Raw genomic sequence first — 40,812 nt, 5'->3', positions numbered from 1 at the left:
AGCCCTGCCGACTACGAATCCGCTCACGCGCCCGATAACATGGCTCAAGCCGCGTAATCACAAACCCCCGTGTCCAGTTTCCGGGGTCAAGGCCCGTGTGCCTTTGTACCTGGAGTGCACCTCAAACCACTGATGTGCTGATCCCATGATGTTTCGCAACCGCCTCAGCCCAGTCGAGGACCTCAACACCGCGCTCCGCACAGTCGCCGAGTTCAACCGCGTCATACTCGCCGCTGACACCAAAGCAGGACTGTTGTTGACCGCCAACGGATTCGCACTGACAGGGCTGGTCACCACCACACGCACATCCATGAGCACCACTCTGGTCGTGTCGGCGATCGGACTCGCAGTGAGCCTGATCGTGTGCATGGGCTACCTGGCCGCGACCCTGCGGCCGCGACTCGGTAGCGCCGGTCCCGGGAACTGGTTCTGCTTTCCGAGCTTCCCCATCGAAGTGAGCGAACGGCCGACAGCTCCGACGCTGGCCGATCAGGCGTGGCAGCAGGCTGGCACGCTCGCCGATATCGCGCAGCACAAGTACCGCCGCTTCGGTGTGGCACTGCGCTGGACGTCGATCAGCCTCGTCGTCTTTCTGGCCTGGTTTACCGCGGCACTGCTCAGCGCACCGGCGTGACCAGCGGTCCTTCGAACTGCGTGGTCCAGTGCTGGACCGGAGACACGCAGGGCAGGGTATCGGCCACGCATGAATTGCTGTTCCACGATAGAACTCCCAGCACGAGCAGCACACCCGCGATCGGTCGGCGATGCTTGCCGACCGATCCGAGTAGTCGCAGGACAGCGGCCAATGCCGCCTGCAACCAATCGACCAGCACGAGCACGCAATCACCGTAGCCATGCACGAAGGCCCCTGGTACGCGCCCAGCCTTCACCAGAGTCTTGGTAACCACCCATTCCGGCGCCAGCAGCGCGGCGGGAACAGGAGCCGTGAGACGTTCTTCATGTCCGGCCAGTTTGCCGCTCACCCACGGCACCAATGTGCCCACGACAAGGGTCAGCACGGCGAACATCACCCCCACGATGATCAAGAATTCGACAGTCTCGGCCCATCGTGCGGTGAATCCCAGGTCGAGCAGAAACTTGTCGAACTGCCTGATCAGTCCGCCGCCGAAAGGAAGCTCGGTCAACGGGTTCACCGTGATGCCGGGGTTAGTCATCGTCGTCGTCATTGTCGTCGGACCGGTCGAGCACCTCGGCATTCTGCACGAGCGCCGCCATCGGCGACACGACCAGCTCGGGCTTCGGTGGTGCCACCGAAGCAGACCCCACCGACGCCGGATTCACCTGGTCGGCGATCGCCGCGGACGCGTACGCCAGGATGTCCTGGACATCACGTTTGTTGACCAGGTTCTGGTTCAGCAGCGCCTTCAACATGGCATGCGCGGAATCGAATTCCACCTGCTTCTGCTGCATCATCAGGCCGATGACCTCGTTGACATCGCTGCGGTTCGATGACAGCCGGTGCGCGATAGGGCTGAGGTCGCCGCGCTGAATCGCCTCGGCGTAGAAGGTCATCCGCTGTTGCTCCAGCTCGAGGCTGCGCTGCTGGGCGAACTTGGTGAGCTCATAGGTCTGGTGGGACGTCTGCAGCTGCAACCCATGCTGGGTTTCGTTCTCACTCGACTGCAAATGCGCAGTGTGCATTCGGGCACCGTGTTCGGCTTCACGACGTTGAGCTTTCCGGTGATCGAATGTGACCTCTTGGAGATACGCGTGCGTACCGGCTTCGGGGGATAGCTTCACCGAGCAGTTCAATAGCGATATGCCGCAATCCAACTCGATCGGTTTGTCGAAGTGGTCGTTGATCTCGCGTTCTGCTATCGCGAAGTGCTCCACCTGGTATTCGCGACTCAGTCGGCGCAGTTGCTGTTCGAGGTAGGGCCGATACACCTGTTCACCGGTGGCCGGCCGGTCTTTGACCGCCTTCTCAGGATCGACTACCCGCCAGGTCACATCGACGTCGGCCGTGAAGGTGAAGACGCCCTCAGCCGTAGGCAAATCGAATCTGCACGAGTTGTGGTGAATGGCGACGTCCACCCAGTACACACCCATCGGCGGCCGGAAGAATATCTCCCCTGCCGATGGTTGGCGCGTCAGTAGCGTCAGTCTTCCTGCCCGGTCTACCGATACGGCCGCATGCCCGTCTGTCGGAGGGCGGAAGGCGCGCCATGCGGACCTCTGCACTTCCGCATATTGGACAAGTTGCCGTGTCCGCTCGATTGTCATGTCAAACCCCCTGTTTCACGTCGAGCATTGTCAGCAGTTCGTCGACGGCTGCCCTCGGACCGCTGTCCTCGTCAGCCCATTCACGGAGGTGATACGGCACCATTCCGTTGTTCTGATCTGCCCTTTCCAGGTCGACGAGCAGTCGTCCCAGCGGCCGGCGGAACTGCGGGTCGCGTTCGGCGACATGAACCCATCGCTTGATTTCGGCGTAGGCGGCGGGCGGGTAGTACGGCGCTTGCATGAGGCGGGCGAAGAGCACGACGATGTGATCCCGGTGCTCGTCGGATTGATCGGCCAGCCAGACCAGCCTCGGCCACGGCAGAACACTGCCGACTGTCTCGACTACCAGATCGAAGCTCAGTTGCAGGATGCACAAGAATCCGGTGTAGCGCACGCCCCGCCGTCGCGACACGGTCCACCTCCGCAGATCACCCAACACACGGACAGCCAGCTCGCGACTGCTGAAGAGCTCGATCATGCTGTAACACACAGCATCTTGTAGATCTGGGTCGGGGCTACGAGCTGAGCGTCGTAACAGCCGGAGGGCACGGTCCGGCATGAGTTGCCCCACGGTGCTGCCCAGAGCAGCCGTCGCCGTGACCCGCCGAGCCATCGGCTGCGTCGGCTGGACCCATGCCTCGAGCATCTCTGCGACCAGCGGCGCGAGCTCGGGCTGCAGACTGGAAAACTGCAGCGCGCCGATCGCGGCGTACTGGTCGTGCCGCTGACCGCTGTCAGCCCATGGTTCGATCACCAACCGTCTGACGTACTCGAACTCGAAGGTGGACAACAACCCGACGGCAACACCCGCACGAGTGCTCACTCTGAGGTCGTCTGCACCGCCGAGTTCGCGTAGCCAGTCACGAACCAACTGGTGCGCGGCCGAATACTCCCGCCATGTGTATTCGAGCAGCCGCTGTGGAAAACGTTCATCCACGAATCTCACTGCGTCTACGGTGATTCGGCCGTACACCGTGTCCTCATAGGACCGATACGACTGCGCCTGAGCTCTACTCAGTAATTCGGTGCTCCGCACGCCGAACACCCTCTGACCTGACCGGGAGTCATCGTCGAGAGCCTCCACGTCGACGATCGACCTCGCCAGTGCTCGACCCGCTTCGGACACGATGTGCAGCGGCATGTTGTTGAACACCGCCAAGGCGATGGCGAATGGTCGAGTATCGGTGTCGAGCTCGTCGAACCACTCCCGGAACCGGTTGTCCTCGGCGGCCGCATACCGACCGACCACCTCGGCGATGTCGATTCGACCTTCGGAAACATCGACCAGTTGCGCAGCCAGGTAGACCAGTTCCTGTGCGGACGGACGGCGCTCTTCCATCATGCTCAGCAGCGTCGTGACCTCGAGGCGCGAGAGCACGCCGAGGTCGTCCTCGGCGAGCTGCTGGAGCAGGTGCTTCCTCAGGAACGCCGGAACGTCGGCCGGCTCACCGACGTCCAGCACGAATGTCCCGGCGTCGGGGCTGAGCTCGGCCTGAGCATCGACAACGACGATCAATCGACTCTCGACCTCGGCCAACTGCCGCCCTAGTTGTTCGAGGTGGAATTCGCTCAGCGCGCGTAGCTGCTGGCTGTGCGGTGTATCGAACAAGTAGCCCGTGCAACGTTCGAACTGGATGTCCAGCGATCTCAACTCCGCATCAGGGCTGAGCTTGTGCACACCTGCCGCGCATTGCCGGCTCAGCGCTCGCAGAGCGGTGGCGGTCCTGCCCCACCCTTTCGGAGCACGCAACAGCAGTACCTGCTGCGACCCCAGCCGATCGCACAGCTGCTCGAACCTCGGCGGCGGTGCGAAAATCTGCTCGAGATCGTGGAGCTTGCGCGGTTCCACTCGACCGCTTCGTTCGAAACCCGCCCCGGACCCGCCCCCGTAATTGTCGCGGCCGGTCAGTGTGCCGACCTGTGCGTCACCGAAGATCACCGTACTTGCGATGACCGAGGGCCGCCCGTCCATCGCACCTAGCGCTTCGAACCTAGCGCTCGCTGCAGCACGCGATTCGCGTCGACGCTCAGAATCAGTGGCTCGTTCGCGGATCTTGTCCGCCTCCGCCTCAGCGTCTTCGAGCGGCTCCGGATCTGGTGCCGACGTCTCACTTGGGACCGACTCCTCCGAATCACTCACACGGCACCCCCTCGGTTGTCGCCGCCGATAATGGTGCGGGCCCGGACATCCCCGATAATCATGTTGTTGGCGTTGATCGACCCGAACTCATCCGGCCGGACGGCTTGCTCGGCCCTCGTCCTCTTCGGTTCGGCAACGTCGACGGGAAGCGGCGGCTCGGGATAGCCCGGCACCCGAAGCCATGCCCTGACCTCGCCTTCGGAGGTCCTGATGTCGGCGGCGCGATACGCAGCAGCAGTCACCGTCGGCCGGTAGTTGTGCCGCACGACCCCCTGATACACGACATCGGAGACGGCGACGACCCCAACGGCCCTGCTCGCATTCTTCAGAGTGCTCTTGACTACAGAGGTTTCGTTGAGCCGGAACGTAGCAGTCAGCGCATCACTCGACCAACCCCGATCATCCCTGTTCACATAGCCCTCGTGCACAGCGATGCGTACTCGGATCCACTCGAGCGGACCGACTGTGTGGTTGTGGGCACGCACCCCCGCGATGACCGACTCGACAACCTTGTCGAGCACCTCCAGTACGGGAAGCTCGAGGACGAGCAGGCAACCGTCGCCCCGATCATCATTGGCGACAACGGATCCGGTGCGATCGGTCACCTCATCGAGGATTCGGTACAGGTTCGAACGCATCGCCGTGATTTCAGGGTTGCTCAGTCGACTCGAATTCTCGACATCGACGACGACAAATGTGCGGTGCACCGGTCCGTTCATGGTCTACCTCCATACGGTGTGGGTCGCCTCATGTCTATCGGGGGTATCCCGCCGCGTCTGCGTCCAAATGCACACTCGGAAGTCCCTCTACGATGTCGGCGAGGAGGTCTGGTCGCAGCAACTCCACTCGCCGTCTCCCGGTCCGCACCGCGCCCAAGCTGCGGAGCTGCTTCAGCGCCTTAGAGACTGCTTCTCTGGATGCTCCCGCAGCATGGGCCAGTTCCTCTTGGGACAACGCCAGAGCGATGATCACTCGGTCATCGCCGCGCTCCCCGTAGCGCCGGGCATAGTCGATGAGCAAACGCGCGATCCGCTCGGTGACGCTGTAGGCACCGAACTCGAGGCGCTGAACATCGGCTTCGCGCAGGCGGTTGACTACCACCTGCAGGAGCGTGAACGCGATCTTGCCGTCGCCGATGAGCAAGTCACGAAAAGCCGAGCCCGACAGCGAGGTCGCAGTGACCGCCGACAAAGCGGTCACCGTCGCCGACCGCGCGCGGCCGTCGATAGCGGAGAACTCGCCGATCAGGTCACCGGGCCCGCGAATCGCCAGCAATGCCTGTTTGCCGCTGGCCGCCGCCGAGGTCACCTTGACCCGGCCGACCTCTATGACCACGACGTGCTCTGACCGTTCGCCTTCGTGCATCAGCACGGTCCCAGCCGGCCATTGGCGTCGTATGCCAACTTCTAGCAGGGCATCTCGGCAGAGTTTCCATACTTCGTCGACGCTCAGATCTCCCCCTATGCGACCGCAAACGCTGCGACGATACTTACCCTCTACTATCGAACTATCAAGCGCAACAACATACTTGACGAGTACAGACTGCCGCGTCAAACGACATCTGCCAGGAACGCATTCCACCGCTTCCAGTCTCTGATCCGGTACATGAAGATCATGTACCGCGTCGGAGGGGCGGGCATCCATAGCGTGTCCGTCTGGGCTGTGACCGGATCTGGACCACTCTCGTGGTCGGTTCCAGGCATGGAGACTCCGAGTGGTCGTCGCATATGGTCGAACAGTGACGCTGGCGAGGACAGGCCAGAAGTGGCCTGAAGATGAGGACCGGCAGCTACTTTGAGCCCTGCGCGCCGACGACCCACTGGCGGCGACCACAGCGGAACACCATCGCAGCGAAGGCGCGATCGTGGCGCGAGCAAAGCATCTGGCTCGGACTGTGCATAGGTTCGGAGACGATGAGAATCCGTTCGACTGGGCACGAGCAGAATTGCGCCGCCACGAGACCTTGCCGGATTGGCCCACCAGGCCTGGTATCGAGGGCACCTGGGTGCAGGTCAGGGTGAAGCACGGACTGCTGCACACTAGTCGTTCGCGCACGTCGGGCGCGTGGGAGCTTGAGGGTAGGAGATCGAGTACGGTGTGGGTAGCAGGTTGGTTTCGAGATGGGAAAATCATTGCCGCACAGTAATATTCGACTACCCGCGTATGATGACCGTCTCGGAGACCGACGTACCCGCCGTTACACGGCGGCCTTCGACTGGGTGATGGAATCGATCGAAACCGGGCACTACCTGGAGGCCGTGGCGATTCTTGATTCATTGCTGAGTGACCGCCTAGCGAGCCGGTACTGGCATATTCGCAAACAGTTACCCACCGCTAAAGACACAACTGGGAATTTATGTGCCAAACTCCTGAAAGGGTACAAACTCGACGATAACCCAGCTGTTGAAAAGGATCCCTCCTTTATCGCCGTCATCGAGGCGATCTGGGAGTGGACTAAGGTCCGCAACGAAGCAGTGCATGCAACTGCCAAGGTCTTCAGCCTTAACGACCCTGATGCGACCTTCGCTGGTGCTGTGGCGAAGCATCGAACCACCGCGTTAGTCGCGGTGAAACTACTGCAAAGGTTCGACGATTTGGACACTGCGGATCGAGACAAAGCGGGTGAAATTTCGGCGACTTACCCAAATGCATTCTTTCCCGGCAGATCTCCTCGGTACTAGTGTCATGTGACACATCCGAATGGCGAGAATCGCACAAAGTTGCAGACGCGTGCTTCGAATACTTCAATGAAAAGCTGGTGCCGAGCGGGCCGCGCGGCAAATCTCGCGGTCAGACTCGTGGCCGATTGATCATTTGCGAACGCTCCGAATTCACAGTCGGCGAGAGACGTTCCTCGTTCTGGTTACCGGTCGAGACCGGATCAGAGCGACCTATCCGCAGGCCGAATTTGTACGCGCAGAATGTCGGCGGGTGCGCGATAGGGGACTCGCATCGACCTTTGGCATCAGAGCTTCGGAAATGTGTGATCGAGAGCGATCGAATACATATCGCGAAGCTGGTGCGCACCAGTCGTATTGACTGGGCCCTGATCGCGGGTCCACCGGCTATGCGAGTTGCTGCGTCGGTTCTGTAGTGTCCTTCCCACAGGCTCTGTGAGCAGGACTCGTGCAGTCTCGACCACGTGGCGTCACGGGCGTCAAGCACCCCGGCGATCTTTCGAAGCATCGCGGCCACGGTTGGGCTGGGCCCACCTTTCTGAGACTGAGCGACGGGTCTGACGGCCACCAGAATCGTGTCGCGGAAGTTGTCGGTCTCGCTCGAGTACCGGCAGAGCGGATACATTGCCGCGATTAGGCCTAGCAGTATCGTTCCCGTGAGTCCGACGGGAACGGATCGCTTGGCCTGGTGCGATGACCGACGAGCTGCGTTGAGGGAGCGACATTTCCGACACGGCGGCCTCGTGCATGTGCTGGCATGGTCGAAGACCCCTGTGTTGCGCGGCCGTGGCGGATGGTGACACGGCGTGGAATCGCGTGGCACCGCATCGACCTAGCCACCTTTCAGTTTGCGGACCTGGGCGCCGGCACAGATGGCGCCGACCAGGCTCGCTGACCGAAATGACCGTGAAGCACACCGCAGCGCACTGAGCGCTGCCAGTGCGTTTCTGAATGTCGACAGGGTCCGTCGCAGGTTCGCGCCCTCGGCAAGACGAAGCTCTTGTTCGTTGTCCCCTGGTGGCGCGACTGCCCATCGCTCACCCGGACCTGAGCCACAAAGCGTCAGCAGAATGTTTGCGCGAACTTCCGGATATGTTCGATCGCCGCGACCGCGCCGCCGTAGCGCTCGGATTGGAGCTTTCCTCTGAATCAGAAGTCCTGGAACAACTTCGGCAGACCACGACGCCGGCCTGCGAGGACTACATTCTGATCTTCACATCCGAAGGAACCCGATACGAACCGTTGTTCGAGCTGTGAGCCGAACGAACTGAGTTCACTCGCGCATACTCATGCGAACACATCCTGTAATGTAGCGGCGCGCTTCCTCTGGCAGCCCGTCCATAGTCATCCGGCCCGTCACTGATCGTTGGTGGATGAAGCGGGGTCCAGCTCCGGTGGGAGCCGCTCGTTATCGGGAGGGTAGATCGGCTCCGGACGATGATCGAAAAGATAGTCGCGGAAGGCGTGCAGGTACTCGTCTAGTTCTTGTTGATCGAAAAATCAAATGTGGGTCGGGTCGGACCACTCTTCCGGTGTTGGGTGTCGTGCGATCACGAAGTCGAGGGCCTCGCGAACCATGTCTCGATACTCCGGATCCGTGGCGAGTGCGGCACGCAGTTCCGGGGCGGATCGCCACATCTCGTCACCGAACTCGATGGTGGGCGGTAGCGTACGGACCGGGGGTATTCGGGTAGTCGGATGAGATGCGAAAACCCGTCCTCGCTCGCCATTTCAACTGTCACATGGGGGTTTTCGAATGTCTCAGATCGATGCGATGCAGGCGGGCGTGCAGTCGCCCTACGCGAACCAGCCCGCCGTTCGGCGATTGACCCGCCTTGCCGGATCCGCCGGAATTGCGCTGGGCGTCGCGCTTGCGGCCTGCTCTGTCGGACTCGTGGTGTCCGGGCTGGTCAATCCTGAGTATCTGATCGTCGTCTGCGTGGTCGCGCTGTTGCCTGGGATTCCCGCTCTCAGCCTGCTCACGGCGTCGCGGCGGATTCTACGTGGCGAGATCAACGGAACGACCAGGGCGACCGCGATGTTGGTCATCACGGGCGGCCTCGTCCTACTGGGAGCGGTGGGCGCCCTCATCGAAGGGCCTTGGCCCGCGAAGATTCTGATGGTCGTCCTCGCAATCGGCACTTTCACAACCGCGACCTTCGTCAACCGTGCCGATCGAGCGTTGAAAGGCCAATAGTGGAGGCTTGGTGGGGGGTAGCCCGCTCGGCCGTGCGGCTGGTCCACACGGCCGAGAATCCACGGGGCCGATCAGGTGGTCGCTACCCTGCACCAGCTTCCGTTGATCGATACCCTGCGTGAGCTGGACCGGCTTTTGTCCCCCGGCGGCCGACTGGTCGTCATCGGGTGCTTCCGCGATGCAGGCCCGATCGACTACGCAACGGGCGCCGTCGCCTCGGTAGCGAATCTGATTGTGGGCAAGATCAAGCACCCTCACCCGAGCGACCAACTCCCGATCAAGATGACCGTGCCGACCGCGACACCATGCGAAACGCTGACCGAGATCCGCTGTGCGGCAGCCGAGTATCTACCTGGAGCGCGCATCCGTCGACGCCTGTTCTGGCGGTATTCGCTGGTCTACAACAAAGCTGCAGTAACCGCCGACCAGCGCGGCACCGGAATGCACTGACATGCCGCTGAACGAGTTGACCGGCCCAGCCGACGGCGCCTGAGATAGGTTACGGGAGTGTGGCCCTTCGTCGACGAACATTCCTTCTGGGTCTGGGCAACTGATCCCGATGCGGTGTTGATCGACCAGGACGAAGACGTGATGCTCCACGACCCGGCAGGGCTGACACTCCTGTTGGGTGCTGCCGAGGATGCCGACTGCCCCAAACAGCGCTACTGTGCCGCAGTCTTGCACGACTACTCCCGCCGGATTGTGGGCTGGCAAATCTCGGACGCTTATTCAGCGTTGCAAGTTGCCGCCGCACGAGCGCCGACGAGCCATGATGCGTGGGTGCGCCGATGGGCGGACTATGTGACCCGGTTGTTCTCGTACCTCAGCGATGCCGGACCAGTGAGCCGTGCCGACGCCGAGCAGATGTCGGCGGATCTGCTGACCGGCCCCGCCGAAAGGCTGACGGTACAGATTGCCGCCAGCAAAAAGCACTGGCAGTGCGCTGAATCCGGGAGCTACCCAACATATCTCTACATCGACCGCAAGTCTGGCGCATTTCGGATGACACGGCCGCGTCCACTGTCCGAACAGGAACTCAGCACGTTGCATCGAGACGATCGCGCGCGAAACCGATTGGTACCGCGGCAATCAGACCGTGCGCGCCGACCTGGTCGTGTCAGGTGAACGCGCCGCTGCCGATTATCGCGTCCTCGATGACCGGTCGTGCGTGGGTACCTGCATTTACCGCCTTTGACTTGGCTCGAGCACGTGGGTAGACGTCTCGAGAAGACTTGCTCGCCTGCGCTTGGTTGTGCTGGTGAATTCTGACGTCGTTTATCGGTGAATTGTCCTTTGTCAGTGAATCTGAGCCACGTGCCGCCCTTGACCTGCGGTAGCCCATTTTGAGTGGCAAGCCTTCGGGCCCGGGTTGCCACTCGAAGTGGGCCGGTTTGCTCCACCGGCAGCAGCGAAGCCGCTGACCAAACGCTCACTGAGCCAGGTTCGGTGGCAGAAATATGCCTGTTCGCCAGTTGCATCGAGCGGCACCCCGACTTCCACGTTGCTACCTTGGTTGCATGGTCAGTGCGTCATCTGCCCGGCGGCGCGAGGAGCTGCGCGATTTCCTGCGGTCGCGGCGGGCGCGGATCGGTCCGGGCGAGGTGGGGCTGCCGGTGGTGGGGCGGCGGCGGACGCCTGGGCTGCGGCGTGAAGAAGTGGCGATGTTGGCCGGGGTTGGGGTGTCTTGGTACACCTGGCTGGAGCAAGGGCGTGACATCACGGTGTCGGGTGAGGTGCTCGATTCGGTGGCGGGGGTGTTGCGGTTGAGTGGGTCGGAGCGGGTGCATTTGTATTTGCTCGCGGGACTCAATCCGCCGCCTGCGGGTGGGTCGGCGACGGAGGTGACCGCGCAGGTGCGGGCGGTGATCGACGGGTGGGAGCGGGGGCCTGCTGTTGTGCGCGATCGGTACTGGAACATCTTGGCGTTCAACGCGCTTGCGGGGCGCGTGTTCGGGTGCGACGACGGCGAGCCGCACAACTGCCTGGTGACGTTCTTCACCAGCCCCCGCTACCGAGAACTGCCTGAGCTGTGGGCCGATGCCGCCCCTGGCGTGGTCGCCGCCTATCGCGCGGACGCGGCCCTCGTGCCGCATGACAGCGAATTTCAGCGTGTAGCAAGCGAACTCGCTGCTTCGGAGCCGGAGTTCGCTGAACTCTGGGAGCGCCACGAAGTCGGTGCGCCGCTCCAAGCCGTGAATGCCCTGCACCATCCCGAGGTCGGCGATCTCTACTTCGATGCCACCACGCTCACCGTCGCCGACCACCCGAATTGGTCACTGGTGCTATACAACCCGCAACTGAACACCGACACCGCCCAACGCCTGGCCGGACTCCCCCGATTGCACCTGACCGAATCGGCGTAGCCACCGACTGCGCGCATAGTCATACACCGTGAGGCGTCGGACGGCTAAGTGGCGCGGCCCGGGTCTACACAATCGAATTGCCGCCGTCTCTGCGACGACGGCCAGCCTGGTGGTGGCACACCCCTGATAAATGCGCACTGCCTACTCGGTCGGCCGCCCGCCACGCTGAATCCATGACGCACAACAGTTCTCGATTCGAAGGCAAGACCGCGCTGATCACCGGCGGCAGTAGCGGGATGGGTTTGGCCACCGCGCGTCGGTTGATCGCGGAGGGGGCTCGGGTGGTGGTCACCGGGCGAGACAAGGAGCGGCTCGATGCGGCCGTTGCCGAGCTCGGTGGGCAGGCGCACGGAATCGCCGGTGACGCTAATGATCTCGGCGATCTGGATATTCTCGCCACGGCGGTTGCCGACCGCTTCGATCACCTTGATCTGGTGTTCGCGAACGCGGGCATCGGTTCGTTTCAGCCGATCGATCAGGTGACCGGGGCACTGTTCGACCAGGTGATCGGCAGCAACCTCAAGGGTGCCTTCTTCACTATTCAGAAGACCCTCCCATTGCTCCCCGACCATGCCTCGATCGTCATCAACGCCTCATTCGGGCTGCACCGCGGCGTCCCCGGCTCCGCCCTGTACTCCGCGAGTAAAGCGGCAGTCCACAACCTGACCCGCACTCTCGCAGCGGAATTGGCGGCCGGCGTATCCGCGTGAACTCGGTCAGCCCCGGCTACATCGATACCCCGGCCTTCCGCGCGGAGCTTTCCGAAGCCGCTCAGCAGGGAGTCGCTGCCCTGTCCCCCGCAGGCCGTGTCGGCACTGCCGAAGACGTCGCCGCCGCCGTCGCCTTCTTGGCTTCGTCCGACGCAACCTTCATCAACGGCCACGACCTCCGCGTCGACGGCGGGCTCACCGCAGTCGACGCATCGGCGCTCTTGTAGCCACCGGGTCGCGCGCAGTGGAACCCGATCGCGGGGAATTGCGCTGAGCGTTCACCACTTCGCGTTTCGGTCGGAAATCGACCGACGAACCGATTGGTGAACGCGCAGCGCAGCCCGCCCGGCACGACCATCTGCCTTCAGCGCAGAGCCGCGCGTCCTCGAATGCGGCCGAGGACGACCAAGACCACCAGCGTGACCACCACGAGGACGGTGGTTCCGGCTGCCGCATCGAACACCTCACCGCGGTCGGTTTGGGCGAAGATGCTGACGGGCAACGTCTTCCAGGTGGCGGGGTAGACCATGATGGTCGCACCGAGTTCGCCCATCGACAGGGCGACCGCCAAGCCCGCGGCGGCACCGAGGGCAGGCAACAGCAGTGGCAGTGTGATGTGGCAGAGGACTCGAACTGGTCCTGCACCAAGGGATTCGGCGGCCTGGCGGTACGCGGGGTCGAGACGGTCGAGGGCGGCGGAGACGGCGCTGAAGGCGTAGGCCAGGACCAGGACCGCGTGGGCGAGGATCACGATCCACTTGGTGCCGCCGAGCAGGAGCGGGCGCTCGTTGAAGGCGATGAGAACGCCGAGGCCGACCGCCACCGAGGGGACCGCGACGGGCAGGTGGAAGACCGCGTCGGTGAGGCGGCGCAACCAGGTGGGGGCTTCTCGGGAGGCCAGGGCCGCCCAGGTGCCGAGGACGAGGGAGATTGCGCCGGCGAGCAGGGCGGTTTGCAGGCTCACCGAGAGGCTGGCCGCCTGCTCGCCGCTGAGCGCGTTGCCGATATTGGTGAAGCCGAGGTCCGAGGGCAGTGGGCCGGTCCAACTGCCCGCCAGTGCGGCGGCGATCACGGTCGCGATCGGGGCGACGAAGACCACCCCGACGACCAGCGCGAAAACACCGAGTACCAGCGCTTTTCCGCGTGGAGTCCAGACGAGCACGATCAGTCCCCCTTCGGGCGGGCGATGAACCGGGCGAACACGAACCGGTAGACGAGATAGAGGCTCAGCGAGAGCAGCACCTGTACCGAGGCCAGCACGGCCGCGCCGGGCAGGTCGAAGGTGACGATGCCGCGGGTGTAGATCAGCGCGGGCAGGGTGATGACACCCTTCGCGCCGGTGAACAACACGATGCCGAACTCGTTGAGCGTGAGCAGCAGCACCAGCGAGCCGCCCGCCGCGAGCGCGGGCCATGCTTCGGGCAGCACCACCTGACGCAGCACCCGCCACGGCGAAGCGCCGAGACTTGCTGCCACATCGAGTTGTTCGCGGGGCAGCTGCGCGAACGCGGCAAGCACCGGGCGCACCACGAACGGGGTGAAGTAGGTGATCTCGGCGAGGATCACGCCGAGCGGAGTCGTCAGAAAGTCGATGACCGGTGTTGTCGCACCGGTCAATTCGGCGATCAGGGCATTCACCGCGCCTGCCGTCCCGTAGAGGAAGGTGAAGGCGAGCGTGATCAGGAAAGACGGCAACGTCAGAATCGTGTCGATGAGCCTGCCGACCAGACCGGATCCGGGGAACGGCACGAAGGCCAGCACGATCGCCAGGAACGTGCCGAGGACCAGGCACCCAGCCGTGGCGCAGACGGCGATGGAAACGGTGCGCCACAACGCTTCCCGGAACGTCTCGGACGCGAGCACCGAGGTCCACACCTCGATGCCGCGACCGGTCGGGGTCTGGGTCGACTCGGTCAGCACCCGCAGAATCGGATAACCGGCGATGCCGAGCACCACGAGCACGGGCGGCAGCGTCCAGAGAATCGGCAACCACGACCGACGCGGTGCGCGATCCTTCGACGGCGGCGACATATCGGGCTGATCGAGAACGACAGCACTCACGACAGCACCTCACACTCGCACAGTCCGATGGTGTGTCGGTCGGCTGTGATGAGCAGATCGTGTGCCGCGTCGGCGGTCGGTCGACCGGCGACGTTACCGAGTGGCTCCGAGGAGACGAGGCTCTCACCGGGCCGTACGCCTCGTGGCAGGATCGACGACGTTGTGTTCATGACGCGTTCTCCGGTGGAATGGAATTGCCTGTCACGGTGGATGCCTCACCGATCACGCGAGGGATGAGCACCCCCGCCGGATCAGGGAGCTGCACTCCGACGACGGCACCGACTTCTTTGGTGAAATGCCCCGACACATCGGCAGCCAGCGCATCGGACAGCCCGTCGACCGCGAGTTCGACCCTGGTCGTGGCGCCCCGCCATACCGCGGTGAGGACGGTGGCGCGCAAGGCATCCCGATCGCTGGGCCTACAGATCGTGATCGTGTGTGGGCGGATGCAGAGTAGGGCATCGTCCCCCGGTGCCCAATCCGCCAGTCCCACACCGGGTTGTGGAGCCTGCGCGCGCAGGGTCTTGGTGCCCGCGGTGACCAGGGCGGCGGTGCCGGTGACGTGGTTGACCGTGCAGGGCACCAGGTTCGCGCCACCGAGGAAACCGGCGGTGAAGTCGGTGGGCGGGCGCTGCCAGAGATTCTCGGCGGTATCGATGTCGACGAGCCGGGAATCGCGCATCACCGCGATCCGGTCCGCCAGCGCCAGCGCCTCTGCCTGATCGTGGGTGACGTAGAGCATCGCGGTGTCGGGCAACGCTTTTCGCAGTGCCTGTAACTCGCCGAGCATCGAATGTCGCAGTTGCGCGTCGAGGGCCGCGAGTGGCTCGTCGAGCAACAACACGCTGGGCTTGATAGCCAACGCGCGAGCGATCGCCACGCGCTGCTGCTGACCGCCGGACAGTTCACGCGGCAGCCGCTCGGCGTAACCACCCATCCCGACCATGTCGAGCGCCTCGGTGACCCGCGCGGCGATCTCCGCCCGCGCCACCCGATGCGATGTCAAGCCGAACGCCACATTGCTGTGCACGGTCATGTGCGGGAACAGCGCGTAGGACTGCACGACAACGCCGATGCCGCGCTTGGCGGGCGAGAGGTCGGTGACGTCGCGGCCCGCGAGGCGGACCGTTCCCGAGGTGGGCCGGACGAAGCCTGCCAGCGCCTTGAGCGCGGTCGACTTGCCCGACCCACTCGGGCCGAGGAGCGCGACGGTCTCGCCGACGGCGACGCGCAGGGTGAAATCGGCCAGCGCGACGGCGGCCTTGCGGCCCCTGCCATAGCTGACCCCGACCCGGTCGAACACGATCGCGGGCTCGTTGGTTGCCGCCACCGAGGTCGCGGATTTCATCTGGAGGTCACCGTCGGACATCATCAACTCCCTTGGATCACAGCCGCATTCAGCTGCCGGTTGCCTTCTGGTACGCCGCGACATCGGCGTCCAGCTCGGTCAGCACCTTGTTCCAGTCGACCGGGACCACCTCGACACCCGTCAGCGCGGCCGCTGGACCACCATCGGCCGGGGCGGGCACATCGGTGCGGGGCGACACGGCGAAGGCCTCGGGGCCCAGCTTCGCCTGCGCGGCCGGGGCCATCAGGAAGCTCATCAGCTTGGTGGCGTCGTCCTTGTGCGGCGCGCCCTTGGCCAGACCCATCATGTACGGGACAGCCACGGTGGAGCGCTTGCCGTCGGCGGCCGGGAAGAAGACGTTGAACTTGGAGCCCTTCTCCTGCACCGTGGTCAGGTTCATCTGCACGTCACCGTTGGCGATGAGCAGCTCGCCTTTGTCGACCTTGGCCTGCAGCTTGCCGGTCGAGGACGACGGGCCCACATTGTTGGCCTGCAGCGCGGCCAGGTAGTCGAGGGCGCCCTGCTTGCCGCGCAACTGCTGCAGCAGCACCAGCACCGCGGTACCGTCACCGGCCTGGCCGGGGGTGGAGTACTGCAGCTTGCCCTTGTACTCCGGCTTCAGCAGGTCCTCCCAGGTGAGTGCCGAGGCGTCGACCGTGGGGTTGGCGATGAAGCACAGGAAGTTGTTGGCCAGGGTCACATAGTTGCCATCGGGATCCTTGGCCGCGGCCGGAACAGCGGCGGTGTCGATGCCGCTGGGCTGCAACAGACCCGACTGCTCGGCCTTCTGGATGAACGGCGGCAAGGTGACCACGATGTCGGCCTGCGGGTTGGACTGCTCCTTGTCGACCCGGTTCACGACCTCGCCGGAACCCGCTTCCACCAGGTTGACCGCGATACCGGTCTCGGCGGTGAAGGCGTCGAACTGGGACTTGTACCAGCCACCGACACCGTCGGCGGAGTACACGGTGACGGTCTTGCCGTCCGCGGATTCGGTACCGGTGCCACCGCAGGCGCCGGTGAACGCGACGGCGGTGACGCCGGCCAGCAGCAGCGCGGCCTTGGACAGCCGACGCGCGGTGAGGGAAGTACGCACGATTACAGCAACTTTCGTTCAGATGTCGGGGGAATCGCAGGGACGGGTGGATCGGAGGGAGACGCCGCGGTGAGTACCGCGACGGCACATTTCAGTGGGCGAAGACCAGCGCCGGGAACTCGGCGACCGACGCCACGACATGGGTGGCACCGGCGGCGCGCAGCTGATCGGCGCTGTGCGCGCCGGTGAGGGTGCCCGCGACGATGCCCGCACCGGCAGCGAGACCGGTGGCGATATCGCTGGTGGTGTCACCGAGTACGGCGATCCGGTCGACGGCGTCGACGCCCAGGCGCAGCGCGGCGGCCAGCACCATGTCGGGGTAGGGGCGGCCGCGACCGGCATCGGACGGCGCGAGGGCGAGGTCGACCAGATCGGCCCACCCCAGCGCGGCGAGGAGCTTGTCCTGGGTACCCCGGCTGAATCCGGTGGTGAGCGCGACCCGGACACCGGCGTCACGCAGCGCGGTGATCGCTTCCACCGCACCAGGGATCGGCGCGATCTCGACCTCGTCGACCAGGGCGTCGTAGGCGGTTTCGAAGGCTCGGTTGGCTTTCTGGGCGGCAGCCTCGTCGCCGTCGAGCAGCGCGCGGAACACCTCGATCTTGGACTGGCCCATGGTGTCGACGACGTAGCGGCGAGCCTGTTCACGGCGCGGGCCCTCGGTCTCGATTCCGGCGGCGGTGGCGGCGCTCTCGAAGGCGCGCAGTACGAGTCCGCCGTCGGCGACGGTGGTTCCTGCCATGTCGAGGGCGGCGAGCTGAATCTTGTTGTCCGACATAGGTGTTCCTCACAGTCCGATCTGGTCGGCGGTTTGTTCGCCGATGGCGGGGCCCAGCGTCATACCGCGACCGCCGGGGCCGGTGACGACCCATACGTTGGTATCGGCCTGCACCCGGGTGACGACCGCGTCGGGGTCGACACTCTGGCTGTAGACACCCGCCCAGCGCCGCACGATCGGCGGCAACTTGCGGCCGAGCAGTTCCTCGGTCACCTCGGTGAGGTGGTCGTAGGGCGCTTCGTCGACGTCGAAGGCGAACGGTTCGACGTATTCGTGGGTGTCACCGATCGTCAGGCCACCGTGCAGGCGCTGCACGCACAGCAGCTGCATCTTGTGCTCGGCGGCGGTGGCGGTCTGAGACTGCTCGGCGACCAGCGAATCCACCTGTGGGCCAGCGAAACCCGGGTAATAGCGGAAGCTGTCACCGTCGGCGATCGCGGTGGTGAGCGGTTCGCCCAGCGGGGCGGTCTGCATCATCTGCAGCCGCACACGACGCACCGGCAGTTCGCCCGCCAGCTCGTGGGTGAGCCCGGAGTGGGCAGCGCCGGGGCAGTGGATCACGAGATCGGCCTCGTGGCGGCGACCGTGATCGTCGACGACGACCGCGCCGGAGCCGGTGTCGAGCACCGAGCGAGCCTCGGTGCCCTCGTGGAAGGTGTAGCGGCCGGTCGCGGCCATGTGGGCGCGCAGCGCGGGCAGCGCCTGGCGTGACTCCACCGCGGCATCGGTCGAACAGTGCAGGCCCGCAAGATATTTACCGCGCACAGCCGGGTTGATCGCGCGCACCCGGTCGGGGTCGAGGAGGGTGAATCCACGGGCATCCGCGGTGGCACCGGCTGCCGCGGCCTCGGCGACAGCGAGTTCGGCGGGAGTGCGCACGAGCGTGATCGAGCCCGCGGGCCGGAAGCCGACGCCGGCGACCCGGCCGCCGATCTCCTCCCACAGCTCGCGCGAACGCAGTGTCAGCTCGAGCTCGTTCGCCGACCGGCCCGATACCCAGACCAAACCGAAGTTGCGGACCGTCGCGCCGCGGGCTTCGCGTTCGCGTTCGAGGTGCACGACCTCGTGTCCACGAGCTATCGCCGCCCAGGCGTGTGCGGTGCCGAGGATCCCTCCACCGATGATGACCAATCGCATGCCACCGATAGTGGCAAATGGTCTAGACCGATAGGTGTGGGCCGCGAGAACGGCAAGTTAATTTTTGGTATAGACCAATCCGGGTAGGCTTGACGGCATGGATTCGCCGCAGCCGACCCGAGTTCCGAAGGTGTTCCTGGTTCGCACCGAGATCGATCTACTCCTGGCCGATCTCACCGAGGGCGACCCCGTGCCCTCCGAACGCGACCTCGCCACCCGCTTCGGCGTCGCCCGCGAAACCGTGCGGCAGGCACTGCGAGAACTGCTGGTGGAGGGCAGGATTCGACGACAGGGCCGCGGAACAGTGATCTCCCGGCCCAAGCTCACGCAGCCGCTGTCGCTGCGCTCCTATACCGAGGGCGCGATCAGCCTCGGCCGCACCCCCGGCCGCATTCTGGTCGCATGGGAAGACGTCGCCGCCGACGCGGCGACGGCCACCGACCTCGAGGTGGAACTGGGCACCGAGGTGATGCACCTGGAGCGGGTACTGCTCGCCGACGGTGAACGCGTCGGATTGGAGAGCACCTACCTACCGCTGCACCGCTTCGCCGCCCTGCGCGGCACCTACGACCCCACCACGTCGCTGTACGCCGCGATCCGCGCCACCGGCGTCGAACTCGCCGGTGCGCGCGAACGCATCGAAACCGTACTCGCCGCCCCGCGAGAGGCGGGTCTACTCGACTGCACCACCGCACTACCGATGTTGCTACTGCACCGGCGCAGTGTCGACGCCGACGGCGCACCCATCGAACGAGTGCGCTCGCTCTACCGTGGTGACCGCATCGCCTTCGAGGCGAGGCTGTCACCGGAGCCGGCGTAACCCCTACTGCTCGGGCAGCCTTCGCCGTCCGCCTGTCACATCGGTGACCAGATCTGTGTAACCATCCACAAGCTCGGCCAGGTGGTACCAGTGCTTGTGCGTGTTGTCGCTTCGCGCGCCGCCGACGTCGATGGCCTGGTTGGCATCCACCCAGCTACGCGCCATCCGGTCGACGACCGCACCGAGACTTTCGGTGTGCAGCGAGGCGCCGTTGCGGTGCAACGGGATCTCCTGGACACACCAGTCGTTGATGTCGTCGACGAGTTCACTTCGACGGCAATCGATCTCGGCGATCAATGCCGTGTCACGCACCTGCCCCCGCCGTTCGTGCAGTTCAGCGAGCGCATGCGCTGAACGCAACAATTCGCGATCTTGAAATCGCCGCCCCTGAAATGCACACAACAATTGTGGAGCGGTCGGCAGTATCCCCATCACCGGCGCGCTCATCGCACGGCCCCGAATTCACCCGACACCCAAGATTTGTCTACCAACATGATTGGCTCTCGATTCGGTTGTCCCGGTCATCTGTTCGGATTGTTCGCAACCAGGCTAACTGGATCATGCTCGCTCAGAAGACGAAACGCAAGATTGCGTTATCACTCCTGCAGTAAAGCCGCCCTGACAGAACCTGTGGTCACATCCGCAGCGCCGCACGGCCTTCCGGCGCGCCTCGCGGACTCGCCGAACACCATGACAACCCCTACGTCGCTGTCTTCGCCGAACGCGTGACATGGCGGCCACACAGCGCAATAATGCGATTCATGGCAGGCAAGCGCACGACCCTGACCGTCCGGCTTCGCTGGCTCGCAGCCATGTTGCGCGAGTTGCGTGAAAGCGCCCAGCTGAGCAAGGAAGACGTCAGCGCGCGAACCGGAATCAACGTCACCACGCTGTACCGGATCGAAATGGCACAGGCGCGTCCACAACGTCGCACTCTCGGCGCCATGCTCGACCTGTATCAGGTCGACGACAAAATGCGCGAAGAGGCACTCAGTCTGCTGACCGACGCGCTGAAACCCGGCATGTCGCGCCCTTACGAAGGCGCGGTGTCGGAGGTGTATGCGAATTACATCAACTTCGAGGCGGAAGCGTTGTCGGCCAGGCAATACCAGACCTCGACGGTGCCCGGCCTGCTGCAGACCTTCGAGTACGCCGCCGCCGTCATCGACACCTCGATGCCACGTCTGGACGCCTCGGTGATGGAGAGCAGGGCGCAGGCGCGCATGGATCGCGCCATCAACCTGACCAAGGACGACCCACTGGAATTGTGGGTGGTGATGGACGAGGCCGCGATCCGCAGGGTGGTCGGCGGGCCCGCGACGATGGCAGGTCAGCTCGACCGGCTGCTGGACGAGACCAAGCGCAAGAACGTGATCCTGCAGGTACTTCCGTTCGACGCGGGCGCGCACCCCGGCATGGCGGGCTCGTTCACGCTGCTCGACTTCAAGAACCCGGTCGACCCGGAACTGGTGTACGTGGAGAGCATGTCGGTGCACGATCTGGTCGAGGGGCACTCCGAGATCCGCCGGTTCGGCGTGATCTTCGATCAGCTGCGAGCGATGGCGTTGAGCCCTCGTGACTCGGCGAAGCTGATCACCGAAGCACGGGCCGCGATCACACAGTCCGCGACCGCTCAGTAGCGGCTGGTTCTCGCCAGGATCTGGGCGATCTCCGGAAGAAGCTCGGGTGCGGCGAGTTCGTCAGGGGTCGCGTCGAGAACGAAGCCGGTGATCGCACCCTCGACGTAGGGGCGCCAATTGCGCACCGTGGCACCAGGATCGAGGCGATCGGTGCCGTCGGGCGCGCGGCCCGCGACGCACACGGTGAGGTCACCGGGGAGCCACGAGGGTCGGTGGCCGGTCACCATGGCCGCGGCCGCGGTGCTCACCTCGGCGATGCGGTCGAGATCGCCGCCGGTGAGGTCGATCGTTCCCGCCAGTGCGGCGTTGATCGCCGCGGCGGTTGCCTCGGTCGAGGTGGACGTGTTCGGCTCGAAGGCCGGGGTGTCGATGTCGAGCCGTGCGGCGAATCGGTCGGCGGACAGCGGCGCGGGCGTGGGGGCCGCGGGGTCGGTGGCGAGCAGGACGACACGGACGCGTTCGCCTGCCGCGCGGAGTCGCACAGCGACTTCGTGAGCGACGAAACCGCCTGCTGACCAACCGAGGAGCTGGTACGGGCCGTGCGGGGCGACGCGGCGGATCTCGGCGAGGTAGCTGGCGGCGTATTCGCGAATCGTGCGCGGTTCGGCGCTCGCCTGCAGACCGTAGATCGGGACGCGGGGGTCGAGGTGAGCGACGAGGTCCACATAGTTCCAGGCCAGGACCGCTTCGCCGGCCAGGCAGAACAGGGGCGCGCCGTCGACGTAGGCGGTGCGTGGGCGGATCGGCAGCACGATGGCCGTCGCCGCGGACTCGGCGCGCTCGTCGACGGCGGATTCCGCCGGACAGGAATCGGGCCGGTCGGCCGTCCACCGGCAGGTGGACGGCATGCCGACCGGCTCATCGCGAGTACTCACAACAAATGATACTTCGTACGAAACCTCTAGCGGCCCAATACTTTCGGGGGCCTGCGCAGCCGACCGTACCCGCATCCGAACCTCCTCGACCGACCCCGGCAACAGGGTGTGAGTTCCACTGTCGCGCAGGAAGGCCCGGCCCCCAACCAACCCCTGGGCCCGGTCACGCCCACCCAGGTGGCGACGAAACCACCCCAGGGTGTCGGGCAGGCCCGCACCGTTCGCCTGGGTGCCACCACGAGGTAGGCAGGCCGCGTATCGGTATGAGTCCGCGGGGGGATCAGTAGCCGTTCGAAGGCAGGCTGCGTGCACCGGACCACAGGTCCTCGATCAGACGCTCATAGCTGTCGGCGAGGTCGTGGAGGCGGACCCACTCGTCGTAGAAGACCGATTCGGGGGCACCGGCCAAGGCGGCGAAGGCTTGGGAACAGTGTTTGGCGAGGCGGTCGACCAGGTCTCCGAGGGTTTCGCAGTGTTCGTCGGCCGCGGCGGGCGGCACGGGAGCGGCGAGGATGACCCAGCGATCGATAGCGCGCATCAACTGGGCGCGGCGGCGATCGATGCGCTCGGACTCGCTCAGCGAGGTTCGCTCGCGCAACTGGTGCAGCTGCGCCAGCTCACCGGCGGCGGCGAGGATGGGGTGGTCATCGTGCGGCAAACCGCGGAAGGCCGCCAAGAGCACATCCCGGCCGGGCAGCATCGCCTCTCGTGCCGAAAGGCGCATATCACCGCTCCCCCGCCGAGCCGCCGACGTCAACGCGCGAAACCTTCATCTGGCACACCTCCGGCTCGGGCACGACACCCCGGTGGGGGTGTCATCGCATGCGGACCGAACGGCCCGAGCAGACGCGGATCGCGCCCACCCGGCAACCATTCCGCCACCAACTGTCCCTCACAACGCCCTCGGCGGGAGTAGTTTCCCACCGGACATTCAGATTGTCCGCCCCTCCGCCTCTCCGTGAATTCAGGCCAGGCCTGGGAGCGTGGTCGGCTGGGCAGGCGGCCGACGGACGTGTGTTCGGTCCGGTTCGCCCGTGCCCGGTGAGTCACCCATGTGCTTCCTACTGCACGCGCAGGCTTCCGAAAAGGCCGTCCTTCTCGTCTTCGGGGCCGGCGGTGAAGTACAGGGCGTTCGCGTCGCCGAGGCTTTCGCCGTTGCCGAACATCAGCGCCCACAGGCCGGCGATCTCGACCGGCTTCGCCTCACCGTCGCGCAGATAGTCGACGAAGGTGCCGGTGGTGTCGTCGTAGGCGAGGACGCGGCCGAGGCCACCGAAGTTGCCGATCAGCAACTTGCCCGAGAGCGCGCCGAAGTTCGACGGCGCGATCGCCACGCCCCACGGCGCGTTGAGCCTGCCGCCGTCGTCGATGATGCGCACCAGCTTGCCCGCGCCGTCGAACTCGGCGACCTTGCCCTTGTCGGGCTTGCCGTTGGAGTCCTTGTCCTGATCGGCGTCGAGCGAGGATTCTTCGGCCTTGTCGAAGGCTTTCGGATCGTTCTCGTCGGGCTGAGTCACGGCGTAGGACACGAACACTCGGCTACCGAGGGTGGTGATGTTGAACGGCGCCGGGTCGCCGGGCACTGCCTTCTTGCCCTTCTCCGGCGAGGAGGCATCGATCACCTCGCCGGTGGCGAACGGATTGGCGAAACCGGTGGTCGTGACCGGCTGCCAGTTCTTGTCGAAGGTGCGCACCTGCGGGTCGGTGCCGAAATCGGCGGCCAACAGCTTGTCACCCGAGGGCGCCAGCGCGATACCGAAGAAGGCCATACCCTGCGCCGAACCGTCGAATACCTGGTTCGCACCGCCGTCTCGTCGCACGATGGCGCCGTCGGGGGCCTGCTCGGTCCAGGCCGAGATCTTGCCCGAATCGGTGGCGAAGATGAAGCGCGAGGAACCGCCGAGCGGAACCGGCATACCGTCCACATCGACCCACTGGTCGCGCACCACGAACAGATCCGAGGTGATCGGCGCCGGATTGAACACGACACCCGTCGCCTTGCCGATGCTCTTGTCTGAGGTGTCGGCATCGGCGCCGGGGATGCCGACGAGCTTGAGCTGGTCCTGGGTCAGCTTCTGCAGCTTGGGATCCGAGGACGACTGCACATCACCGAGGAACTGGAACGACTTGCCGCCCGCGCCGACCCAGAAATGCCCGCCCGCGCCCTGCGGCCGATCGGCCAGGCCCCAGGCGTTCACCATGCCGGGCAGCGTGAACTGGGCGTGATAGGAGTCCTTGTCGGCGGCCAGGTTGGTCTGGCTGTAGCGGTTGCCGTCCAGCGCGGCCACGTCGTCGGTCGGCTCGGTGCTCGAGCACGCCGCGGCGAGCAACACAGCCGCGCCGAGCACCGCACCGCGCACCAGCCCGGACCGCACCCCGCGGGCGCCCCTCACATGTCCGTTCACGTTCTCTTCCTTTCGACCCTCCGCCGGACGGCGTTCAGGCGAGGCTGACCTTATCGCGGCTGATGCGGTGGCGTGCCGTGACCGTCGCAGGAACCACAGGGCTACGCTGTCGGCCGTGGTCGAACCTTCCCCCAACATCGCCCCGCATCCCGACATCGCCGCCCTGGCACCACTACTCGGCACCTGGCGCGGCCGGGGCAGGGGCGAGTACCCGACCATCGAATCCTTCGACTACGTCGAGGAGATCACCTTCGGGCACCTGGGCAGACCGTTCCTCACCTACAAGCAGCGGACCAAGGCCGGCTCCGACGGCAGGCCGCTGCACGCGGAGACCGGATACCTGCGCAGCCCGGCGCCGGGCCGGGTCGAGCTCGTACTCGCCCATCCGACCGGAATCACCGAGATCTGTGAAGGCACGATCACCGAAACGGTTGACGGAATTCGTCTGGAATTGAACTCCACGAATATCGGCCTGAGCGAATCGGCAAAGCCGGTTACCGCGGTCGGACGCTCATTCCATGTCACCGGCGACACGATCGAGTACACGTTGCGGATGGCAGCGGTCGGCGAATCTTTGCAGCATCACCTAGCGGCAACTCTGCAACGCGGCTGAGTCACGTGTAATTCGGTAACTTACCCGAACATGCCCCTTGATCAGCGCATTTGCGCGACCGAAACCGGTAGTTCATCTTTTCATCACAGGCCGGTAGCGGTTGTGTTCGAACACGCCCGCACATAGGGCAACAATTGTGTGTCGCTTGCTGCCGTCGCCTGTTGCCGAAGTAGCCGCCGTTCTACGGTAATGCATCAGCTAATCCTCAGACAATCGAACTACTGCCCCGCGAACACGTCGAAACCCTGAATGAGGGAGACGAACTATGAGGCGTTCCACTCTGATCTTGACCACTGCGGGGATGATCCTCGGCGGCGCGGCCGCCATCGATATCCTCGACGGCGCGGCCATGGGGGCCGCACCCGAGCCCGTTGTCAGCTACAACGTGCTGCACGACACCGCGTCATCCCATACCGAGAGCACCTCGCTCGCGGTGGTTCGGGGTCTGCTGGCGACCGGGAATCAGTAGCCGGCGGGCAGCGCGGCGAACATATCCCGGGTGACGGCGACCGCGTTGTCGGAGCTACCACCCTTGACGAGCAGTGTCGCGAACGCGATATCCCCGCGATAGCCGATGAACCACGAGTGCGATCCACCGTCGACTTCGGCCTCGCCGGTCTTGCCGTAGACCTCGCCCTGATCTCTGATGCGTTCGGCCGTGCCACCGGTGACCACCATGCGCATCATCGAACGCAGCCCCTCGACCACCTCCGGCGCGATCGCGGGCCGATCGCCGGTGATCTCGGTCGGTCTGCCCGCGATCAGATACGGCACCGGCGCGGCGCCGTTGGCGACGGTCGCGGCCATCACCGCCATTCCGAACGGGCTCACCACCACTCGGCCCTGGCCGATCCCGTCTTCAGCGCGCTGGACCAGGCCCTCGGCTTTCGGCACCGAACCGGACATGGTGGGTAGACCTTCGACCTTGTAGTCCTGGCCGACACCGAGGCGCGCCGCGGCCTCGGTGAGCGCGTCGGGTGCGAGCCTGCTGGCCAGCCTGGCGAAGGTGGTGTTGCACGAGCGTTCGTAGGCGGTGGCCATCGGCACGTCACCGACGGAGAACATGTTGTAGTTGGGGATGGTGCGTTCGCCGATGATGGTGCTGCTCGGACAGGCCAGCACGGTCTCGGGCGTGGCCAGACCGGCGGCCATCGCCGCCGACGCCGTGACCGTCTTGAAGATCGAGCCCGGCGGGTACTGACCACTGGTGGCCACCGGACCGTCACGGTCGGCGAACTTGTTCTGGGCCACCGCGAGAATCGCACCGGTCGACGGGCGGAGCACCACCATCATCGCCTGCTCGGTGCGCAGGTCGACCGCGTGCTGGGCGGAATTCTGCACGAACCGATCGATGCTCAGTGCGAACGACGGTGCCGGTTCGGCCGCTACCTCGTGCAGCACAGCGAGATCGGCACCGTCGGCATTGCGGGTGACCACGCTCCAGCCCGCCTTCCCGTCGACCTCGGCGATCACCGTTTTGCGGACCTGGGTGAGCAGGTCGGGCGCGAATTTGCGGTCGGTGGGCACCATGTCCCACTCCTGGGTCAGGGTGACGCCGGGCAGGCCGATCAGTTCGCCACCGATCGTCTCGGCCTCGTATTCGTTGAGCAGGATCACGGTGTGCGCGCCGTCGGTCTTGCGCGCCGACGCGAGGATGGTCTGCGGGGTGTAGGCGACGGGGTCGATGCGGCTCAGCGCCGCGGCGAGCGCACCGGCGACGCGACTCGGGTCGGGGGCATCGGCCACGGTGAACTTCACGCGCGAGACCTTGCCGGGGACCAGCACGTCGCTGCCCGCCGCCTCATTGACCCTGGCGCGCGGCGCGGGGCGGGTGCGCAATTCCATGCTCTGGGTGTCACCGAGTTTGGGGTGAATGTCAGCGGAGCTCCACCGGACCAGCCATTGCCCGTCGCTGCGGCCCATCTGCAATTCGCCGGAGTAGGTCCACTGGCGCCCTTTGGGCAGGGTCCACTCGTAGGTGTAGTCGACCGTCGCGGTATCACCGTTGACGCGCGCGTCGCCGGTGCGGATCGACAACTTCTCCGCCTGCAGCGCCTGCCACGTCGAAGTCAGTGCCGCCGTTGCCCTCTCGGGCGCGGTGGTGAGCGCCGCCGCCGCGGAGAGATCGTGTTCGGCGAACGCCGCGGCGAAGGCATCGGCGGCGGGCACCGGCCCCTGGGCGCCGGAAGAACAGGCGGTCGCCGCAACGGCGAGGGCGGCCACCGCACAAGTGGTGAGCATCCGTGTCCTCATCGGCACCGATGGTAGCGGCGAACAGGCCGCTGACCTCGGCGCAACACGGTGTCGCCCTTCTCGTTTGCGGCCGCCTCGATCTGGACTGACCGAAGGGTGCGACGAAGGAGTGCCCGGCGGCACCAGCCGCCGAGGACTCAGTCCACCAATACGGTTGCGAAGGTGGCGATCTGGCGGAAACCCACTCGGCTGTAGGCGCGGCGGGCGATCCGGTTGTAGTCGTTGACGTAGAGGCTCGCCGTACGGCCTGTTGCCACAACAGCATTGGCGACGGACGCGGTGCCCGCGGTGCCGACACCCCCACCCCGGAATTCGGGATGTACCCACACGCCCTGGATCTGGCCGGTGCGTCGTGACAGCGCACCGATCTCGGCCTTGTAGATGACCACACCGTCTTCGAAACGTGCCCAGGCCCTACCGGATTCGATGAGACTCTTGATCCGCCGCCGATAGCCGCGACCGCCGTCGCCTGCGCGCGGGTCGATGCCGACCTCTTCGATGAACATGGCGATCGCGGCGGTCAGGTAGCGGTCGATCTCGTCGGGTCGCACGCGGCGCACTCCCCCGTCGGCGCGCGCGGCGGCCGGGCGGGCGAGCGCCAGCAGAGGTTGATCGGCACGTAACTCCCTGGCGGGGCCCCAGGACGGGAGCAGCATTTCCCACAGCGGGAGGGCGAGCTCCTGCCTGCCGACCACCGAGGAACACACCCGAGGCCAGCGGCCCGCCCGATCGGCGAACGCGCGCAGGGCCTGCTGGTCACCGCGCAGCGGAACCAGGTTCGCGCCGGAGAAACACAGGGAGTCGGCCGGCCCGCCGCGGCTCCACAGTTCACCGACGCCGGTACGGGAGTCGAGCCCGAATTCCTGCACGCGGGCGGCGATCATGCACGACGCCACCGGGTCGGTATCGAGGACGCGCAGCACCTCGCCCAGATCTCGCACGGCCACCGGGCGCGCGGGAGTGGTTTTGGACCGTCGCGTCGGCTCCAGCAGACTCCGCACGGCACCAGCCTGCCACGAAAGCACGCCGAACGGTACGGGTCCGCCGAATCCGACGTGTGACCGTGAGGGGAGTGGGATTCAGCTCACGGTCACAACGGGCTCGGCGCCCGGCTGCTGGTCCATCTCCTCGGCGATGCGCATCGCCTCTTCGATCAGGGTCTCGACGATCAAGTGCTCGGGCACGGTCTTGATGACCTCACCCTTGACGAAGATCTGGCCCTTGCCATTGCCGGAGGCGACACCGAGGTCGGCCTCGCGGGCCTCGCCCGGTCCGTTCACGACACAGCCCATCACCGCGACGCGCAGCGGCACTTCCAGGCCGTCCAGACCGGCGGCGACAGCGTCGGCCAGGGTGTACACGTCCACCTGGGCCCGTCCACACGACGGGCAGGACACGATCTCGAGCTTGCGCGGGCGCAGGTTCAGCGACTGCAGGATCTGGCTGCCGACCTTGATCTCCTCGGCGGGCGGCGCCGAGAGCGAGACCCGGATCGTGTCGCCGATGCCCTCGCTGAGCAGCGCGCCGAAGGCTACCGCTGACTTGATCGTGCCCTGGAACGCCGGGCCGGCCTCGGTGACGCCGAGGTGCAGCGGGTAGTCACTCTGCGCGGCGAGCTGGCGGTAGGCCTCGACCATGATCACCGGGTCGTTGTGCTTGACCGAGATCTTGATGTCGCCGAAGCCGTGCTCCTCGAACAGGCTCGCCTCCCACAGCGCCGACTCGACCAGGGCCTCCGGCGTGGCCTTGCCGTACTTCTCCAGCATCCGCTTGTCCAGCGAACCCGCGTTGACACCGATGCGGATCGGGATACCCGCGGCGCCCGCGGCCTTGGCGACGTCGCCGACGCGGCCGTCGAATTCCTTGATGTTGCCCGGGTTGACACGAACCGCGGCGCAGCCCGCGTCGATCGCGGCGAAGATGTAGCGCGGCTGGAAGTGGATGTCGGCGATCACCGGGATCTGCGACTTCTTCGCGATCGTGGCCAGTGCGTCGGCGTCTTCCTGGCGCGGACAGGCCACCCGCACGATGTCGCAGCCCGAGGCGGTGAGCTCGGCGATCTGCTGCAGCGTGGCGTTGATGTCGTGGGTCTTGGTAGTGGTCATCGACTGCACCGAGATCGGCGAATCGCTACCGACGCCGACATTGCCGACCATCAGCTGGCGGGTCTTGCGCCGGGGTGCGAGAACAGCAGCGGGGGCGACGGGCATCCCCAATCCGATGGTGCTGGTCACGGTCGGCTGCCTTCTTTCGTACGTTTGCCGGTTTCGTGCGCGGAACCCGAGAGGTTCCGCGCTTTGTACCAAAAGTTCCGTGCGTGCAACTCGGTATCGAGCTTAGTCGCGCAGGGTGACCCGCCGCCCTGTGAGGGTCACGACAGTGAATACAACGCAGTTTTCGGCCGCCCCGGATCCGAGGGGCGAGACGGAACGCCGAAGGCGCAGTATCGCCCCTCGGATTCGGGGTTACGAGGCCGAAAACCCGCGGCGCCAGCCGCCAAGAACACCGAAAACCCGCGGCGCCAGCCGCGAATATTACCGCAAGCTGATCGGGTTGACGATGTCGGCGGCCAGGGTGAGCAGCATGAACGCACCACCGATCACTACTGCCACATACGTCAGCGGCAGTAGCTTGAGGTAGTCGACCGGGCCGGCAGGGGCCTTGCCGAACCAGCCTCGGATCGTGTTGCGGACCTTCTCGTAGAGCACCACTGCGATGTGACCGCCGTCGAGCGGCAGCAACGGCAGCAGGTTGAACGCGCCGAGGAAGAAGTTCAGGCTGGCCAGGATCAGGATGAACATGCCCCACAGGCCACGCTCGGCGGTCTCGCCACCGAGGCGGCTGGCGCCGTAGACGCTGACCGGGGTCTCCGGGTCGCGCTCACCGCCGGTGACCGCTTCCCACAGTGCCGACACCTTCTGCGGCATCTTCGCCAGCGACTTCACCGTTTCGACGAAGAAGTCACCGGTGAACGAGATGGTGGCCGGGATCGCGGCGATCGGGCCGTACTGCTTCGGCTCGGCGAAATCGGGGCCGACGCCGACCGCGCTCACCTCACGACTCGGGCCTTCCTTGGGCGAACGCATGACCCGCTCCGGGGTGACCGGGACCGTCACTGTGTTGCCGTCGCGTTCGATCGTGTAGGTGAAAGTGCCGGTCTGCTTCTGGGTTTCGGCCTGGAACTGCGCCCAGGTACTCACTTCGACGCCGTTCACGGCCTTCACCACGTCGCCACGCTGCAATCCGGCGCGCTGGGCGGGTCCATTGCCGACGCAGGGCGCGAGGGTCTTCTCCGGGGTCTCCTGCGCGACGCAGCTCATGGTGCCGAGCGCGGTAGCCGGGGGCTGCTCGAGCTGCGGCAGACCCCAGCCGATCGCCAGGACCACCAACAGGATGAACCCGAGCAGGAAGTTCATGCCGATGCCGCCGAACATCACGACCAGACGCTTCCAGGTCGACTGGCGATACATCGCCCGGTCGACTTCCTCCGGCTCGAGCTCGTCGAGGGCCGTCATGCCCGCGATATCGCAGAAGCCGCCGAGTGGCAGCGCCTTGAGTCCGTATTCGGTCTCACCGCGGCGGAACGAGAACACCTTCGGTCCGAAGCCGATGAAGTAGCGGCGCACCTTCATGCCGGTGGCCTGCGCGGTCCACATGTGCCCGCACTCGTGCAGCGCGATCGAAATCGTGATACCGAGGGCGAACAGTGCGAACCCCAGCGCGAAAACCATGTGGCCCTTTCTTTGGCGGCTGGCGCCGCGTGTTTTCGGCCTCGTAACCCCGAATCCGAGGGGCGATACTGCGCCTTCGGCGTTCCGTCTCGCCCCTCGGATCCGGGGCGGCCGAAAACGTGGTGGTGTCGTTGTGGTCGTTCAGGTCAGGTTGTAGTTTCGCCGTCGATGGTCTTCGCGGCGTACTCCCTTGCCCAGCGGTCGGCCGCGAGGACGTCGTCCAGGGTATCGGGTTCGGCGTGCCAGCGGTCGGCGGCCTCTACCGCGCGTGTGACGGTGCGCACGATGGTGGGGAAGGTGATCTTGCCGTCGAGGAAGGCTTGGACGGCGACCTCGTTGGCGGCGTTGTAGACCGCGGTGACGCTGCCGCCCGCTTCGCCTGCCTGTCGGGCCAGGCGCACGGCGGGGAAGACCTCGTCGTCGACCGGCTCGAAGGTCCAGGTGGCAGCGGTGCCGAAATCGCAGGCCGCAGCGGCGCCGGGGATGCGGTCGGGCCAGCCCAGTGCGAGGGCGATGGGGAGTTTCATGTCAGGCGGGCTGGCCTGGGCCAGGGTCGAGCCATCGGTGAAGGTGACCATCGAGTGCACGATCGACTGGGGGTGCACGGTGACGTCGATGCGGTCGTAGGGCACGCCGAACAGCAGGTGGGTCTCGATCACCTCCAGGCCCTTGTTGACCAGCGAGGCCGAGTTCAGGGTGTTCATCGGGCCCATCGACCAGGTCGGGTGGGTCTTCGCCTCGGCGGGGTTCACGGATTCGAGCATCTCGGTGGTCCAGCCACGGAACGGTCCGCCCGATGCGGTGAGAACGAGGCGGTCGACCTCCTCGGCGCGACCACCGCGCAGGCACTGGGCCAGCGCCGAGTGCTCGGAGTCGACGGGCACGATCTGGCCGGGTGCGGCCGCGCGCGTCACCAAGGAGCCGCCCGCCACCAGCGATTCCTTGTTCGCCAGCGCGAGGCGGGTGCCGGCGTGCAGAGTGGCCAGTGTCGGTTCCAGTCCCAGCGAACCGACCAGGGCATTGAGCACGACATCGGCGTCGGTGCGGCGGACCAGTTCGGTCACGGCATCCGGGCCGCCGAGTTCGAGATCGAGCGCTTGGGCGGCGGCGGGATCGGCGACGGCGACATTGCGGGTGCCGGTGGCCGCCATCTGCTCGGCGAGCAGGGCGGGATTGCCGCCGCGCGCCGCCAGACCGACCACCTCGAAGCGGTCGGGATTGGCGGCGATCACCTCGAGCGCCTGAGTACCGATCGAACCGGTACTGCCGAGAAGCAGCACCTTCACCCGATCGGTGGACGGGGAACTGTCGTGCGCGGCACGCGTTGCGGGGTGGGACACGGGCCCATTGTGGCAGGGCTGCTGGCTACGACGGACGGTCGTATGCCACGATATGCTCACTCGCCCAACCAGAACTCGAGCCCTAAGGAGCGATCGTGGCAGCCACGGACCTCGATAAAGCCAGCACCGAGCGCGCCGTCGCCACCAGCGTCGACCCCGCCGAGGTGCCCTCGGCAGCATGGGGCTGGAGCGGTGAGTCGCGCAAGACCTTCCGTATCGCCGGTTGGTTCGTCGTCATCGCCCTGCTCGCGATGACCATCGGCAACCACCAGGGTCACGTCGAGGACATCTTCCTCGTCGGTCTGGCCGGCCTGATGGCGCTCATGATGGTCGTCGACTCGCTCACCCGGCGGATGCCGAGGTAACTCTCCAGCTCGAAACGTCCACGCCTGCGGCAGCGATCACCTTGCGCCGCAGGCGTTTTCGCGTGTCAGCGGCCGCGTCGAGCCGGTTTGCGGCCACGCGCGACCGGCTTCTTCGGCGTCGGCTTCTTCGCTGCGGGTTTCTTCGCCGCGGGTTTGCGAGCCGGGGCCGCGGCGCGCTGTTCGGGTTCCGCCACGCCGCCGCGCGAGCTGTTGGCCGAACGACCGCGCACGATGCCGACGAACTCCTCGAGCAGATCACTGTCGGTCCCGGCGGGCCAGGCCAGTGCGATCTCGGTGAACTCGGTATCGCTGACCGGGCGGTAGACCAGGTCGCGGCGGTGATGCAGGCGCGCGATCGACTGCGGCATGATCGCCGCGCCACCGACCGCGGCGACGAGGGCGAGAATATCGACGGCCTGATCGAGATCGGCGCTGTCCTGGATCGTCTCGTCGACCAGATCCGCGGGGCTGATCGACTCGAGCAGCGACAGCGCGTCGTCCTTCTGCACGACCGCGACCGGCGTCTCCTGCCACAGTGAGATCGCGTTCGTCGCGGTCCGGTCGATGGGCAACCGGACGAAGCACAGGTCGATGCGGCCCTCGCGCAACGCCGACTCCTGCTCACCCTGCGCCACGCCGACGACCTCGAGTGGATGGTCCGGTAGCCGCTCGCCCCAGATCCGCGCCCACTTCGACACCGTCACCCCCGGTACGAACCCCACCCGCAGGCTCGCGGGCGCGTCAGGCTTCTGCTCCCGTTCGGCCTGCTCCCGCACTCGGATCAGGTCCCTGGCCCGTACGAGCAGGGCGTTACCGTCGTCGGAGAGCTGGGTGGGTGCGGCGCCGGGCACGAAGACCCGGGTGCCGAGCTCTTCCTCCAGCTCGATCACGGTGGCGCTCAGTGCCTGCCGCGGGATCCGCAGGGCTTTGGCGGCGCGCGCGAAGTGCAACTCCTCGGCGACGGCGACGAAACGACGCAACCGGTCGAGGTCGATGGAGTCGGCGGCGGTGACGTCGAAGTCGCTCATTCTGACCAGAATATGGCACCCGCCGATCAGGTCGGCGGGCCGATCAGAGGTTTGCCAGCAGCGCGATCACTCCGGCGATCACGATGACCACGACCAGCAGGATCGCATAGGTGCCGAGCGCCGATCCCCAGCCACCTCGTTGCGGCGGCGGATTCGGTATCCGGGCCGGTTGCTGCTGCCAGTACTGCGGCGTGGGTGCGTACTGCGGCTGTGGCGCCAACGGGGGCATCGGAGCGGGGTTGTACGGCGGCATGGGAGTGCTCACCGGGCGCATGGGCTGCATGCCGACGAACGGCTGAGCGTGCGCACCCGAGGTTGGGCGGGCGAGCGGGCGGGCACCGGTGGTTCCGGTGCGCACTGCGCGCACAGCGGCGTCGACGAACTCCTCGCACGAGCTGAACCTGTCGGCGGGTCGCTTGGCCAGCGCGCGAGCCATCACGGCGTCGAGCACCTGCGGCAGACCCGCGCGACGCGGGCTCACCGGGGGTGGTGGTGCTTGCAGGTGGCCGGTGATCACCGCGGCCGGACTGGTCGATTCGTAGGGCGCGCTGCCGGTCAGCAACGTGTACAGCGTGCACGCGAGGGAGTACTGGTCGGCACGGTGATCCAGTGCGGCGCCGGTGAGCTGCTCGGGCGCGGCGTAGGCCAGGGTGGCGGTGAACGACCCGGTCTCGGTCAGGTGACCCGAGTCGTCACGCAGACGGGCGATCCCGAAGTCGGTGAGATACACCCGCTCCTGGCTGCTGGAACGCGCCAGCAGGATGTTGGCGGGCTTGACGTCGCGGTGCAGCACACCCGCGCGGTGCGCGTAGTCGAGCGCGGCGGCGGTCTCACCGATGATCTGCAGTGCCCGGTCCGGCGGCAGGGTGTGCGGATCCAGCGAGGAGGCGTCGATTCCGTCGATGTACTGCATGCTGATCCACAGCTGATCGCCCTCGACCCCGCGATCGAACACGGTCACGATATTGGGGTGATCGAGCTGGGCGACCAGATCGGCTTCCCGCTCGAACCTGGCCCGGATCTCGGAGTCGGAGAACAACTCCCGGTTCAGCAGCTTCAGCGCCGTCCACCTCGGCAGGCGCGGATGCCTGGCCAGATACACCGACCCCATCCCGCCTTGACCCAGCTGCCGGTCGATCGCGTAGCCGGCGAACACCGTCCCGTCAGAAACCACTCTGACCCCCGAATCTCGCTCTTCGTCCGACGGCTGGACCCTACCAAACAGGGTGGACCACGGAGTCGAGTCGATGCCTGGGCAGACTCACCACGGTGCCGCTGACACGTGTCTCGCGCCACCCACCTCACTCCTCGATGCGCACACCCATCGACCGCGCGGTACCTGCGACGATGCGCATCGCCGCCTCCACATCAGCGGTATTGAGGTCGGGCATCTTGCGGATCGCTATGCGGCGCAATTGGTCCCGGCTGATCGCGCCGACCGGCTGGTGGCCGGGTTGCGGGGAGCCCGCTCGGCCGAGGGCCTTACGGATCAACGACGCCGTCGGCGGGGTTTTGAGCCGTATCGTCCAGCGCTTGCGGGCGTCGATCGTGATGACGGCGGGAATGATCTCGCCGCGTTGATCTGCCGTCGCGGCGTCGTAGCGCCGTTTGACCTCGAAGGGTGGGACGCCGGTCGGCCCGAGCATCTTGCCGAGGATCATCAGCGAGGCGTTTCCGGCTTCGAGCTCGAGAGTGACTGTGACAGAGGCTGTTTCGCGCGCCATAGTCAACGATCTCGGACGCACGCGTCGATCCGGTCCCGCGACGATAACGCCTGGGCCGCAACCCGCTCGAGCGGTTCGGTTCGCCTGATCCCGGTTGGCCTGTCAGTCTGTGGGCGTGAAACGGGACGTTTCTGCTCGCCTGGAGGTCGCGGTCCATGCCGATTCGGTGCTGCAGTGTCAGATCGCTGTCGCCCGTCGGCCCGGAATCGACCTGATCGAGTCCATGACGTGCTCACTCGACGGCGAGTTCCTCACGCCGCGCGAAGTGGTCGGCCAGCACGGTTCCCGGATCCACGTGCTCGATGTGCGCGCGGGCACCCTCCGGATCGACTATCAGGCGACCGTCCTCGGCACGGCCTTCCTCGAGCCGCCCTCCGACTACGACCTCGCGCTGTATCGGCGACCGAGCCGCTACGCGGAGTCGGACAAGCTGCTCGGCTTCGCGGCGGCCGAATTCGGTTATGGCATAGCCGATCCCGAGGTCGCCAACCGTGTCTCGGCGTGGATCGGCCGACGGATCACCTACGTCTCTGGCAGCAGCACGCCCATCGACGGCGCGGTGGAAACGCTGCTATCGGGCACCGGCGTCTGCCGCGACTTCTCACACCTGATGGTCGCGCTGCTACGCGCCGTCGGCGTCCCCGCCCGGGTCGCCGCGGTCTACGCGCCGGGCTGCGTGCCGATGGACTTCCACGCCGTCTGCGAGGCCTACCTCGACGGCAAGTGGCGCACTTACGACCCGACGGGCCTCGCGCCGCGCTCGAGCCTGGTGCGCATCGCCACCGGCCGCGACGCCTCCGACATCGCCTTCCTGGACAACCACGGCGGCGACATCACCCTGAACTTCATGTCGGTCAACGCCTTCGTCGCAGGCCCACTCCCCTACGACGACTTCATCGCACCGATCAGCATCGTCTGACGGGCGTAGACGCGCAGGCGTACGTCAGCCCCTGCGCTTGAAGGTGGACCTAGCCCTCGGCGGCGAGCTGACCGCAGGCCGCCGCGATCTCCTGCCCTCGGGTGTCACGCACTGTGCACGACACACCCTGGGCGATCACCCGCCGCACGAACTCCTTCTCGACCGGTTTGGGGCTGGCATCCCACTCGCTACCCGGTGTCGGGTTGAGCGGGATCAGGTTCACGTGCACGAGCGGGCCGAGCGCCTTGTGCAGCTTCTTGCCGAGCAGGTCCGCCCGCCACGGCTGATCGTTGATATCGCGGATCAACGCATATTCGATCGACACGCGGCGCCCGGACTTGTCGGCATAATACCGTGCGGCGTCGAGCACTTCGGCGATCGACCAGCGATTGTTCACCGGAACCAGGGTGTCGCGCAGTTCGTCGTCGGGAGTGTGCAGCGACACCGCAAGACGCACCGACATGTCCTCGTCGGCCAGCTTACGGATCGCGGGCGCGAGGCCGACGGTCGACACCGTCACCGACCGCTGCGAGATGCCGAGCCCGTCGGGAGCGGGCGAGGTGATCCGGCGAACCGCGTTCACCACCCGCTTGTAGTTGGCCAGCGGCTCGCCCATGCCCCCTGTTTACAAACGCGCTGACCAGCCGCATCCCTGCTCAACAGCCTTCGCGCACGGAAGGCTTATGCGAACGGCCGACTGACAGGACGAGGAGCAGGCAATGCCAGACAGGAAGTACAGCAAGCCTGTCGTGATCCCGGAGAATCTGCGGTTCCTCAAGGGCCCTACCAGCGGGATCGTGCACCTTCCCAGTCATCTCGATTGGTCGGGTAACGCCGACTACGACCTGGACCGGTCGGGTCGAATCGTCGATCTCTACCGCGCGGTTATCAACGAGGCCATGAGTCCGAGCGATCTTCATACCTACCTCAATCAAGCGGTGCTCAAACAACTTTGGTCGTACATCTGGCTGCCCGCGGCAACCAGGCGCGTCTGGGAAGTCAGCTTCCCTGAACTTGCTGAACTCAGCCGCCTGGCGTCGGCGTAGACGCGTGGAACCGCGCCACCGTCGACTCACGGAAATTGCTCCGTCGCGGGTGATCACGGATTCGCGTTGGCCGGCGGGTACGCGATCCGAGCCCATGGCATGGGCAACCGGCCGAGCGGCGACGTCGACACCGCCAACCTCACCGACAGATCCTCATCCGCGAGCTCGCGGATAGCCGACGCTAGACCAACCGTCGAGACGGTAACTGACCGCTGCGAGATCCCGAACCCGTCCAGCGACGGTGAGGTGATGCGCCTAACATTTGATATCAAACGCCTATAATTATCTAGCGGTTCGCCCATCTCCCCTGATTTACAAACGTTCCGACCAGCGCTGACGGCAGGCAAATCACGTCGAGAGTTAGTCGGCGCTCGGTTGGCCTTGCATCCCCGCCAGCAGTTGGGCCAGGTCGCGGTCCCGATTGAAGCCTCGCTCAGTGATCAATCGAATCGCCTCAGCAGCGTCTGCAATGTCGTCCGCGGTTGCGACCGCGGCCAAGCTCCTGAGGTCCGCACTGTCCTGTGGACGGCTCTCGTCATCGCGAGCTAGCAGCTTCAACGCGATCAGATGCCCAGTGCGAGCGATGGGCACGACCAAACCGGGAAATATCTCGAGCGGCTCTGCCGCCCGAACAATCTCCGGCTCGATACCCGAACTGGCAAAAAGCAGGTCAACGACCACGGGAACCCCGTCGATGCGCCGCTTGAGCCGGACAGTCGCCAACCGGCCGTTGTCGTGCTCGACCGAAGCGAACAACTGGTATCCGGCCGCTATCAACGACTGCACCAGGCCTTCAGCTTGGGCGTCATCAGCCACCGCAGCAGCGATGTCGATATCGGCCGTGAATCTTGGATTCGATCGGGCCGACACCGCGAACCCGCCAACGATCGACCACCGAAATCCGCGCTGATCAAGATCGGAAGCAGCCTTGCGGAGTGCGGCCTCCAGCGGATTCATGCGAACCTGGCCGACGGTCGACCTCGCCCTCCGCCAAGCGGCTCGAACGGTCGCGACAGCAACCACTCGTCTATCGCTGAATCGATGACCGACTCATTCGCGTCCGGCCGCTCGCGACGAAGTCGAGCGCGCTGCATGCCCAAGCCGAACTCGAACATATCGATCGCAAGCCGAAGCCGATCCGCAGGTGAGTCGTCGTCCATGTACAGAGCCTACCGTCGGGGTCGGCCGCCACACCGACCATCCGCACGCAGTAGCCACGCACCCGGCGCCCTCGTCAGGAACGACTTGGCCACCCATTTGGCGTTGAGGGCCTTGGCACTTCATATTCAGATCGCCCACAGCCGCAATCCACTTCTAGTAGTTTTGCCACCGGTTCTGTCCCGGTGACACCAAGGGACGGGAGGATGGTGAGCCAAGCACTCTGCCGCAGTGATGACGCGATCCACCAGGCAGTAAGGAAGGAACCGATGTCCGACGTCAGTTTTTCTGTGGCGGTTCGCGCCTTTTGCCCGGTCGAACGCGGTGGGAGCGGAGCCGACCCGGGTCCGCTGGTGTCGATCACCGCTACCGTCGCGGTTACAGGCACCGGGACTGTCCATATGCATGATTGCCGAAGCCTGGGGAAGGCCAAGCCACGCAACTACACGTTCGCGGAACTCACAGCTGCTGGCGTGCAGCGGGCCTGCAAGACCTGCCGGGTCGACGAGCGGGTCCCGCTGACAAAGGAACAGTCTGCCTATGCGACCACCGCTACGGAAGAATGGCGAAGGACTGAGAGCATCCGACAAGAAGCCGAACAGCTGCGGAAGCGACGAACTGAACTGAAGAGTCGGATCAAGAGGGCCGACGATCAACTCGACTCACTGACGCGCAGTTGGGGTCGTGAGCGGTTGCCGCAGGGCTCATGGCCACCCGCTTCGACAGCGACAACGGCGACCGGCCCATGTAACGAACTCCTGCGCGATACCGAGCCCATTGCATTCTGTGAGGCTGTCGCGGTCGCCGCTTACGACGCTGACGCGGGCACACTCATCCTTCGGTGCCCTGTTGACAGCGACCACGACCCCTTCATGCTTCGCGAGCATGCTAGGAACTTGGTTGCCCATGGCCATCCCCACCGCGCCGCCCGCGGGTTCGATCTCTGGCTGTCTTGGCAAGCCGATCGGTCGGCCGCCTTCGCGGCATTGGAAGCGATCGAGCGCCAGTATGCCGACGTTCTTCCGCTCCACCCGATCCCGAACTGCGCAGTCTGCGGGGATCCACTCCAGATGCATCGCACTCGTGAAGAGGAGATCTGGTTCTGCCCCGGAGTCGAGGGCCAGCGGCGGCACCTGGTTCGACGAGACAAACGCGACGATCCGACGTCGGCCTCGCACGCGGTCGAGTATTTGGTGGGACATTTCCTTCAGTCTCTCCGCCGCCCGGCCTACGGCCAGCTTTGGCCATTTGCGCTGAGTCCGACGAGCCAGCTCGGAGATGAGTCCCTCAACCCTGACCCCGAGCTACTTGAACGGAATCATGAACGACTGCTCACGACCATCGCAGTGGTCGACGGTGCTGGTCTCGCCGCCGACGATGCCGATCTGGAGGATATGAGGCGGCAATGCCAGCAGCTACTGGAAGCTGTTGAGACGCTTCAGGTAGACGGCTCCGCCTACGGTGTACTAGAACCGGCGGTTGCTGTCGGTGCCACCCCTTCCAAGATCCAGCAATGGCTGCTCATCGAAACCCTCACACTGGGTGCCGAAGGGCCGCCAAAGGTGACGTTTACCCTTGATCGGCCAGATGTCAGGGAGCGATTGGAGATTGCTGGCCTGCGTCACGCCATCTCAGCAGCTCGCGAATGGGCTGACCAACGAGAGCAGGAGCTCCACGCGAGGGAGAAGCATCAGCCGTAGAGCGGATCCGTGCCCAGTTACACTCCGCCCGAAGCATTCATGATGCCGGTCCGGCCCGATAGACCCTGAGGCCGCCGCCCCTTTCGACGACTCGGCCCCACCAACAAACCCCGCAACCCTGGCAATTCACCACCGCCCCAAGCGAATCCCAATGGCGTGCATAACTCGCAGGCCAGACCCGACTCGAAGTGACTGCCGCTCAAGCACTCCGCCTCGTTCGCGACGCCGAAGAGCAGAAGTATTCGGCTAACTGGGGTCCCGACACCTGGCTCCCGATACCGGCGTTCCTTGACCTACTGGCTGGCGCCCCCGGTCTGCGGTCGCGAAGCCATTCGGGGGTCCGGCCTGCTAGTGCCTCGTCCAGGAAGGTTGCCTCGGTAACTGGTCGAGTTGATCGCGCGCCCGCGACCGGTGATGCTCCCCGGTGGAGGTGGTGCCGGTGG

General features: G+C 65.6%; 41 protein-coding genes and 3 pseudogenes. 16 read left to right on the top strand and 28 right to left on the bottom strand.

Going from position 1 to position 40,812, the window contains the following annotated elements:
- Positions 1–145: 145 nt before the first annotated feature.
- On the top strand, positions 146–634 hold the full coding sequence (locus ACFXKN_RS32010) for a hypothetical protein (protein ID WP_378944045.1): 489 nt from the start codon (positions 146–148) through the stop codon (positions 632–634).
- On the opposite strand, the gene ACFXKN_RS32005 is transcribed toward ACFXKN_RS32010, so the two are convergent.
- The 5 genes from ACFXKN_RS32005 to ACFXKN_RS31985 form a co-directional block, all read right to left on the bottom strand.
- Positions 618–1,175 (bottom strand): hypothetical protein, encoded by a 558-nt coding sequence (locus tag ACFXKN_RS32005; RefSeq protein WP_378944042.1) that lies wholly within the window; start codon positions 1,173–1,175, stop codon positions 618–620. The two genes, ACFXKN_RS32010 and ACFXKN_RS32005, sit on opposite strands and share 17 nt — an antisense overlap.
- Positions 1,168–2,244: a hypothetical protein gene (locus ACFXKN_RS32000; RefSeq protein ID WP_378944038.1), complete on the bottom strand. Its 1,077-nt coding sequence runs from the start codon at positions 2,242–2,244 to the stop codon at positions 1,168–1,170. Before ACFXKN_RS32000 ends, ACFXKN_RS32005 begins: the two co-directional genes overlap by 8 nt.
- Position 2,245: 1 nt before the next feature.
- Complete coding sequence (locus ACFXKN_RS31995) at positions 2,246–4,216, bottom strand: hypothetical protein (protein ID WP_379434588.1); 1,971 nt, start codon at positions 4,214–4,216, stop codon at positions 2,246–2,248.
- Between the two features lie 164 nt (positions 4,217–4,380).
- Positions 4,381–4,989 carry a hypothetical protein gene (locus ACFXKN_RS31990; protein ID WP_378944032.1) on the bottom strand — a complete coding sequence of 203 codons (609 nt, stop codon included), beginning with the start codon at positions 4,987–4,989 and terminating at the stop codon, positions 4,381–4,383.
- Positions 4,990–5,137: 148 nt separating this feature from the next.
- Positions 5,138–6,028, bottom strand: coding sequence for a Crp/Fnr family transcriptional regulator (locus ACFXKN_RS31985; protein ID WP_378944029.1), 891 nt, complete (start codon positions 6,026–6,028; stop codon positions 5,138–5,140).
- A 476-nt stretch (positions 6,029–6,504) separates the two neighbouring features.
- On the opposite strand from ACFXKN_RS31985, the gene ACFXKN_RS31980 reads away from it, so the two are divergent.
- The 7 genes and pseudogenes from ACFXKN_RS31980 to ACFXKN_RS31950 all read left to right on the top strand — a co-directional run bounded on the left by ACFXKN_RS31980 (position 6,505) and on the right by ACFXKN_RS31950 (position 12,559).
- Positions 6,505–7,065 (top strand): hypothetical protein, encoded by a 561-nt coding sequence (locus ACFXKN_RS31980; protein ID WP_378944026.1) that lies wholly within the window; start codon positions 6,505–6,507, stop codon positions 7,063–7,065.
- Between the two features lie 1,014 nt (positions 7,066–8,079).
- Positions 8,080–8,319, top strand: coding sequence for a hypothetical protein (locus ACFXKN_RS31975; RefSeq protein ID WP_378944023.1), 240 nt, complete (start codon positions 8,080–8,082; stop codon positions 8,317–8,319).
- 499 nt (positions 8,320–8,818) lie between these two features.
- Positions 8,819–9,259 (top strand): hypothetical protein, encoded by a 441-nt coding sequence (locus ACFXKN_RS31970; protein ID WP_378944020.1) that lies wholly within the window; start codon positions 8,819–8,821, stop codon positions 9,257–9,259.
- Between the two features lie 75 nt (positions 9,260–9,334).
- The gene (locus ACFXKN_RS31965) at positions 9,335–9,709 is read left to right on the top strand and encodes a hypothetical protein (RefSeq protein ID WP_378944017.1); all 375 of its coding nucleotides are present in this window, start codon (positions 9,335–9,337) and stop codon (positions 9,707–9,709) included.
- A gap of 57 nt (positions 9,710–9,766) precedes the next feature.
- Positions 9,767–10,384: a hypothetical protein gene (locus tag ACFXKN_RS31960; protein WP_378944014.1), complete on the top strand. Its 618-nt coding sequence runs from the start codon at positions 9,767–9,769 to the stop codon at positions 10,382–10,384.
- Between the two features lie 392 nt (positions 10,385–10,776).
- On the top strand, positions 10,777–11,622 hold the full coding sequence (locus ACFXKN_RS31955) for a helix-turn-helix transcriptional regulator (RefSeq protein WP_378944011.1): 846 nt from the start codon (positions 10,777–10,779) through the stop codon (positions 11,620–11,622).
- A gap of 173 nt (positions 11,623–11,795) precedes the next feature.
- A pseudogene (locus ACFXKN_RS31950) lies at positions 11,796–12,559 on the top strand (glucose 1-dehydrogenase).
- 137 nt (positions 12,560–12,696) lie between these two features.
- Here the strand turns inward: ACFXKN_RS31950 and ACFXKN_RS31945 are convergent.
- The 7 genes from ACFXKN_RS31945 to ACFXKN_RS31915 all read right to left on the bottom strand — a co-directional run bounded on the left by ACFXKN_RS31945 (position 12,697) and on the right by ACFXKN_RS31915 (position 18,752).
- The gene (locus tag ACFXKN_RS31945; RefSeq protein WP_379434585.1) at positions 12,697–13,494 is read right to left on the bottom strand and encodes an ABC transporter permease; all 798 of its coding nucleotides are present in this window, start codon (positions 13,492–13,494) and stop codon (positions 12,697–12,699) included.
- A 2-nt stretch (positions 13,495–13,496) separates the two neighbouring features.
- Positions 13,497–14,363 (bottom strand): 2-aminoethylphosphonate ABC transporter permease subunit, encoded by an 867-nt coding sequence (locus ACFXKN_RS31940; RefSeq protein WP_379434592.1) that lies wholly within the window; start codon positions 14,361–14,363, stop codon positions 13,497–13,499.
- Positions 14,364–14,389: 26 nt separating this feature from the next.
- Positions 14,390–14,563 (bottom strand): hypothetical protein, encoded by a 174-nt coding sequence (locus tag ACFXKN_RS31935; RefSeq protein ID WP_379434583.1) that lies wholly within the window; start codon positions 14,561–14,563, stop codon positions 14,390–14,392.
- Positions 14,560–15,762, bottom strand: a complete 1,203-nt coding sequence (locus ACFXKN_RS31930) for an ABC transporter ATP-binding protein (protein WP_379434581.1) — start codon at positions 15,760–15,762, stop codon at positions 14,560–14,562. The genes ACFXKN_RS31935 and ACFXKN_RS31930 overlap by 4 nt, the downstream gene beginning before the upstream one ends.
- Before the next feature lie 28 nt (positions 15,763–15,790).
- Positions 15,791–16,837: a 2-aminoethylphosphonate ABC transporter substrate-binding protein gene (locus ACFXKN_RS31925; protein ID WP_378944001.1), complete on the bottom strand. Its 1,047-nt coding sequence runs from the start codon at positions 16,835–16,837 to the stop codon at positions 15,791–15,793.
- A 91-nt stretch (positions 16,838–16,928) separates the two neighbouring features.
- Positions 16,929–17,615: a phosphonatase-like hydrolase gene (locus ACFXKN_RS31920; protein WP_379434579.1), complete on the bottom strand. Its 687-nt coding sequence runs from the start codon at positions 17,613–17,615 to the stop codon at positions 16,929–16,931.
- Between the two features lie 9 nt (positions 17,616–17,624).
- Positions 17,625–18,752: a TIGR03364 family FAD-dependent oxidoreductase gene (locus tag ACFXKN_RS31915; RefSeq protein WP_379434577.1), complete on the bottom strand. Its 1,128-nt coding sequence runs from the start codon at positions 18,750–18,752 to the stop codon at positions 17,625–17,627.
- A 97-nt stretch (positions 18,753–18,849) separates the two neighbouring features.
- On the opposite strand from ACFXKN_RS31915, the gene ACFXKN_RS31910 reads away from it, so the two are divergent.
- Positions 18,850–19,572 (top strand): GntR family transcriptional regulator, encoded by a 723-nt coding sequence (locus ACFXKN_RS31910; RefSeq protein ID WP_379434575.1) that lies wholly within the window; start codon positions 18,850–18,852, stop codon positions 19,570–19,572.
- 3 nt (positions 19,573–19,575) lie between these two features.
- Here ACFXKN_RS31910 and ACFXKN_RS31905 read toward each other — a convergent pair whose 3' ends face one another.
- Positions 19,576–19,935 carry a DUF4254 domain-containing protein gene (locus tag ACFXKN_RS31905; protein WP_378946113.1) on the bottom strand — a complete coding sequence of 120 codons (360 nt, stop codon included), beginning with the start codon at positions 19,933–19,935 and terminating at the stop codon, positions 19,576–19,578.
- A 398-nt stretch (positions 19,936–20,333) separates the two neighbouring features.
- Between ACFXKN_RS31905 and ACFXKN_RS31900 the strand changes: the two genes are divergently transcribed.
- Positions 20,334–21,212: a helix-turn-helix domain-containing protein gene (locus tag ACFXKN_RS31900; protein WP_379434573.1), complete on the top strand. Its 879-nt coding sequence runs from the start codon at positions 20,334–20,336 to the stop codon at positions 21,210–21,212.
- Here ACFXKN_RS31900 and ACFXKN_RS31895 read toward each other — a convergent pair.
- From ACFXKN_RS31895 to ACFXKN_RS31885, 3 genes are all read right to left on the bottom strand, one after another.
- Entirely contained in the window at positions 21,206–22,087 is an 882-nt protein-coding gene (locus ACFXKN_RS31895; RefSeq protein WP_379434571.1) for a thioesterase domain-containing protein, read from the bottom strand. The genes ACFXKN_RS31900 and ACFXKN_RS31895 overlap by 7 nt on opposite strands.
- 280 nt (positions 22,088–22,367) lie before the next feature.
- Positions 22,368–22,811 carry a hypothetical protein gene (locus tag ACFXKN_RS31890; RefSeq protein WP_378943977.1) on the bottom strand — a complete coding sequence of 148 codons (444 nt, stop codon included), beginning with the start codon at positions 22,809–22,811 and terminating at the stop codon, positions 22,368–22,370.
- Positions 22,812–23,148: 337 nt separating this feature from the next.
- Positions 23,149–24,492: a TIGR03118 family protein gene (locus ACFXKN_RS31885; RefSeq protein ID WP_379434569.1), complete on the bottom strand. Its 1,344-nt coding sequence runs from the start codon at positions 24,490–24,492 to the stop codon at positions 23,149–23,151.
- A 115-nt stretch (positions 24,493–24,607) separates the two neighbouring features.
- Between ACFXKN_RS31885 and ACFXKN_RS31880 the strand changes: the two genes are divergently transcribed.
- Together ACFXKN_RS31880 and ACFXKN_RS31875 are read left to right on the top strand one after the other, a co-directional pair.
- On the top strand, positions 24,608–25,105 hold the full coding sequence (locus ACFXKN_RS31880) for a peroxynitrite isomerase (protein ID WP_301902106.1): 498 nt from the start codon (positions 24,608–24,610) through the stop codon (positions 25,103–25,105).
- 265 nt (positions 25,106–25,370) lie between these two features.
- A complete protein-coding gene (locus tag ACFXKN_RS31875; RefSeq protein ID WP_378912378.1) occupies positions 25,371–25,574 on the top strand; it encodes a hypothetical protein in 204 nt (67 codons plus the stop codon).
- Here ACFXKN_RS31875 and ACFXKN_RS31870 read toward each other — a convergent pair.
- The 5 genes from ACFXKN_RS31870 to dxr all read right to left on the bottom strand — a co-directional run bounded on the left by ACFXKN_RS31870 (position 25,568) and on the right by dxr (position 32,429).
- A complete protein-coding gene (locus ACFXKN_RS31870) occupies positions 25,568–27,358 on the bottom strand; it encodes a penicillin-binding transpeptidase domain-containing protein (protein WP_379434566.1) in 1,791 nt (596 codons plus the stop codon). The two genes, ACFXKN_RS31875 and ACFXKN_RS31870, sit on opposite strands and share 7 nt — an antisense overlap.
- A 137-nt stretch (positions 27,359–27,495) precedes the next feature.
- The gene (locus tag ACFXKN_RS31865) at positions 27,496–28,350 is read right to left on the bottom strand and encodes a GNAT family N-acetyltransferase (protein WP_378946109.1); all 855 of its coding nucleotides are present in this window, start codon (positions 28,348–28,350) and stop codon (positions 27,496–27,498) included.
- A gap of 87 nt (positions 28,351–28,437) precedes the next feature.
- Positions 28,438–29,592, bottom strand: coding sequence for a flavodoxin-dependent (E)-4-hydroxy-3-methylbut-2-enyl-diphosphate synthase (gene ispG / locus ACFXKN_RS31860; RefSeq protein WP_378943966.1), 1,155 nt, complete (start codon positions 29,590–29,592; stop codon positions 28,438–28,440).
- A 300-nt stretch (positions 29,593–29,892) separates the two neighbouring features.
- On the bottom strand, positions 29,893–31,089 hold the full coding sequence (locus ACFXKN_RS31855; protein WP_378943962.1) for a M50 family metallopeptidase: 1,197 nt from the start codon (positions 31,087–31,089) through the stop codon (positions 29,893–29,895).
- Positions 31,090–31,235: 146 nt separating this feature from the next.
- Positions 31,236–32,429 (bottom strand): 1-deoxy-D-xylulose-5-phosphate reductoisomerase, encoded by a 1,194-nt coding sequence (gene dxr / locus ACFXKN_RS31850; protein ID WP_378943959.1) that lies wholly within the window; start codon positions 32,427–32,429, stop codon positions 31,236–31,238.
- A 95-nt stretch (positions 32,430–32,524) separates the two neighbouring features.
- Here dxr and ACFXKN_RS31845 point away from each other — a divergent pair, with 95 nt between their 5' ends.
- Entirely contained in the window at positions 32,525–32,794 is a 270-nt protein-coding gene (locus tag ACFXKN_RS31845) for a DUF2631 domain-containing protein (RefSeq protein ID WP_378943956.1), read from the top strand.
- Between the two features lie 65 nt (positions 32,795–32,859).
- Here ACFXKN_RS31845 and ACFXKN_RS31840 read toward each other — a convergent pair whose 3' ends face one another.
- From ACFXKN_RS31840 to ACFXKN_RS31830, 3 genes are all read right to left on the bottom strand, one after another.
- Positions 32,860–33,822: a LysR family transcriptional regulator gene (locus ACFXKN_RS31840; RefSeq protein WP_379434563.1), complete on the bottom strand. Its 963-nt coding sequence runs from the start codon at positions 33,820–33,822 to the stop codon at positions 32,860–32,862.
- Positions 33,823–33,865: 43 nt separating this feature from the next.
- Positions 33,866–34,996, bottom strand: coding sequence for a protein kinase (locus ACFXKN_RS31835; RefSeq protein WP_379434561.1), 1,131 nt, complete (start codon positions 34,994–34,996; stop codon positions 33,866–33,868).
- A 127-nt stretch (positions 34,997–35,123) separates the two neighbouring features.
- Positions 35,124–35,546 carry an uL11 family ribosomal protein gene (locus tag ACFXKN_RS31830; protein WP_378943945.1) on the bottom strand — a complete coding sequence of 141 codons (423 nt, stop codon included), beginning with the start codon at positions 35,544–35,546 and terminating at the stop codon, positions 35,124–35,126.
- Between the two features lie 115 nt (positions 35,547–35,661).
- On the opposite strand from ACFXKN_RS31830, the gene ACFXKN_RS31825 reads away from it, so the two are divergent.
- Positions 35,662–36,465, top strand: coding sequence for a transglutaminase family protein (locus tag ACFXKN_RS31825; RefSeq protein WP_379434559.1), 804 nt, complete (start codon positions 35,662–35,664; stop codon positions 36,463–36,465).
- Between the two features lie 49 nt (positions 36,466–36,514).
- Here ACFXKN_RS31825 and ACFXKN_RS31820 read toward each other — a convergent pair.
- Positions 36,515–37,084: pseudogene (locus ACFXKN_RS31820) on the bottom strand (radical SAM protein); the annotation flags it as partial.
- Positions 37,085–37,184: 100 nt separating this feature from the next.
- On the opposite strand from ACFXKN_RS31820, the gene ACFXKN_RS31815 reads away from it, so the two are divergent.
- Positions 37,185–37,511 (top strand): hypothetical protein, encoded by a 327-nt coding sequence (locus ACFXKN_RS31815; RefSeq protein ID WP_378943937.1) that lies wholly within the window; start codon positions 37,185–37,187, stop codon positions 37,509–37,511.
- 125 nt (positions 37,512–37,636) lie between these two features.
- Here ACFXKN_RS31815 and ACFXKN_RS31810 read toward each other — a convergent pair.
- From ACFXKN_RS31810 to ACFXKN_RS31800, 3 genes and pseudogenes are all read right to left on the bottom strand, one after another.
- Positions 37,637–37,813: pseudogene (locus tag ACFXKN_RS31810) on the bottom strand (23S rRNA (adenine(2503)-C(2))-methyltransferase RlmN); the annotation flags it as partial.
- A gap of 58 nt (positions 37,814–37,871) precedes the next feature.
- Positions 37,872–38,468, bottom strand: a complete 597-nt coding sequence (locus ACFXKN_RS31805; RefSeq protein WP_378943934.1) for a nucleotidyl transferase AbiEii/AbiGii toxin family protein — start codon at positions 38,466–38,468, stop codon at positions 37,872–37,874.
- Positions 38,465–38,671, bottom strand: a complete 207-nt coding sequence (locus ACFXKN_RS31800) for a hypothetical protein (RefSeq protein ID WP_378943929.1) — start codon at positions 38,669–38,671, stop codon at positions 38,465–38,467. Before ACFXKN_RS31800 ends, ACFXKN_RS31805 begins: the two co-directional genes overlap by 4 nt.
- 267 nt (positions 38,672–38,938) lie before the next feature.
- Between ACFXKN_RS31800 and ACFXKN_RS31795 the strand changes: the two genes are divergently transcribed.
- Positions 38,939–40,369, top strand: coding sequence for a hypothetical protein (locus ACFXKN_RS31795; protein WP_379434556.1), 1,431 nt, complete (start codon positions 38,939–38,941; stop codon positions 40,367–40,369).
- The last annotated feature ends 443 nt before the right edge of the window (positions 40,370–40,812 follow it).

The sequence above is a fragment of the Nocardia sp. NPDC059195 genome, assembly GCF_042754695.1.
Taxonomy (GTDB): Bacteria; Actinomycetota; Actinomycetes; order Mycobacteriales; family Mycobacteriaceae; genus Nocardia.
Note: the sequence above shows the minus strand (reverse complement) of the source record. Positions and strands in the feature narration are given on the sequence as shown.

Bases quoted from the DNA above. Each gene is read 5' to 3' on its own strand.
- ACFXKN_RS31985 (WP_378944029.1), bottom strand. From the start codon at position 6,028: ATGGATGCCCGCCCCTCCGACGCGGTACATGATCTTCATGTACCGGAT.
- ACFXKN_RS31935 (WP_379434583.1), bottom strand. From the start codon at position 14,563: ATGAACACAACGTCGTCGATCCTGCCACGAGGCGTACGGCCCGGTGAG.
- ACFXKN_RS31915 (WP_379434577.1), bottom strand. From the start codon at position 18,752: ATGCGATTGGTCATCATCGGTGGAGGGATCCTCGGCACCGCACACGCC.
- ACFXKN_RS31930 (WP_379434581.1), bottom strand. From the start codon at position 15,762: ATGTCCGACGGTGACCTCCAGATGAAATCCGCGACCTCGGTGGCGGCA.
- ACFXKN_RS31900 (WP_379434573.1), top strand. From the start codon at position 20,334: ATGGCAGGCAAGCGCACGACCCTGACCGTCCGGCTTCGCTGGCTCGCA.
- ACFXKN_RS31980 (WP_378944026.1), top strand. From the start codon at position 6,505: ATGGGAAAATCATTGCCGCACAGTAATATTCGACTACCCGCGTATGAT.
- ACFXKN_RS31840 (WP_379434563.1), bottom strand. From the start codon at position 33,822: ATGAGCGACTTCGACGTCACCGCCGCCGACTCCATCGACCTCGACCGG.
- ACFXKN_RS31995 (WP_379434588.1), bottom strand. From the start codon at position 4,216: ATGGACGGGCGGCCCTCGGTCATCGCAAGTACGGTGATCTTCGGTGAC.
- ACFXKN_RS31940 (WP_379434592.1), bottom strand. From the start codon at position 14,363: ATGTCGCCGCCGTCGAAGGATCGCGCACCGCGTCGGTCGTGGTTGCCG.
- ACFXKN_RS31970 (WP_378944020.1), top strand. From the start codon at position 8,819: ATGTCTCAGATCGATGCGATGCAGGCGGGCGTGCAGTCGCCCTACGCG.
- ACFXKN_RS32005 (WP_378944042.1), bottom strand. From the start codon at position 1,175: ATGACTAACCCCGGCATCACGGTGAACCCGTTGACCGAGCTTCCTTTC.
- ACFXKN_RS31875 (WP_378912378.1), top strand. From the start codon at position 25,371: ATGAGGCGTTCCACTCTGATCTTGACCACTGCGGGGATGATCCTCGGC.
- ACFXKN_RS32000 (WP_378944038.1), bottom strand. From the start codon at position 2,244: ATGACAATCGAGCGGACACGGCAACTTGTCCAATATGCGGAAGTGCAG.
- ACFXKN_RS31890 (WP_378943977.1), bottom strand. From the start codon at position 22,811: ATGCGCCTTTCGGCACGAGAGGCGATGCTGCCCGGCCGGGATGTGCTC.
- ACFXKN_RS31800 (WP_378943929.1), bottom strand. From the start codon at position 38,671: ATGGACGACGACTCACCTGCGGATCGGCTTCGGCTTGCGATCGATATG.
- ACFXKN_RS31920 (WP_379434579.1), bottom strand. From the start codon at position 17,615: ATGTCGGACAACAAGATTCAGCTCGCCGCCCTCGACATGGCAGGAACC.
- ACFXKN_RS31910 (WP_379434575.1), top strand. From the start codon at position 18,850: ATGGATTCGCCGCAGCCGACCCGAGTTCCGAAGGTGTTCCTGGTTCGC.
- ACFXKN_RS31955 (WP_378944011.1), top strand. From the start codon at position 10,777: ATGGTCAGTGCGTCATCTGCCCGGCGGCGCGAGGAGCTGCGCGATTTC.
- ACFXKN_RS31830 (WP_378943945.1), bottom strand. From the start codon at position 35,546: ATGGCGCGCGAAACAGCCTCTGTCACAGTCACTCTCGAGCTCGAAGCC.
- ACFXKN_RS31855 (WP_378943962.1), bottom strand. From the start codon at position 31,089: ATGGTTTTCGCGCTGGGGTTCGCACTGTTCGCCCTCGGTATCACGATT.
- ACFXKN_RS32010 (WP_378944045.1), top strand. From the start codon at position 146: ATGATGTTTCGCAACCGCCTCAGCCCAGTCGAGGACCTCAACACCGCG.
- ACFXKN_RS31795 (WP_379434556.1), top strand. From the start codon at position 38,939: ATGTCCGACGTCAGTTTTTCTGTGGCGGTTCGCGCCTTTTGCCCGGTC.
- ACFXKN_RS31870 (WP_379434566.1), bottom strand. From the start codon at position 27,358: ATGAGGACACGGATGCTCACCACTTGTGCGGTGGCCGCCCTCGCCGTT.
- ACFXKN_RS31815 (WP_378943937.1), top strand. From the start codon at position 37,185: ATGCCAGACAGGAAGTACAGCAAGCCTGTCGTGATCCCGGAGAATCTG.
- ACFXKN_RS31805 (WP_378943934.1), bottom strand. From the start codon at position 38,468: ATGAATCCGCTGGAGGCCGCACTCCGCAAGGCTGCTTCCGATCTTGAT.